The sequence below is a fragment of the Paenibacillus sp. R-74696 genome, from assembly GCF_055814915.1.
The window spans coordinates 173014-230684 of the sequence record NZ_JBPULM010000050.1; the positions used below are offsets into that span (position 1 = coordinate 173014).

Annotated in this window: 49 protein-coding genes and 1 pseudogene (1 of these 50 running past the window's edge); 20 read left to right on the plus strand and 30 right to left on the minus strand. The window is 48.8% G+C overall.

Translation table 11 applies throughout. The annotated features are described in order from the left end of the window. Positions 1 to 17: 17 nt before the first annotated feature. Positions 18 to 356, minus strand: a complete 339-nt coding sequence (locus ACSR9A_RS29265) for a hypothetical protein (protein WP_341281696.1) — start codon at positions 354 to 356, stop codon at positions 18 to 20. Positions 357 to 654: 298 nt separating this feature from the next. On the opposite strand from ACSR9A_RS29265, the gene ppx reads away from it, so the two are divergent. Next, positions 655 to 2184, plus strand: coding sequence for an exopolyphosphatase (ppx, locus tag ACSR9A_RS29270; RefSeq protein WP_473761877.1), 1530 nt, complete (start codon positions 655 to 657; stop codon positions 2182 to 2184). An 89-nt stretch (positions 2185 to 2273) separates the two neighbouring features. Here ppx and ppk1 read toward each other — a convergent pair whose 3' ends face one another. From ppk1 to ACSR9A_RS29315, 9 genes are all read right to left on the minus strand, one after another. After that, positions 2274 to 4334 (minus strand): polyphosphate kinase 1, encoded by a 2061-nt coding sequence (gene ppk1, locus ACSR9A_RS29275; RefSeq protein WP_473761880.1) that lies wholly within the window; start codon positions 4332 to 4334, stop codon positions 2274 to 2276. 86 nt (positions 4335 to 4420) lie between these two features. Continuing rightward, the gene (locus ACSR9A_RS29280) at positions 4421 to 4813 is read right to left on the minus strand and encodes an FxsA family protein (RefSeq protein WP_473761884.1); all 393 of its coding nucleotides are present in this window, start codon (positions 4811 to 4813) and stop codon (positions 4421 to 4423) included. A gap of 46 nt (positions 4814 to 4859) precedes the next feature. Continuing rightward, positions 4860 to 5336: an acyl-CoA thioesterase gene (locus tag ACSR9A_RS29285; protein WP_341282903.1), complete on the minus strand. Its 477-nt coding sequence runs from the start codon at positions 5334 to 5336 to the stop codon at positions 4860 to 4862. A gap of 96 nt (positions 5337 to 5432) precedes the next feature. Beyond that, complete coding sequence (gene pyk / locus ACSR9A_RS29290; protein WP_473761887.1) at positions 5433 to 7187, minus strand: pyruvate kinase; 1755 nt, start codon at positions 7185 to 7187, stop codon at positions 5433 to 5435. A gap of 223 nt (positions 7188 to 7410) precedes the next feature. Then, entirely contained in the window at positions 7411 to 8487 is a 1077-nt protein-coding gene (locus tag ACSR9A_RS29295; protein ID WP_473761889.1) for an acetyl-CoA carboxylase carboxyltransferase subunit alpha, read from the minus strand. Then, the gene (gene accD, locus ACSR9A_RS29300; protein ID WP_099516502.1) at positions 8477 to 9349 is read right to left on the minus strand and encodes an acetyl-CoA carboxylase, carboxyltransferase subunit beta; all 873 of its coding nucleotides are present in this window, start codon (positions 9347 to 9349) and stop codon (positions 8477 to 8479) included. The genes ACSR9A_RS29295 and accD overlap by 11 nt, the downstream gene beginning before the upstream one ends. Before the next feature lie 40 nt (positions 9350 to 9389). After that, positions 9390 to 9578, minus strand: coding sequence for a hypothetical protein (locus ACSR9A_RS29305; protein ID WP_046229439.1), 189 nt, complete (start codon positions 9576 to 9578; stop codon positions 9390 to 9392). A 98-nt stretch (positions 9579 to 9676) separates the two neighbouring features. After that, positions 9677 to 10177, minus strand: coding sequence for a phosphatidylglycerophosphatase A family protein (locus tag ACSR9A_RS29310; RefSeq protein WP_341281690.1), 501 nt, complete (start codon positions 10175 to 10177; stop codon positions 9677 to 9679). Positions 10178 to 10487: 310 nt separating this feature from the next. Continuing rightward, positions 10488 to 14135, minus strand: coding sequence for a DNA polymerase III subunit alpha (locus ACSR9A_RS29315; RefSeq protein WP_473761893.1), 3648 nt, complete (start codon positions 14133 to 14135; stop codon positions 10488 to 10490). A gap of 126 nt (positions 14136 to 14261) precedes the next feature. Between ACSR9A_RS29315 and ACSR9A_RS29320 the strand changes: the two genes are divergently transcribed. The 3 genes from ACSR9A_RS29320 to ACSR9A_RS29330 all read left to right on the plus strand — a co-directional run bounded on the left by ACSR9A_RS29320 (position 14262) and on the right by ACSR9A_RS29330 (position 15719). After that, on the plus strand, positions 14262 to 14588 hold the full coding sequence (locus ACSR9A_RS29320) for a YtrH family sporulation protein (RefSeq protein ID WP_338556630.1): 327 nt from the start codon (positions 14262 to 14264) through the stop codon (positions 14586 to 14588). A gap of 3 nt (positions 14589 to 14591) precedes the next feature. Beyond that, positions 14592 to 15107 carry a sporulation membrane protein YtrI gene (locus ACSR9A_RS29325; RefSeq protein ID WP_473761895.1) on the plus strand — a complete coding sequence of 172 codons (516 nt, stop codon included), beginning with the start codon at positions 14592 to 14594 and terminating at the stop codon, positions 15105 to 15107. A 315-nt stretch (positions 15108 to 15422) separates the two neighbouring features. Continuing rightward, entirely contained in the window at positions 15423 to 15719 is a 297-nt protein-coding gene (locus ACSR9A_RS29330) for a YtpI family protein (protein ID WP_430153993.1), read from the plus strand. An 89-nt stretch (positions 15720 to 15808) separates the two neighbouring features. Here the strand turns inward: ACSR9A_RS29330 and ACSR9A_RS29335 are convergent, their stop codons facing one another. Both ACSR9A_RS29335 and ACSR9A_RS29340 read right to left on the minus strand, forming a co-directional pair. Continuing rightward, positions 15809 to 17149 carry a DRTGG domain-containing protein gene (locus ACSR9A_RS29335; RefSeq protein ID WP_473761897.1) on the minus strand — a complete coding sequence of 447 codons (1341 nt, stop codon included), beginning with the start codon at positions 17147 to 17149 and terminating at the stop codon, positions 15809 to 15811. A 34-nt stretch (positions 17150 to 17183) separates the two neighbouring features. Then, positions 17184 to 17672 (minus strand): hypothetical protein, encoded by a 489-nt coding sequence (locus ACSR9A_RS29340; RefSeq protein ID WP_473761899.1) that lies wholly within the window; start codon positions 17670 to 17672, stop codon positions 17184 to 17186. A 180-nt stretch (positions 17673 to 17852) separates the two neighbouring features. On the opposite strand from ACSR9A_RS29340, the gene ACSR9A_RS29345 reads away from it, so the two are divergent. Beyond that, positions 17853 to 18200 carry a helix-turn-helix domain-containing protein gene (locus ACSR9A_RS29345; protein WP_341281684.1) on the plus strand — a complete coding sequence of 116 codons (348 nt, stop codon included), beginning with the start codon at positions 17853 to 17855 and terminating at the stop codon, positions 18198 to 18200. A gap of 70 nt (positions 18201 to 18270) precedes the next feature. Here ACSR9A_RS29345 and ACSR9A_RS29350 read toward each other — a convergent pair whose 3' ends face one another. After that, positions 18271 to 18552 (minus strand): hypothetical protein, encoded by a 282-nt coding sequence (locus ACSR9A_RS29350; protein ID WP_473761903.1) that lies wholly within the window; start codon positions 18550 to 18552, stop codon positions 18271 to 18273. A gap of 68 nt (positions 18553 to 18620) precedes the next feature. Next, on the minus strand, positions 18621 to 18956 hold the full coding sequence (locus tag ACSR9A_RS29355; RefSeq protein ID WP_473761906.1) for a YlbF/YmcA family competence regulator: 336 nt from the start codon (positions 18954 to 18956) through the stop codon (positions 18621 to 18623). A gap of 149 nt (positions 18957 to 19105) precedes the next feature. Here ACSR9A_RS29355 and ACSR9A_RS29360 point away from each other — a divergent pair, with 149 nt between their 5' ends. Genes ACSR9A_RS29360 through ACSR9A_RS29385 form a run of 6 tightly spaced genes read left to right on the plus strand, consistent with a single transcriptional unit; the run spans position 19106 to position 25849 of the window. Beyond that, a complete protein-coding gene (locus tag ACSR9A_RS29360) occupies positions 19106 to 20470 on the plus strand; it encodes a YheC/YheD family endospore coat-associated protein (RefSeq protein ID WP_473761908.1) in 1365 nt (454 codons plus the stop codon). Positions 20471 to 20481: 11 nt separating this feature from the next. Beyond that, positions 20482 to 21669 carry a YheC/YheD family endospore coat-associated protein gene (locus tag ACSR9A_RS29365; RefSeq protein WP_473761911.1) on the plus strand — a complete coding sequence of 396 codons (1188 nt, stop codon included), beginning with the start codon at positions 20482 to 20484 and terminating at the stop codon, positions 21667 to 21669. Continuing rightward, on the plus strand, positions 21666 to 23042 hold the full coding sequence (locus ACSR9A_RS29370) for a YheC/YheD family endospore coat-associated protein (RefSeq protein ID WP_473761914.1): 1377 nt from the start codon (positions 21666 to 21668) through the stop codon (positions 23040 to 23042). The genes ACSR9A_RS29365 and ACSR9A_RS29370 overlap by 4 nt, the downstream gene beginning before the upstream one ends. After that, on the plus strand, positions 23042 to 24196 hold the full coding sequence (locus ACSR9A_RS29375) for a YheC/YheD family endospore coat-associated protein (protein ID WP_473761916.1): 1155 nt from the start codon (positions 23042 to 23044) through the stop codon (positions 24194 to 24196). Before ACSR9A_RS29370 ends, ACSR9A_RS29375 begins: the two co-directional genes overlap by 1 nt. Beyond that, complete coding sequence (locus ACSR9A_RS29380; protein WP_473761919.1) at positions 24196 to 24705, plus strand: GNAT family N-acetyltransferase; 510 nt, start codon at positions 24196 to 24198, stop codon at positions 24703 to 24705. Before ACSR9A_RS29375 ends, ACSR9A_RS29380 begins: the two co-directional genes overlap by 1 nt. After that, positions 24662 to 25849, plus strand: a complete 1188-nt coding sequence (locus ACSR9A_RS29385) for a YheC/YheD family endospore coat-associated protein (protein ID WP_473761921.1) — start codon at positions 24662 to 24664, stop codon at positions 25847 to 25849. Before ACSR9A_RS29380 ends, ACSR9A_RS29385 begins: the two co-directional genes overlap by 44 nt. Positions 25850 to 25924: 75 nt before the next feature. Here ACSR9A_RS29385 and ACSR9A_RS29390 read toward each other — a convergent pair whose 3' ends face one another. Then, positions 25925 to 26605 (minus strand): HAD family hydrolase, encoded by a 681-nt coding sequence (locus ACSR9A_RS29390; RefSeq protein ID WP_473761923.1) that lies wholly within the window; start codon positions 26603 to 26605, stop codon positions 25925 to 25927. 255 nt (positions 26606 to 26860) lie between these two features. Between ACSR9A_RS29390 and ACSR9A_RS29395 the strand changes: the two genes are divergently transcribed. Next, positions 26861 to 27736 carry a transposase gene (locus ACSR9A_RS29395; RefSeq protein WP_473761925.1) on the plus strand — a complete coding sequence of 292 codons (876 nt, stop codon included), beginning with the start codon at positions 26861 to 26863 and terminating at the stop codon, positions 27734 to 27736. An 877-nt stretch (positions 27737 to 28613) separates the two neighbouring features. Here the strand turns inward: ACSR9A_RS29395 and yfkAB are convergent. The 3 genes from yfkAB to ACSR9A_RS29410 form a co-directional block, all read right to left on the minus strand. Further along, positions 28614 to 29777: a radical SAM/CxCxxxxC motif protein YfkAB gene (gene yfkAB, locus ACSR9A_RS29400; protein ID WP_473761928.1), complete on the minus strand. Its 1164-nt coding sequence runs from the start codon at positions 29775 to 29777 to the stop codon at positions 28614 to 28616. A gap of 134 nt (positions 29778 to 29911) precedes the next feature. After that, positions 29912 to 31036, minus strand: coding sequence for an HD-GYP domain-containing protein (locus ACSR9A_RS29405; RefSeq protein ID WP_473761931.1), 1125 nt, complete (start codon positions 31034 to 31036; stop codon positions 29912 to 29914). A 68-nt stretch (positions 31037 to 31104) separates the two neighbouring features. Further along, positions 31105 to 32559, minus strand: coding sequence for a bifunctional metallophosphatase/5'-nucleotidase (locus ACSR9A_RS29410; RefSeq protein WP_473761933.1), 1455 nt, complete (start codon positions 32557 to 32559; stop codon positions 31105 to 31107). Between the two features lie 140 nt (positions 32560 to 32699). Between ACSR9A_RS29410 and ACSR9A_RS29415 the strand changes: the two genes are divergently transcribed. Together ACSR9A_RS29415 and ACSR9A_RS29420 are read left to right on the plus strand one after the other, a co-directional pair. Next, the gene (locus ACSR9A_RS29415) at positions 32700 to 33452 is read left to right on the plus strand and encodes a molybdenum cofactor biosynthesis protein (protein WP_473762376.1); all 753 of its coding nucleotides are present in this window, start codon (positions 32700 to 32702) and stop codon (positions 33450 to 33452) included. 206 nt (positions 33453 to 33658) lie between these two features. Beyond that, entirely contained in the window at positions 33659 to 34714 is a 1056-nt protein-coding gene (locus ACSR9A_RS29420; protein ID WP_341281671.1) for an HD-GYP domain-containing protein, read from the plus strand. Between the two features lie 92 nt (positions 34715 to 34806). Here the strand turns inward: ACSR9A_RS29420 and sufB are convergent, their stop codons facing one another. The 6 genes from sufB to ACSR9A_RS29450 all read right to left on the minus strand — a co-directional run bounded on the left by sufB (position 34807) and on the right by ACSR9A_RS29450 (position 40751). Next, on the minus strand, positions 34807 to 36204 hold the full coding sequence (gene sufB, locus ACSR9A_RS29425; protein WP_473761935.1) for a Fe-S cluster assembly protein SufB: 1398 nt from the start codon (positions 36202 to 36204) through the stop codon (positions 34807 to 34809). 29 nt (positions 36205 to 36233) lie between these two features. After that, positions 36234 to 36659: a Fe-S cluster assembly sulfur transfer protein SufU gene (gene sufU, locus ACSR9A_RS29430; protein WP_341281669.1), complete on the minus strand. Its 426-nt coding sequence runs from the start codon at positions 36657 to 36659 to the stop codon at positions 36234 to 36236. Next, positions 36646 to 37872 (minus strand): cysteine desulfurase, encoded by a 1227-nt coding sequence (locus ACSR9A_RS29435; RefSeq protein WP_473761937.1) that lies wholly within the window; start codon positions 37870 to 37872, stop codon positions 36646 to 36648. The genes sufU and ACSR9A_RS29435 overlap by 14 nt, the downstream gene beginning before the upstream one ends. Then, complete coding sequence (gene sufD, locus ACSR9A_RS29440) at positions 37869 to 39176, minus strand: Fe-S cluster assembly protein SufD (RefSeq protein ID WP_473761940.1); 1308 nt, start codon at positions 39174 to 39176, stop codon at positions 37869 to 37871. The genes ACSR9A_RS29435 and sufD overlap by 4 nt, the downstream gene beginning before the upstream one ends. 21 nt (positions 39177 to 39197) lie before the next feature. Then, the gene (gene sufC, locus ACSR9A_RS29445; RefSeq protein ID WP_046228741.1) at positions 39198 to 39977 is read right to left on the minus strand and encodes a Fe-S cluster assembly ATPase SufC; all 780 of its coding nucleotides are present in this window, start codon (positions 39975 to 39977) and stop codon (positions 39198 to 39200) included. A gap of 186 nt (positions 39978 to 40163) precedes the next feature. After that, on the minus strand, positions 40164 to 40751 hold the full coding sequence (locus ACSR9A_RS29450; protein WP_473761942.1) for a DUF1802 family protein: 588 nt from the start codon (positions 40749 to 40751) through the stop codon (positions 40164 to 40166). Between the two features lie 195 nt (positions 40752 to 40946). Between ACSR9A_RS29450 and mtnK the strand changes: the two genes are divergently transcribed. Both mtnK and mtnA read left to right on the plus strand, forming a co-directional pair. Then, positions 40947 to 42164 (plus strand): S-methyl-5-thioribose kinase, encoded by a 1218-nt coding sequence (mtnK, locus tag ACSR9A_RS29455; RefSeq protein WP_473762378.1) that lies wholly within the window; start codon positions 40947 to 40949, stop codon positions 42162 to 42164. 40 nt (positions 42165 to 42204) lie between these two features. Further along, positions 42205 to 43260: an S-methyl-5-thioribose-1-phosphate isomerase gene (gene mtnA / locus ACSR9A_RS29460; protein ID WP_473761944.1), complete on the plus strand. Its 1056-nt coding sequence runs from the start codon at positions 42205 to 42207 to the stop codon at positions 43258 to 43260. 60 nt (positions 43261 to 43320) lie between these two features. On the opposite strand, the gene ACSR9A_RS29465 is transcribed toward mtnA, so the two are convergent. Beyond that, positions 43321 to 43626 (minus strand): YunC family protein, encoded by a 306-nt coding sequence (locus tag ACSR9A_RS29465; RefSeq protein WP_341281664.1) that lies wholly within the window; start codon positions 43624 to 43626, stop codon positions 43321 to 43323. A gap of 174 nt (positions 43627 to 43800) precedes the next feature. Here ACSR9A_RS29465 and ACSR9A_RS29470 point away from each other — a divergent pair, with 174 nt between their 5' ends. Then, positions 43801 to 44358 carry a hypothetical protein gene (locus tag ACSR9A_RS29470; protein ID WP_473761947.1) on the plus strand — a complete coding sequence of 186 codons (558 nt, stop codon included), beginning with the start codon at positions 43801 to 43803 and terminating at the stop codon, positions 44356 to 44358. 77 nt (positions 44359 to 44435) lie between these two features. Here ACSR9A_RS29470 and ACSR9A_RS29475 read toward each other — a convergent pair whose 3' ends face one another. Continuing rightward, on the minus strand, positions 44436 to 46349 hold the full coding sequence (locus ACSR9A_RS29475) for a putative bifunctional diguanylate cyclase/phosphodiesterase (RefSeq protein ID WP_473761949.1): 1914 nt from the start codon (positions 46347 to 46349) through the stop codon (positions 44436 to 44438). Between the two features lie 88 nt (positions 46350 to 46437). After that, entirely contained in the window at positions 46438 to 46824 is a 387-nt protein-coding gene (locus ACSR9A_RS29480; protein WP_473761952.1) for a DUF423 domain-containing protein, read from the minus strand. Between the two features lie 85 nt (positions 46825 to 46909). On the opposite strand from ACSR9A_RS29480, the gene ACSR9A_RS29485 reads away from it, so the two are divergent. Then, positions 46910 to 47449: a hypothetical protein gene (locus tag ACSR9A_RS29485; RefSeq protein WP_473761954.1), complete on the plus strand. Its 540-nt coding sequence runs from the start codon at positions 46910 to 46912 to the stop codon at positions 47447 to 47449. 54 nt (positions 47450 to 47503) lie between these two features. Here the strand turns inward: ACSR9A_RS29485 and ACSR9A_RS29490 are convergent, their stop codons facing one another. Together ACSR9A_RS29490 and ACSR9A_RS29495 are read right to left on the minus strand one after the other, a co-directional pair. Further along, a complete protein-coding gene (locus ACSR9A_RS29490) occupies positions 47504 to 50596 on the minus strand; it encodes an AAA family ATPase (RefSeq protein WP_473761957.1) in 3093 nt (1030 codons plus the stop codon). Then, positions 50593 to 51768: an exonuclease SbcCD subunit D gene (locus tag ACSR9A_RS29495; protein WP_473761959.1), complete on the minus strand. Its 1176-nt coding sequence runs from the start codon at positions 51766 to 51768 to the stop codon at positions 50593 to 50595. The genes ACSR9A_RS29490 and ACSR9A_RS29495 overlap by 4 nt, the downstream gene beginning before the upstream one ends. Before the next feature lie 83 nt (positions 51769 to 51851). On the opposite strand from ACSR9A_RS29495, the gene ACSR9A_RS29500 reads away from it, so the two are divergent. After that, entirely contained in the window at positions 51852 to 53150 is a 1299-nt protein-coding gene (locus ACSR9A_RS29500) for an amidohydrolase (RefSeq protein WP_473761961.1), read from the plus strand. A 1281-nt stretch (positions 53151 to 54431) separates the two neighbouring features. On the opposite strand, the pseudogene ACSR9A_RS29505 reads toward ACSR9A_RS29500, so the two are convergent. Next, a pseudogene (locus ACSR9A_RS29505) lies at positions 54432 to 56282 on the minus strand (rhamnogalacturonan lyase); the annotation flags it as partial. A 549-nt stretch (positions 56283 to 56831) separates the two neighbouring features. Between ACSR9A_RS29505 and yhbH the strand changes: the two are divergent. Beyond that, on the plus strand, positions 56832 to 57671 hold the 5' portion of the coding sequence (gene yhbH / locus ACSR9A_RS29510) for a sporulation protein YhbH (protein ID WP_473761963.1). The gene runs 312 nt beyond the window's last position; 840 of the gene's 1152 nt are visible here — the first part of the coding sequence; the start codon lies at positions 56832 to 56834; the stop codon falls past the right edge of the window.

The following is a 57671-nucleotide window of genomic DNA, read 5'->3' on the forward strand; positions in this document are numbered from 1 at the left end:
TGTTTGGTGTTTGGTGGTTAATGATTTAACTCTCCGAAAGATGAGCCTTGGTACTGTGGCTGTTGATAAGCGAAGGACTGATTCGCATTTGAACTGGAAATTTGATTGCAAATGCTAGAAATTTGCTGCATTTGCTGCATCGCCTTTTGGTGACCTTGCAATGAGGTTTGGATAATATGAGCCGCTTGATGCTCACGCTGCGCAATTTGCTCCAACTGTGCAGCATTCGTTTGTTCTTGCTTTAGGAGCTGCTGATACATGCCTGATGCTTGCTGAGTTTGCTGCATCAGCTGCTGTAGAAGCTGCTCGCATTGTGAAAGCTGTTGGCTAATATTCGTTTGTGAAAACTGATTCATTCGTAAAACCTCCAAATGGTTTAATAAACTGCCTCCTTTAATATGACTTGCAAATCCATTTTTATTCTTGATTCGACAAATTTCGGTTATTGCGATTGTTAAGCCTAGAAGCTAGCCTTAAATGTCCCTTTACGCTTATTAAGACATTCAGCAGCCGCTATGTTAAAATAAAGTATTGCAAGGTGAAACGGCTGTCGCCATCCTTTGGTGGCGCGGCGCGTTTCATTCCGAGAAATATAGAGAAAGGATATCGTCAGATTATACTTTCTCTATATTTCAAAAAAAACGGAGGTTCGCTATGAATGAACATCGCATTGGTATTATAGATATAGGCTCCAACTCGGTGAGGCTCGTCGTTTATGAGCGAACAGCAAACGGAGCCCACCGCGTCATTGATGGGAGCAAACGTCCGGCACGGCTAAGTGAGAGAATTGACGAGCAAGGCAATCTATCGGCTGAGGCAATAAGCGAGCTGCTCGGCACACTCAGCCATTTCCGCTTAATTTGCGCCCATAACCGCACTGGTGAAATTCGCGCAGTGGCAACGGCGGCGATCCGCAATGCTTCGAACCGCACGGTTGTGCTGGAAGCGATAAAAGCCGAAACCGGACTTGACATAGAACTGCTTAGCGGCGAACAGGAGGCAGCCTTTGGCTTCCTTGGGATGATTAATGCAATGGACCTGGAGGATGGGCTGTTAGTCGATATTGGCGGCGGCAGCACGGAGGTATCGCTGTTTCGCGGACGCAAGCTGCAGCACTCCGTCTCTTTTCCTTTTGGCTGCGTCAGCCTGAACCGTCGTTTCGCGGCGAAAGGCATGCTCAGCGACGAGGCTCTGCGCGCGCTCGACAGCGTAGCGCTTGAGGCCTTCAAGTCCGTTCCATGGCTCGCCAAAGCGCAGGGACTGCCTATGATTGGCGTCGGCGGCACCGCCAGGGCGCTGGGCAAAATTCATCAAGCGGCGACGAGCTACCCTTTTCATCAAACGCATAATTATGACATACCCGGCGGAGACGCCGAAATGGTTTTTGATCAGCTGCGTGCCCTGCCGCTGGACAAGCGCAGCAAGTTCCCCGGCCTGTCCAAAGATCGGGTGGACGTTATTGTGCCCGGCCTAGCCGTGCTGCGCCAGCTTTACAAGCTGACTAAAGCTTCCGGCTATATCATTTGCGGTGCCGGACTTCGCGACGGTATTTTCCATGATACTAGGTTTCCACAAGGGTCTCAGCATCAGGATGTGCTTGGCTTCAGCCTGCATAACATCAGCATGCTCCATCCCGCTGCACCGATGCAGCATGTATCGCAGGTGAACCGGCTTGCACTGCAGCTGTACGATGAGCTGAGAGAGCTGCACCAAATGCCATCCCGAGCGCGGATCTTGCTTGATGCCGCTTCAAGCCTGTTTCGAATCGGCGCTTCCATCGACTACTACGACTATGCCAAGCATACGTTTTATTTGATCGTCAACTCGCATTTGAACGGATTGTCCCATAAAGAAATTTTGATTACGGCTTCGATCGCTTCCTACAAAAGCAAAAGTCGGGCACGGCAGCAGCTTCGCCCCTACAAAGAGATGCTTGTCGAGTCCGACTATGAGTTAATCGGCAGGCTGGGTACGCTGCTGCAGCTCGCATCAGCGCTTGACCGCAGCGAGACACAGGCGCTGAGCAGATTGAGCGTCTCCCTTGCTCCTGAGCAGCTTAAGCTGCATGCCGTACGCCCTAGCAGCTCGCTGACCGTTGAGCGCCTGGAGGTAAGCGAGCTCGTTTCTGAGTTCTCCAAGCTATGGAAATTGACTCCTGTGCTTGAGCTGCCTGATTATATTTAAGCGTAGACGGCGGTGCTTTCCTCTCATACATAAAAAGCGCGGTGAAAAAGGAAAGTAGCATTCCTTTTTCACCGCGCTTTTTAATTTTTCTATACTTGTACTTTCCACCCTGGAATGTGTCTAGCCTCGAATTGGCTGCGAAACGGTTTATGTTCATTTTCAACATGAACGTAAGTGCCGCTGGACAGGAGCTTCCTCGCTTTGACATTGTCATTCAAATTCAAGTTCAGCATGTTGATGAGCGTCTGCCGCAAATGCGCGTCGTACACCGGACACATCAGCTCCACTCGCTTCATCAGATTGCGCGTCATCCAGTCGGCACTGGATAAATACACTTCCTCTTCCCCGCCATTGTGGAAATACATGACCCGTGCATGCTCCAAATAACGGTCTACAATGCTGATCACCTGAATGTTCTCGCTTCGGCCAGCCACACCAGGACGCAAGCAGCATACGCCGCGGACAATCAAATCGATTTTCACGCCTGCCTGCGATGCCTCATAAAGTTTATCGACCATCTCCTGATTGGAGAGCGAGTTCATCTTCGCAATGACACGGCCCTTCTTGCCAGCCGCCACATGGGCGATTTCCCGGTCGATGAGACGGAACAACTTCTGCTTGAGGTCCGTGGGAGCTACACCAAAAGCTTTCCAGTCATACGGATCGGAATAGCCCGTCACCTCATTAAACAGCGCCGATGCATCGCCGCCGATTGTCGGATGCGAGGTAAACAGGCCAATATCGGTGTATAGCGTCGCTGTGCTGTCATTGTAATTACCCGTGCCAACATGCACATATCGGCGCAGCGTGTCCTGCTCCCGGCGCACGACAAGTAATATTTTTGCATGGGTTTTCAGCCCAATCAGACCGTAAACAACATGACAGCCTGCTTTTTCCAACTGGCGAGCCCAGGCAATATTGCGCTCCTCATCGAATCGCGCCTTCAGTTCTACAACAACCGTCACCTGCTTGCCGGATTCGGCCGCTTCAGCCAGCGCCTGAACGAGCGCAGACTTGCCGCTGACCCGATACATCGTCATTTTAATGGCAAGTACATCCGGATCAATCGCTGCCTGCATCACAAAATCATTAACCGCATCAAACGATTCATACGGATGGTACATCAGCACATCGCGCTGACGAATCACTTCAAACATATCGTCCGTGTCGTCAAATTCCATCGGATAGAGAGGCTCCATTTTGTCATAACGCAAATGGTCGTAGCCTGGAATGGCCTGGGCGAACTTCATCAAGAAGCTTAAATCGAGTGGACCATCAATTTCAATCAGGTTATCCTCGATTTCTAGCTCATCCTTGAGAATATCAAGTGTCTCCGGATGCATGCCGCGAGCAACCTCAAGCCGTACGGAGATACCCCAACGGCGCTTGCGCAGCTCCTTCTCAATCTCCTCCAGCAAGTCTTCGGCATCCTCATTAAGCGTAAAATCAGCATTGCGCGTCAAACGAAATGCATGTACCTCATAAGCTCCATAACCATTAAAAAGGGTATCAATAAATTGCTCAATCAGATCCTCAAGCAGCACATATTCGCGCTTTTTGCTATTAGGACGCTCAGGCAGCGGCACAAATCTCGCTAAAATCGATGGCACCTGTACCATTGCGAACAGCGGGTCTTCCTCAGGTGCGGCTTCCGGATGGCGCAATAAAACAGCTAAATATAATTCCTTCGTATGTACAAGTGGAAAAGGCCTGCTCTGATCGACCGCCATCGGTGTCAGGACAGGAAATACGATTTCATGAAAATACTCCGATACGGCCTTGGACTGCGTCATATTCAGCTCGCTCATTGAACGAATAGTGATGCCTTCCCGTCCCAAGCCGCGCAGCACGTCCCGATAAGATTTATATTGATCATGCACCATTTGATTCGTGCGTTTAATTAATCGTTTCCATAAGCCAGCGGGAGTATAACCTGTAAAATCAATTTTAGAATAGCCCGCCTTGATTTGCTCTTGAATGCCCGCTACACGCACACTCATAAATTCATCTAAATTACTGGATACAATGGCTAGAAACTTGGCCCGCTCCAGCAGCGGATTGTTTACATCCTGAGCCTCTTGAAGCACTCGGCAGTTAAATTCGGCCCAACTCAAATCTCTGTTAACATAGTGGGACAAATGTTTTGTCATTATGTGCGCCTCCCTCATATATGCCCCTATTATGCGCTACAACTATTCGTGTCATATTATTAATTTGTAAAGCTAATGTAAATATCTTAGAACTTGCGTATGGAAAAAGACCCGCCGCGTATCCGTTTCTCCAGCCAATGCAGCATAACTTGCTGATAAAAGGAACGTGTAAACGGCAGCAGAAAGGTAATTCCGATCAGATCGGTGAAAAATCCGGGAATCAGCAGCAGCAAGCCGCCTGCCAGCACACATAAACCTTCAAGCAGCTTGCGCCCAGGTATTTGACCCTGCTGCAGCTGAAGCTGCGCCTCTGTCCACACCTTGCGTCCTTCCGCCAGCGTTAAATAAGCACCCGCCATACTGAACAGAACAATGAGCCCAAATGTCTGCCAGCCGCCAAGCCAGCCGCTTACTTGTACGATGCCCCAAAACTCAATCAAAGGCAATATGATTAATGCTGCGATTATCCACTTTTTCATTACAAATTCCTCCCATCCACTTTATGCAGGCAGCAGCCGTCATCCTTTAGCTTATTATCTGCCTTATTAAATCATACAGCGCAGGAAGCCCTTTGTCCAAACGCATGGGGCGCCACTCCTTATTCACCCATACATGCTTCGTTCCTCCCGTAACGAGCCGCTCCCCCGGAAGGCTTTCCTGCAGCTCGTAAAAAGCGGGCTTAAACGACGCCTCATCCACTTTGCGAATTTCAGATTCGAAGGCTAAGCGCACGGAGGTGAAGTCCGATATGCGTGTGCAAATAAGCAGCGTGTCATCGTATCGCGCCGGCAAAGCATAATGGCAATGCAAATCGATGACAGGCAGCAGCATGCCGCTTTGTTCAATAGATTTATAGTCAAAGCCTGCCGATCGTATTAGCTCGGTGCGCCCAATTTCAAACCAGTTCAAATAGTTGGTGTGAAACACAACACCCATCTGATCCGTTTCCTGATACCGGACACGCAGCGGATGCGCGAACCACCCGGACAATGGGCTGCTCATCATGTAAACCTCCCTTTAAGTTCAACAAAAGCGACGGTGAATTCACCATCGCTTGTTGTTGCTCTGTCTATACGAGCAGAGAATATAAAGTTAAAACTATACAGACTTGGATTGGCCGGAGTAAATAACTCCTGTTTCGCCGTAAAGCGTAACTTCCATGCCATCTTCCAAAATAGTTGTAGCATTAGAAATGCCCAGAATAACTGGAATTCCAAGGTTGATGCCGCAAACAGCCGCATGGCTAGTAATGCCGCCTTGCTCCGTTACAACAGCAGCCGCTTTCTCGAATGCAGGCATATATTCTTTATCCGTCGATACGGTTACAAGAATCGAACCCTGTGTTGTTTTTGCAATCGCTTCTTCAGGCGTGCGGGCAACGACTATTTTACCAGTAGCCGTTTGGCTGCCGATACCTTGTCCATTTGCCAAAAGCTCGCCAATGTGGTGAATTTTGATCAGGTTTGTTGTTCCAGAGCGACCTACTGGCACACCAGCAGTAATAACGATAGTATCGCCAAGAGCAAGCAAGCCAGTGCTAAGCGCACCCGTTACTGCATTTTCGAACAAACCGTCTGTGGAATCAACGAGTGCGCCTTTAACCGGAATAACGCCCCATACAAGTGCCAGGCGACGCATAACCGTCTCTTCTGTTGTTACCGCAATGATCGGCGCTTTCGGACGGTATTTGGATACCATACGGGAAGTGAAGCCGCTTTGCGTCGAAGTAACGATCGCTTTCGCTTTCAGGTCAAATGCGGAATTAGCTACCGCTTGGGAGATCGCTTCCGTTACGCTTGTTTGCTGTGCATTCGCTTGTTTCGTGAAAATTTCACGGTATTCAAGAGCCGATTCTGCACGCTCAGCGATACGGGCCATCGTTTGTACCGATTCAACTGGATATTTACCAGCAGCTGTTTCGCCAGAAAGCATGATCGCATCTGTACCGTCGAAAATCGCATTCGCTACGTCACTCGCCTCAGCACGAGTCGGACGCGGGTTGCGCTGCATCGAATCCAGCATTTGTGTTGCTGTAATAACGGGCTTGCCCGCGCGGTTACATTTTTGAATCATTGATTTTTGTACGAGTGGTACTTCTTCTGCTGGAATTTCAACGCCAAGGTCGCCACGGGCAACCATCAGGCCGTCGGAAACTTCCAAAATTTCATCAAGGTTGTCTACACCTTGCTGGTTCTCAATTTTAGAAATAATTTGGATATGGCCCGCATTGTGGCGCTCCAGAAGCTCGCGAATTTCCAAAACATCGCTTGCTTTACGCACGAAGGAAGCCGCGATGAAATCTACGCCTTGCTCAATACCGAAGACGATGTCATTAGCGTCTTTCTCTGTAATACCAGGAAGCGAGATGTTTACGCCTGGTACGTTAACGCCCTTCTTGCTTTTAATTTGACCGCTGTTGACGATACGGCAAATAATTTCTGTTCCTTGCACATCTTCAACCGTCAAGCCAATGAGGCCGTCATCGATCAAAATGGTCGAACCAACCGAAACGTCGTTAGGCAGATCCGTATACGTAATCGGAATGCGCGTTACATCGCCAAGGATTTCTTCTGTTGTCAAAGCGATTTTCTCACCTTGAACCAGCTCAATTGGCTCTTCTTTCAATTTGCCCAGACGAATTTCTGGACCTTTCGTATCAAGGAGAATGGCTGTTGTTTTGCCGAGTTCGATATTTGCTTGACGAATATTCTTGATGCGGTTACCGTGCTCTTCAAAATCGCCATGGGAGAAGTTCAGACGAGCGACGTTCATGCCCGCTTGAATAAGCTTCTTCGTGTTTTCAAGTGATTCGCTGGATGGTCCGATTGTACATACAATCTTTGTTTTACGCATGTTTAGTTTTCCTCCGTTATATTGCCTGCTTGAATGGTAGGCCTAGCTAGTTGATCTTCTTTTAAAAATATAAGAATTTATAAGTTGTTCACATATAAATAGGCTTATATTTCTCGGACTGAAACGCGCCGCGCCGCCAAAGGACGGCGAAAGCCGTTTCACCTTGACCACAACTTAAATTACACGATTACGGACAGCTTGTACAGTATAAAATATTTGTAAACTATACCTGCGCCGATTCCGGCTGCACTGCTTTCTCGGTGCTTGGTTCTCCGATTGCTGCCTCAGCCTCGGTAGGCTCGTCTGCCAGCTCAGCGGTTTGCTGCTCTTCTGCCAGCGTCTGCTGGGCAATCTGGAACTTGCCGATTTTGCGGAATTTGCTGTAGCGGTCTTCTTTCAGCTCTTCCGGAGTCATGGCGCGAAGCTCCTGCAAATGGATCCACAGCTTGGCTTTCAAGTGCTCTGCTGTAAAAGCCAGATCACGATGCGCACCACCCTGCGGCTCCTCTACAATGTCCTCGATGACTTCAAACGCGAGTAAATCCTTGGCTGTAATCTTCATTGCTTCTGCGGCCTGATCAGCTTTCGATGCATCCTTCCAGAGAATCGAGGCTGCTCCATTCGGCGAAATCGCAGAATAGATCGCATTTTCCAGCATCAGCACCCGGTTGCCTACGCCCAGCGCAAGTGCGCCGCCGCTACCGCCTTCGCCAATAACGACGCAAATGATCGGTACGCCGAAACTAGCCATGTCTCGCAAATTACGGGCAATTGCTTCCGATTGGCCCCGTTCCTCAGCAGTATTGCCAGGATAAGCGCCTTTCGTATCAATAAAAGTAATAATCGGACGATTAAATTTATTGGCTTGCTGCATGAAGCGCAGCGCCTTGCGGAAACCTTCCGGGTGGGGACTTCCGAAGAAACGGGCGATGTTATCGCGCGTATCCTTGCCGCGCTGGTGTCCGACAACCGTTACCGGTACGCCGTTCAGCTTGGCAAGTCCGCCTACGATAGCCAAATCATCGGCAAACAGGCGGTCGCCATGCAGCTCAATGAAATCGGTAAACACCGCCTGAATGAAATCCAGCGTCGTGGGACGCTGTTGATGGCGCGCTACATGCATTTTTTGCGCGGGGGTCAGCTCCTGGTACATTTCCTGTTCCAGCTGCTTGCAGCGCTCCTCAAGCCGGGCAATTTCCTCGGAAAAATCCATGCCATTGCCCGCCGCGAGCGTTTCCAGCGTTTTTATCTTTTCTCTTAAATCACTGAGCGGTTTCTCGAACGGAAGCTCACCCGCCATTAGACAATCCCTCCCCTGCGGTATGCATATCAAGCAGTTTGGTCAGCATATGCTTCATGTCGTTACGGTGTACAACCATATCAAGCTGTCCATGCTGCAAATTGAATTCCGCCGTCTGGAAGTTGTCCGGCAGCTTCTGACGAATCGTCTGCTCGATTACAATGCGGCCTGCGAAGCCTACTAACGCGCCAGGCTCGGCCAAATTGTAGTCGCCAAGACTTGCGAAGCTCGCCGAGACGCCACCCATCGTTGGATCGGTGAATACCGAGATAAACAAGCCGCCCGCTTCATGAAGCTTCGAGAGCGCTGCGCTTGTTTTGGCCATTTGCATGAGGCTGAGAATGCTTTCCTGCATGCGTGCGCCACCCGATGTCGAGAAAATAATAAGCGGCAGGCGCTTGTCAAGCGCCGCTTCTACAGCCCGCGTTATTTTTTCCCCTACGACCGAGCCCATGCTGCCGCTGAAAAAGTCAAAGCTCATGACAGCGACAACGACAGGAAGACCGCCGATAGTTCCTTCGCCGGTAACAACTGCTTCACGCAAGTTCGGGTTCTTAGCCAGTTGCTGCTCCAGCTTGCTCGCATAACCTGGGAAACCAAGCGGATCTTCCGATACAAGATCGGTATCGTATTCCGTTAGCTGTCCTTCATCAAGCGTCATGGCAATGCGCTCCCAAGCCGAAAGGCGGAAGTGATAGCCGCAGGAGGAGCAGACCTTCAGATTCTTCTCCAGCTCTTTGCTGTATTGAATCGTTCCGCACCGCGTACACTTATTCATCAGTCCTTCTGGAATGTCGCGTTTAGGGCGCTCCGAAGGTACTGTCGCGTATTTCTTCTTCGTAAACAAGTCCTTTATTTGCACGTATGACACCTCTCAAGGCGCAATCGAATAAGGGAATCCATTACGGCTGAAACAAGGAGTTAAATACTTCTTGAACTTCCTCCAGCTCACCCGACGGCACCAATATTTCGAATTGCTGTTTAGACAGATTGACTGGACGGATCTTCACAAGAAATCCTTCTTCCGTAAGCCGTTTCTTGATATTCTCTGCGATTTTTGCTGTTGGCGCGATATAAATGACCGTCCACATTGTGGTACCTCCTGAAAACTTTGCTACGGGCAAAGTTTACATCTTAAACATAGCTAAGTCCCGTTAACAGGTCATATGATCTTATAATAGTATCATAATCATGGGGAATCGGGCAAATGGTATTGCTGCGCTTTCGGGTCCTGATGTGCAATTCTTGCTGAGGCCGCTGCCGCAAGTCCTGCTACGAGATCATCGAGGAACACATGAATATGCCGCCCCTTAAGATTAAGCTGACTTATAATGCCAGGCTTCACTTTATCCAAATAACCAAAACTCGTCAAGCCGATCATCCCATACACATTCGTAATGCCAAGCGCCAGCGTCTCGTCCACGCCATACAGCGACTCGTCATTTTCCATAATCGCCTGAAGCGGCTCGGGCAATAACTTGCGCTCCGCAAGCTCGTCTAGTGCGATGCCCGTATATAGAACATACTGCACCTCTCGCTTGCCCAGTACAGCCCGGACGCTATCCTCGCATTCCTTCATGCATAAGCTCGCATTGTAGGGCCGCTGCAGTGTATATACAATTTCAGCAATATCATCAACCTTCACTCCGCGCTTGCCCAGCCACGCTTCAATTTTGGATGTCGAAGCCATGTCCATCCCTCCCATGCTTGTACGCTGCAATGCAGCGTAAGCAGCGGCAATGCGGATTTCGCGGCCCTATTAATGCTGCAGCCTTTCGCGGAAGCTGTATCCCTAAGCCCGCAAGCAGCAGCTGGCCTCCCGCATTTCTCCGCTTGTATCCCTAAATGTATGCGGATAACAGAAGATATGTGCATCATTTTGAATTCGCTTGCGGAGAGGTCACATGGCTGGATGGGGTTAAAAATAGGGCTGGTCTTCGCTCTAGACAGCGAAGACCAGCCCTATGAGGGATCGCTATGCCATGTTTTGCTGCTTGCGCCTATTTGACGACGACCGCGCCTTCGCCGAACAGCTGCTCAATCTCGCCGAACAATTCCGGCGATGGCTTGACGCGGTAGCTGTCGCTAAGGGCGATCAGCTTCTGTTCGCGCTCGTAGAACAGAACGGTGTCCAGCTGGCCAGGGTGCTCGGCCAGCAGCTGCTTGAGCCGCTCCAGCGCGGCAAGCTGCTCGCGCGCGGCTGCGAGCTTGATGTAAACCCGCTGGCGCTTTCGCCCAGCGGGCTGCTGCTGCTGCGCTTCGCCCGCAGCAGCAGTGCCGGGCCCGCGGCCCGCCGGGGCGGCTGGCGTTGCCGCCCGCGCCCCGCTCTGGCCCTGCCCGGACGGCTTCGCCTGCCCGGGACCGGGCCACGCGCCTCTCGCGGCGCGGGCTTGCGCTTGCCGCTGCAAGCGCTGCGCCTGCTCTGCGAGCGGCGCCCCGGCCGCAGCAGCTCCGCCTGCAAGCGGCACAACATCCTCCAGGATGAGTTTAAACTCCTCATCCTGATGCTGCACGGTCGCCTGCACAATGGCGAGGCCTCCCTTTTCCAGCTTATCCCCGCAGCGTTTCCACACGGCTGGGAACACAACGGCTTCGACGCGGAGGATGCGATCCTCCAGCTCCAGAAAACCCATCGCATTGCCCTTCTTGTTCGTGAACGGCTTCAGCGACACAATGTGCACCGCCGCTACCGCCGGCGCTCCTTCCGCCGCATCCGCAAGCTCGAACAGCCGGTCGAGCCCAAGTGGTGCAAGCTGCTCCTCCACGGCGTCGAGCGGATGCCCGGACAAGTACATGCCTAGCAGCTCGCGCTCAAACTCCAGCTGCTCAGCTGTGGAGAACGGCCTGATATCCGGCAGCTCCACATCCCAGTTCTGCACCTCATCGAAGCCAAACAGCTCGATCTGCAGCTCAGCGCGCTCCTTGCGCCATTTCACCGCCGCCTCGACCGTCTCCTCCAGGGCACCGAGCAATTGCGCCCGGTGTCCCGGCAGCGAATCGAAGGCTCCTGCTTGAATCAGCGACTCCAGCACGCGCTTGTTCACGACGCGCAAATCGACGCGGCGGCATAGGTCGAGCAAGCTCACAAACGGCTTGTCCTCCCGCTCCTTCCGCAGCGCTTCGATCGCCTGCGTACCAACATTTTTAACCGTCGCGAGCCCAAAGCGCACCGCTCCTTCAACTGGCGTGAACGTTACGCCGCTCTCGTTAACATCGGGCGGCAGCACCTGAATGCCCATTCGGCGGCATTCATCGACGTATTCCGCCGTTTTCCGCTGGTTGCCATTCACGGACGCCAGCATCGAAGCCATAAATGGAACCGGATAATGCGCCTTCAGCCATGCCGTTTGAAAAGCCAGTACGCCGTAAGCAGCCGCATGCGCCCGCGGGAACCCATAGTCTGCGAAACGCACGATCATATCGTAAACGAGATTCGCCTCGTCCTCGCTGTAGCCCTGCGTCACGCTGCCCTTCACAAAATGCTCCCGCTGCTCATCCAGCACTTCGCGCTTTTTCTTCGAAACGGCACGGCGCAGCAAATCTGCTTCGCCCAGCGAGAAACCCGCCATGCTGGAGGCAATCTGCATAATTTGCTCCTGATACACGATAATGCCATACGTATCAGCAAGAATCGGCTCTAGGGATGGATGAGGATATTCCACCTGCACCTCGCCATGCTTGCCTTGAATATATTTTGGAATAAATTCCATCGGACCAGGCCGATACAAAGCCAGGACTGATACGATATCTTCAAACTCCGACGCCTTCAAGTCCCGCAACACGCGGCGCACACCGGAAGACTCCAATTGGAAAATACCCGTTGTCTCGCCGCGGCCGAGCATCGCATACGTTTCCGGGTCGTTGTCTGGAATCGTGCGAAAATCAATCGTCTCTCCGTACTGCTCCTTCACCCAATTCAGCGTCCGCTCCAAAATCGAAAGGGTGCGCAGTCCCAGAAAGTCCATCTTGAGCAGACCAATCGCTTCCAGATGCTCCATCGAATATTGGGTCAAAACAGCCCCTTCGCCGCCCGCTTGCAGCGGCACATACTCCGTCAGCGGCTCGCTGGCAATAACAACTCCAGCCGCATGCGTAGAGGCATGGCGGGGCATGCCCTCTACCTTAAGCGCCATATCCAGCATCGCTGCCGTCTTAGGCAGGCGCTCCGCCGCCTCGCGCAGTCCCTCAGTCGTCCGCAGCGCCTCGGCAAGCGTAATGCCGAGCTGGCGCGGAATGAGCTTCGCCGCGCGATCCACCTCGGCGAACGGCACATTCATCGCGCGTCCGACGTCGCGGACCGCTGCTTTCGCCGCCATTGTGCCGAAAGTAATAATTTGGGCAACATGCCCTTCGCCATATTTTTTGGCGACATAGGCAATGACTTCGTCCCGGCGCTCATCATTAAAGTCGATATCAATATCGGGCATCGATATGCGCTCCGGATTTAGAAAACGCTCAAAGAGCAGCTTGTATTTCAGCGGATCTACGTCGGTGATCCGCAGTGTATAAGCAACCAGAGAGCCGGCTGAAGAGCCCCGTCCCGGGCCTGTACGAATGCCCTGCTCATGGGCAAAACGAATAAAATCCCAGACGATTAGAAAATAATCGCTAAAACCCATTTTTTCAATAACAGACAGCTCATAGGCTAGCCGCTGCTCAGCCTGCCGGCGGAAGTCCGGCTCCTGCGTCCACTCTGGCAGCAAGCTGTATCTCGCAAGCAGTCCTTCGCTGCATAGCTGCTGCAAATACCCTGCTGAGCTTGCCCCCTCTGGCACGGGATGAAATACCGGAAGCGGCGCCCGTCCAAAAGCCAGCTCCAGCGTACATTTATCTGCGATGGCTGCCGTATTGGCAATAGCCTGCGGGACATGGCGGAATAGGGCAGCCATCTCTTCCCCGCTTTTTAAATACATTTGGTCCGTCTGCATTTTCATACGGTCCTCGTCATCGACGGATTTGCCCGTTCCAATGCAAATAAGCACGTCCTGCATTTCCGCGTCAGCAGCAGTAATATAATGAACATCGTTCGTAACCGCCAGCTGAATGCCAGTTTCCTGTGCCAGCTCAATCATTGCTGCATTCACTTTTTTCTGCTCCAGCAAATGATGGTCCTGTAGCTCCAAATAAAAATCATCGCCGAAAATGTCCCGGTACCGCTGTGCCGCCTTGCGCGCTTCCTCCGGACGGTCATGCAGCAAATGCTGCGAAACCTCGCCTCCAAGACAGGCACTCAGGCAGACGATGCCCTCCGCATGCTTAGCCAGTATTTCTGGATCGACGCGCGGCCGATAATGAAAGCCTTCCAAATGGGCAATCGAGCTCAGCTTCATGAGATTGCGATATCCGGTTTCATTTTTGGCAAGCAAAATTAAGTGATAGATCGGGTTTTCCTTGCGCGAGCCCTTCTCAAACCGCGAGCCTGCGGTCATGTACATCTCACAGCCTACAATCGGCTTAATGCCATGCTGCTGGCAGGCACGGATGAACGGAATGGCTCCATACATGACGCCATGGTCCGTAAGCGCCAGCGCCTTCATCCCCAGCTCCGCAGCGCGGGCTGTCAAATCGCGTATTCGCGCCGCGCCATCAAGCAAGCTATATTCACTATGAACGTGCAAATGCACGAATGGCGACTCATTAGCGGTCATTGCGCCTCGCCCCCTCAGGTGTTCCATCTCTATTTGTCTATTTTATCATAATCGCCAAGGCACCGCCCATACAATGATAATAGGAGCCGGACGGGCTCCACTTGGCGAAGAGAGCTGGTGAGCGAAGTGAATTATTTTTTGATGAAGGCAGGGCTCGATTTCTTTATTGCCTTTGGCGTCGTATTAGGCGGCTCAATGCTTGCTGGCATTGGATCGGTGTTTCTGCTGATGCCCCCCACCTCCATGATGGTCAATACAGCGGCAAATTTAAAAATATGGGCTATAGTAGCCGCAGTAGGCGGCTCCATTGATCCAATGCGTGTCATAGAAAGCAACATTATGGAGGGGCATCTGTCCCCCGCGGCACAGCAGGTCGGCTATATTATCGCTGCTTTTCTAGGGGCTCATATGGGCACAGAGCTAGTCAAGCTCATTTGCAAAGGGACGGGCTAAGCGATGCGGCTGCCCCCGTTTGAGCGATATATGAAAGGGCTGCAAATGTTCGGCATGCTTCTGCTCGGCATGATTGTCGGCGCGGTCGTTTACAACTCCCTCTATCAAGCACAATTCGAGGCGCTAGTCAGTCTCAAAAGCGAGCTCGAAATTCAATTGGAGCAGTACGAGCAGGACATTAACAACCTGAAGGATTTCAAGCATCAGCATACGGTCATTAAGAGCATTTTGCCGCGAATCGAGCTGGAAGCCGGGCAAAACGCAGGTCGCCCGCAGCTGGATAAAATGACGGAGGCCGATCTGATTCGGCGGATTAAAGCCGATCTTTCCGTGTTTATCGGGCAAAGCATTTACGAAATTGATTCCAATGCCCAGTTTGCAAGGAAGCTGCTAAGCAAGAGAGTTTACAACGATGTGCTGGAGAAGGATTACGAGGTCGAGGTAAAAACGATGCTTGTCGTCGAGAACGTGCTGCATCTGTGGATTAAAGTTCGCCTGCATGATCGCGGACCGAGCTAGAAGTATGGTGAAAAAGAGGCTATGCTGCATGAAAAGGTCGGCTTACGATCGCCATTACCCTTGAATTTCTAGGAATCTCCCCTTTATAGGGGGAAATTCAAGGGTAAAAACGAACGCTGACACTTCTCCAGCTCAACCTTTTCATTCCGCTTCGCCTTTTTCACCACGCTTCTAGTGATTTATTATAAAAAGCAGTGCAGCATAAAGACATGCGCTGCACTGCTTCTGTTTTGGAAGGTATTCATGCTACAATAACAGCAGAAATACGGAATAAAGCACTATCATTCCGCTTGCAAAGGAGCTGCTTTAAAACCAATGGACTCACTGATGCAATATTTATTTGCACCCGTCATCTTCCTCACCTTGCTGCTGACGGTTATTTTCAGCTACAGATCCCGCAGGGCCACTGATGGCGCAATGCGTATGCTGTACGGGGCTAGAATGAATATAAGCATGGGCGTCATGCTCATATTTATTGCCGGCGTTCAGCTGTTTTTGTCCAATGAATCCACCGTGCGCATCGTTATCGGGACGCTATTCATGGTCATTGGCCTATTCAATCTTTTCGCTGGCCTGCGCAATCTCAGCATGCTGCGCACGACGCGCCGCTAATGAAAGGCAGCGACGAACGCTGCGCTATTATAACTTAGCTTCATTCTCCGCTTGCCTTCTTCAGAGCAACCGCCCCGGTTGCTTTATGTTTAAGGATCAATCATCTGGGCTGACATCATCGCTTTCGCTGCCAGCCCGCCCCGATCCCACACTTCAATTTCCAGCTTCGTTGACTTGCGGCTCATCTCCATCGCCCGCGGTATAATCGTTATTTCACTGTCCATTTCAACCGGCTTAACAAAATAAGTCGTCATGCTCTCAAGCAAATAGTCGCGTTTCCCCGTCTCACGAATCATTCTTCTGCCCGCCTGTGTCATAAGCGTAACGAGCACGCCTTCCGATATCATGCCAAGCGAGCCTGACATTTGCGGCGTTACGACCCCTTTATAAACAAACTCGCCCGCTGCATCTTCGCTAGCCATAAATCTTGACCACATTAAATCATCGAACGTTTCGCCCGATTCCGGCTGTTTGCCCGCAAACCGGAGCGCATCAATTACCTGCTGGCGGCTAATGACACCAAGCAGCTTGCGATGCCGATCAACGATGGGCAGCAAATCGATTCCTTCCGCCGCCATCGTATGAGCAGCGGATGTAACGGTAATATTCGGTGCAGCCGTAATCGGATGGCGGGTCATCAGCTTATCCACGGTCTGCTCATCTGTTGCGCCGGAAGCATCCTTTGCTGTCATCATGCCTACGACTTTACCACGGTCATCCACCACGGGAAAGCGCGAATAACCTGTTCTGCGCCGCAGCTCCTTGAAGCTGCCTGCCGTTTCACTCGGATGCAGCACATCGGCGGGCCTGCTGAACGTAACCAAATCTTCTATCAGCATCACTTTTCGCTTAATAAGGCGGTCATACATAGCGCGGTTAATCATGGATGCAACGGTAAACGTATCGTATCGCGAAGAGAGAATCGGCAGCCCCTTCTCATCAGCAAGTGCTTTAACCTCCTCGCTCGTCTCGAAGCCGCCTGTAATGAGCACGCCTGCTCCCTGCTCCAGCGCCCGCTTGTGCGCACCGATCCGATTGCCGACAATAAGCAGGCTGTCCTCATCAATATAACGCAGCATAGCATCAAGCTCCATGGCTCCAATGACGAACTTATGCAGCGTTTTCTCAAGGCCTGATGCGCCACCGAAAAGCTGGCCTTCTACAATTTCCGCCACTTCGCCGAACGTAAGCTGGTCAAGTGCTTCTTTTCTTTTACGGTCGATGCGTACCGTCCCAATTCGTTCCTTTGTGCTGACGAGTCCGGTTGCTTCCGCTTCTTTAATGGCTTTATAAGCTGTTCCTTCACTGACTCCCAGCGTTTTTGCAATCACTCTGACCGAGATTTTTGTTCCGATCTTCAGCTCTTGTATATGTGCAAGAATCAGTTCATGCTTGGTGCTGGTCTCTGAACCGGAACCGACTTTAGACACACCTGTACCTCCCTCTGGCTTTCAACACTGCTGGCTAACTTTTAATGTTTTCATTATACCAATCCACCATAACGGCGGCGACCTTAAGTTTGGCGTCTATTTCCTGGCCCTGCTTATTCACAAATCTATATTTATCGAAAACAGGCTGCAATACACTCTTGCTTAAAGCCGTACTCATTCCTTCAATAATAAAAGCTTGCCAATCATAAACAATCGGTACGGAGTATCGCAGCTGATAGGCAGGCACATCTGTCAGCTTAAGCGATTGCTGCGGAATTTCCTCGTATACAGTGGAAAATAAAATAGAGGCCTTCTCGCTATAAGGACGCGATGCCACTTCCGATTCCAAGCTGATTCGATACTCAACCAATTGCGAATGGGGTTCAACCCGGCAGCGCAAAATACCATGCGCAAGCAGCAGCTTCTCCTTTTTATGAAAAATCGTATAGCTCAAGCGCACGTGGAAGCGTACTTGACGGTAATGCAGCTGCACTTTTCGAAAAAACTCAAATTCGTCTACCATCTTCCAATCTCCTTGTAAAAAGAACCTTTTAAGTAAAAAGAAGTTTAATAAGGACCATTTTACATAATTATAGTGAAGTCGAGTATTTTCGTCAATGACTTTAGTCATTATATTTAATAGGTTCTATAGAACGTTGTTGGTTGGCATCTAAAGCTCTATCTTTAGGCTGAGGTGAACAATTTGAGTAAATTTGCCCGATACATTGGAGATAACATCCGCACACTGCGCAAAATAAGAGGGCTTAGCCAGGAGCAGCTGGCGCTCAGAGCGGACATTAATGCTTCGTATATGGGGCAAGTCGAGCGAGGAGAGAAAAGTCCAACCGTCGATGTACTCGGCAAAATTGCCGCAGCGCTCGACTCTCCACTGGAACAGCTTGTTCATTTGGATGCTTCGCAGCAGACAAGCCCAGAAGACAATAGTTACGCTGACAAAATCGCCCATCAACTACATGGACTAACCGTCAAAGAACAAGAAGCGGTTTACAAATTCGTAAAGCAGCTCGTCCAGTTCAAAGAATTGGATTAATGATTGAAAAAACAAATAAGGCTCAGCGACCATCGCTGGGCCTTATTTGTTTTTGTTTCGTTATTGCTAGCTAGCCTCGCGCGCCCCGCCTAGCAACGACCTGCTGCAGCTTGCGCTCCAGCGCCTGGCGTTTGACACGTTTAATGCGCTGCATCTGCTGCCTCCTCGCTTCACCTTGCATCAGCGCATCAATTTGCGCCGCCACAATGACTAGCGAAAAGACCAGCCAGACGATGCCGAACAGGCTTGTCCCGCTCCATGAAGCGCCCAAATCCAGTCTTGGTACCCCGTAGACTAGCATCGCTACCGCAGCTAGCAAATATAATACATGACGGCTCCTGCCTTTTCTCATATTCCTCAGCTCCTCTGTAGCACTCCTCACATTATATGAGGCAAGGACGAGGGATATGACCGTGGGCGTTAATCAACGATGGATTTTAGCACATCGGACATAATGCGGTTTATGTCCTCAAAAACGATGGAGAAGCGGCGCTCAGCCTCCATCAAGCCGCTGACGAGCGGATTCAGCGAAATGACCTCGTACAGCTTGTTCAGCGTATCCATATCGGCAGCGGAAGGCTCCTCGCCCGCCATCATTTTCTGCTGCAGCTCGTTTTGGCGCTCGCGAAAGTTATCAAGCAGCCCTTTTGCATCGGGATCAGCGTCAGCAGCCTGCTTTGCTTCCTTCAGCAAACGCGCTTCCTCGCTATCCTTTAACGCTTTGGCCAGTTCATACGTTTTGTCGTATACATTCATGGCTTTTCCCCTCCATTATTTGCTTAAACAGCTGTTAGTATCTAATCACCAAGGGATAGATGTCCTCATATGATGAATTAATTCGTGCAAAACACCCAGCGGCTCTTAACCCGCTTGCCGGAATCCTCCTGCTTGGAAGGAGATTTACGATGCTCAAATCGAAAGTAGCCGTCCAGGTTATCAGCTCAGGCATGCTCGCCGAGGATACGCTCATGCTGGGCGAGGCCTATATGAAACAGTGGAAAATCCCTCAGGGCCAGCCTGTAGCGATGACTTTCGGCTCACTTAAGCAACATGTCAAAGTATTACCCGTCGCACGTTATGATGGCATTCGAATTAGCCAGAGCCTAGCGCGCAAAATGGGCATTGCGAATGGCGCTGCATTAAGAATCAACTATAAATCCGGATCAGCAATACTTTCACTCGGCCCGCTTATCGGTATTCTGATCAGCAGGGATTATCCAGGGACACCCGATAAGCCGTTCGGTTCTATCACCATGTTCTGCAAAGAGCTGGTTGATGGCTGTGCCGCGCAAGGCGGGCATGTGTGTTTCTTCACTCCCGGCCAAATTACTGGCGAGCAGCAAACCGTGGAAGGCTGGATCTATGCGGGTGGCTGGCAAAGGGCGTCGCTTCCCATTCCAAATGTGATTAACAATCGACTTACTTCCCGAAAACTAGAGAACAAACCCAGCGTACAACATTTTTTCAAAGAAGTAAAATCCAGGTTTCAGACGACTGTTTTTAATGAAAAGTTTCTTGATAAAACGGAAGTTTTCGAAGCGCTCAAGAAGGATGAAGCAGCCCTCCGCTATTTGCCAGAGTCCTATTCACTGCGCAGCTTTGCCACCCTTAAAGGCATGTGCAGCAAACACGCCAACATCTTTTTGAAGCCTGTCAGAGGAAGCCTTGGCAAAGGGATCATCCGAGTATCAAAGACTGAAAACGGCGGTTACCAAGCCCAATTTACTACAACCACAGGCTCCCGAAAGCAGCTTTATCCAAACCAGCTCAAACTGTATTCTGCCATCTCAGCGAAAATGAAAACCGTCCGCTATCAGGTACAGCAAGGCCTCCAGCTGATTGAAATCCAGAAACGGCCCGTCGACTTCCGGGCACTTGTACAGAAAAATGTCAGCGGCAAATGGAAAATCACTTCGATTGTTGCCCGGACAGCTGGCGGTCAGCATTTTGTTTCCAACCTCGCAAGAGGCGGCACATTAAGTACCGTTAGCGAGGCGATTTCCAAATCCAACCTGACGAGCGGCCGAGCGGATGCCTCAAGCAGGCTGCAGCAAGCAGCGCTCCTCATTGCCAAAGGGATTGAGACGCATATCCCCGCCCATTTCGGTGAGCTCGGCATCGATCTGGCTATTGATGCAAGCGGCAGAGTATGGCTGCTGGAGGTTAACTCCAAGCCTTCCAAAAATGACAATACGCCACTGAATGATAACAAAATTCGTCCATCCGTTCGCATGGTTATTCAATATTCCCGATTTTTATCGGGCTTCTAGCGGAGGCGCCTATGACAGCAGAAGGCATGACGATTGGATTATATGTTGCTTCCATTGAGATGCATGCCTCACAGGAGGAGCCGAAGCTTCCCGAGCCTGCCTTTTACAAGCAACTTACGGAAACCGCTAGAAGGAAAAAGATTGATCTTTACGTCTTTTCTCCCTGCGAATTTAACGAAGATAACGGCCAGCTTCAGGGCTATCGTTTTCTAAATGAGCGCTGGGAGAAGGGCATCTGCAAGCTGCCCGATATTATTTACGATCGGCGCTTCTGCAAAAACACAGAAGAGCAGCTTGCCTGTCGCAGCGCTCTGCAGGCTATTGCAGCCCGCAAGCCGCACATCATTTTGAACGGCAGCCTCCCGTCCAAGTTGGACGTTTACGAGGCGCTTGCGAATGATGAGCGTATCCAGCCGCTGCTGCCAGCTACCCAGCGTTATAGCCATGGCGCAATGCTGCGAATCCGACTCTCAGCTCCAGGCTCCGGGCTGTTTCTCAAGCCCGCCTCAGGCATGCAGGGCAAAGGCGCATTGCTGCTCCAGCGTCATGCTGCCGGCTACTGGTCCGTCTCAGGGCGCAGCAAAAGCAATCTCTCCTTTCAGAAGCGGATAGGTAGTCAGGACGCTCTGGAGCAATGGCTAGCCAAGTTTATCGGGACTGCCAGCTATATTATTCAGCCGTATTTGCAGCTCCAGCTAAAAACGGGCGAACCTTTCGATATAAGGGCTTTGGTACAGAAAGATGCGTTAGGCCTCTGGCAAGTAACTGGCCTTGCAGCCCGCTGCGGACAGACCGGCTCGATCACCTCCAACCTGCACGGTGGGGGCGGAGTCAGATCTGCGAAGGAACTGCTTATAGCTGAATACAGCGAAGCGGTAAATGATCATCTATTGAAGCAAATTCACGAAATAAGCCTGTATGCAGCAGTACAGCTTGAACAGAGATTCGGCAGACTTGCTGAGCTTGGACTTGATTTTGGCATTGAGCAGGGCAGACGATTATGGCTTCTGGAAGCGAACTCCAGACCAGGAAGATCGGCGTTTAGGCGACTTGGCCTTGAGGGATGTGCTGCACAATCTCTTGAGCGGCCACTAGGCTATGCCCAAATGCTGGCCCGCCGTCTCCATACGCCGTTAATTACTCCATCACCCGTATTAGACCGTTCTCGGTATGACAACGTTCAGGAGGTTCTTCCATGAGTTTGACAACTTGCAACGTACACTTTTCCCAACAAACCGATCGAGTCGTCTATCTGTCCAGTCCGCTTCTTAAAGAACTGAAGCTGTCAGGCAAAAAAACGATGCACCTCAAGCTAGGCAGAGAAGTCATTACCGCTGCCATCCGCCCAGTCAAGCGCCAAGGCAACCATCTGTATTTATCGGCGGGCGTCCGCCAGTCTATCAAAGTACCGAAGACTGGCAATATTTATTTGCTTCAATCTGGAAATAATGAAATTCAGCTTGGACCCTTGGTCGGGATCTTAAGCGATATTGGCTCCCCTTCCTCTGATAGTGCGCCATTTGGCGCAAGAACAGGCTTCATTAAGCAAGTCATCCGGTCGGGAGAGCACAAAGCGTATCTGTTCGGCTTTACTCCAAACGACATCAACTGGCAGCAGGAAACCGTCAATGGCTACTTTTTGAACGCCCAAGGCAATTGGTATCGCAAAACGGTGCCGCTTCCTGACGTTGTATACAATCGGCTTCCCAGCCGAAAAGCGGAAACCTCGACCATGATCAACTCGCTGCGCGAACGGTTTGTAAGGAAGAAAATCCCGTTTTTCAACTGGAGCTTTTTCAATAAATCAGATGTCTATAAATTGCTCGATAAAGACCCAGAAGCCCTGCAGCATTTGCCTGAATCGGTGTCGGGTCCTACACCGGATAAAATCAAGGAGATGCTTGAAGAGCATCAATTCTTATATTTCAAGCCTACAGCCGGCAGCCTTGGCATCGGCATCTATCGCTTGACCTACCATCCTAAGCGGGGCTATTTCGCAAGGTACCGCAAAGGAAATCAAAATGTGCTGCTGCGCTTTACGAACTTTCAGAGCATGATCCGCATGCTGCATGCCCGCCATGGCAGCTCTCTAAATAACTATGTCGTCCAACAGGGAATACGGCTCGCCGAAATTGACGGCTGTCCGCTTGATTTCCGTTTTCATATGCATAAAAATGGCCAGAACGAATGGGTGCCCGCAGGAATTGGCGCAAAAAAAGCCGGACGGGGCAGCGTCACTACCCACGTCAAAAACGGCGGCTCCCTCATGACACCGCAGCAGGCGCTAAGCCGGACCTTCGGCAGCGAAGCCGCCGATGTGCTGGACAAAGCGAAACAAGTAGCCATCAACCTTTCGGAAGCCATTGAACGCAACTATCCTCACCGTCTTGGCGAACTGGGGCTTGATATCGGCATCGATAAAAATAGCGAGATATGGATGTTTGAGGCCAATGCCAAGCCTGGACGTTCTATTTTTAAGCATCCTTCCTTAAAATCGGAAGGTCGCGCCTCACTGGATTATATTATTGAACATTGCCTGTACCTCAGCAAGTTCCAAGGGGGTGACAGCTGATGGAGCAGCTGGTTAAAGAACAGGAATCAACAGCGGAGATCCGGGCCGGAAGGCCCGTACTCGCTATTTTGACCATAGAGGATGATATCCAGCTATTTCGTGGCAACCGCAGTAATTTTGCTGATTTAATTCGTGTAGGCCGTGAGCAGGGTTTTATCGTTTATGTGCTTACTGCAAAAAACTTATATTTAAGCCGTACCAGTCTGAAGGGCTTTATTTTTGACGAGCAGCAGGAAATATGGCAGCAGCGTCTGCTCCCCTTTCCAGACATCATTTACAATCGCATCCCTCAACGGGAGGATGAGCTGCTGCCAGCCGTCAAAAACAAAATCAATGCTTGTATTAAAGACCCAAAGGTGACATTATTCAATCCCTTTTTTTTCAACAAGTGGCATTTATTCGAATGGCTTCGCCAATCCAAAACTACTAAGCCCTACATCCCTTTGACCCGCAAATTAATGTCCCTCTCCGGACTGGGCAAAATGATGCAAAAACATTCCTTTTTATATTTGAAGCCAGAAAGCGGCAAAGCAGGCAAAGGCATCATGACCATTACCGTTAAAGCCGAGAAACAGCTGCCCTTTCGTTTGAAAATCCAGGAGGAGCGCAAAAGTGCTACCTATAATTGCGCCACGATAACGAAGCTGTGGAGCCGCATCCAAAAGCAAAGCGCAGGCGAGGCCTACATCGCACAGCAGGGTATCCAGCTCGCTTCCTTCAATGACCGCCGCTTCGATCTCCGTGCGCTTGTACAGAAGAACAGTAATGGCAGATGGGAAATGACGGGAATCGGCGCAAGGGTCGCCGGCTCCTCAAGCATTACAACTCATGTGCCTCGCGGCGGAATGATTGAAGATCCTGAGAAGCTGCTCATTAGTTCTTTTAATGTAGAACAGGCGCGTAGAATACTTTTGAAAGCTAAACGCACCGCCTTGCTGATTGCGAGGCAAATCGAGCGTGCCTCTGGGCAGACGCTTGGCGAAATGTCGATGGATCTTGGAATAGACAGCTCGGGCAGCGTTTGGTTTTTCGAAGCCAACTCCAAACCAATGAAGTTCGACGAACCACATATTCGCCAAAAATCGCTGGAGCGTATTTTTCAATACGGATTATATTTAACAAATAAAAAAGCAAGCAAGGTAGGAGGCGCATAATGATGGAAGTGCAGCTGCTCACTCCACAACAATGGAACAGCTATCGCAAGCGACTGGCTGACTTTGCTGTTCAGTATAGCGATAAAAGGCTGACAGCTGCCTCCATTCAGGCCTTTCGCGCCCTGGATTCTGCCCAGCTCATCACATCAGTTGAAACTGGCTATTCCGAGGCAGCCGTTTCAATCGCCAGGCAAGGCTCGCGGTTACTTGGCGTGGGCTTCGCAGCAAATGGCGATAAGCATAAGCAGGAATGCTTTTTCGTCGTCCAACCCGAAGCCCGCGAACTTGGGGTCGGAACGGCTGTCGCTCGGAGTCTGATTAGAAGATTGGGCCAATTAACTTGTCATGTTGCGGTCGACAATGTCCCAAGCATGGCGCTCTGCTTCCGCCTTGGAATGGAAGCAGTATCTATGTTCACCGGACCGACCGGCAAGCCGACGCTCCGTTTTGAAAGGAGAACTCCTAATGACGCAGCCTGTACTCGGAATATTGACGTTATATCTCAATGAGAACGGTTTGCTTGAAGAACGAGATATTTACCGTAAAATGACGACTGCTGGCCGAAAGCTGGGGCTCGACATTATTATTTTCACCCCTCAAGACGTCAATTACAAACAAAATCGCATCCATGCTTTAATTTATAATGAGGCGTCCAAAAAATGGTCGCGAAAATGGACTGCATTTCCACACATGATTTTTGACCGCTGTCGCATTCAACGTACTTATCGGTTCGATCAACTGCTGCATTTCCGTTCCCGTTATAGTCACCTCAACTTCCTCAACCGTCCGCTTCGCAACAAGTGGACGATACACCGAACGTTGATAAAAGACTCCCGATTTAAAAGCTATCTTCCTGCAGCACGCATTGCAGAAAGTGCCCAGGTCGTATCGGAGATGCTGCGCAAATATCCGCTTATTTACCTTAAACCGATTAACGGCACAGGCGGCAGAGGCATTTTGCGTATTGAGCGAAAAAAAAGCGGAAACCTTCTGATTCAAGGCCGCGACCAAGCAAGACGAATTATTAGTCCGCAAAAAATAAACGTTGCCTCCTTAAACGGTTATTTATCCGCATGGGATTTAAAAGGTACACGTTACATTGCCCAGCAGGGCATCCACCTCAAGCTTCCAAGCGGACGCGTGCATGATTACCGGATGCTCGTCCAAAAAAACGGAGAAGGCGTTTGGAGTGTAACAGGCTGTGCAGGCAGAGTAGGGCCTTCTGGCAGTGTAACTTCCAATCTTCACGGAGGTGGCCATGCCGTTCCCATGACTGAACTGCTGCAGCAGTGGGTAAGCGATGCCTCACTCGTTAAAGATATTGAGGCTGACGCCGAACAATTCAGCATTAATGTCGCCAAACATCTCGAGCAGGTTTATGGGCGGCTATGTGAGCTTGCTCTCGATCTGGCTATTGACCGCAAGGGCAAAATCTGGCTGCTTGAGGTCAATCCAAAACCTGCAAGGGAGGTTTTCGCCCAAGCGGGCGAGAAAGAGGCTTATAACCAAGCGATTATTAAACCTCTAGAATATGCCCTATGGCTTTATCGGCAGAAAAAATCCGGAAAAGCCAAAAATACCATTACGAATACCAACAACAGCAGTTTGACCCATATGGACGGCTTAGGCAAATCCACGACCGATTCCGCCTAATGATTCAAATAAAAAAGAACCTGGCTTTGACGTCCATATAGACGCCATTTCCAGGTTCTTATTATTTCACTTCATTTACCCCTCAACCAACAGATCAACGATGTCTGGCAACTTGGCGATCAGCACATCTGCTCCCACAAGTTCGGTATCCCGTCCATAGCTTGCATAAGCACAGCCAATTACTTTAAGTCCATTTGCTTTTCCCGCTTCCACATCAGAAGAACGGTCTCCAACCATCCATGCTGTTGCAATTTGATGGTCATTCAACAATTGAGCAACCAAATCCACTTTGGTCGCCGTCTGGTATTCCCCTGCGCTATACAACCCGTCGAACAAATCGTATATGCCCTTGTAGCGCGCTACCCCGCGCACATATTCTTCCAGTCCGTTACTGGCTACGAACAATTTGATACCATGCCCCTTAAGCCTTTTCAACATTTCCTCCGCTTGAGGATACAATCTACCTTCTCCCGCTTCCAGCTGTTCCAGCTCATAGCGCAGCATGAGCTCATCAGCACGCCTATGGGCCTCCTCTGAGCCATCAGGCATTACTTTTCGCCATATATCTTCCAGCAACATGCCGAGGCAGCTGAGCAGCCGCTCAATTGGCGGTGTTGGCTGATTGTAAAGTCCTTCTTCACGCAGAGTTTGAAACAATCGCTCGTGAACAGATACTAGCAGTGTATCCGTCTCAAACAACGTGCCATCCATATCAAAAATAACCGCTTCCGGCTTCGTCCATTTCGCTCCAGCCATATGTAAGTGCCTCCTCGAATTGTGTGTCCTTATCATACTAATTATGCAAAGCCCCCGCAACTCCCCGCTCATTCTATCATTTGTTCTCTAGCGAAAATGAACTCTATCCTAAAATAGCTTTGCTGTTTTTGTTGCTTACAGACATTATCCCCTTAGCTCAGAAAACTTTTTCTATCAACCGACCTAACATTTGACTTCACGCGATAACTTCGATAAAATAAGAACATAAGTTCTCATTGATGAGAGGTGATCGCGATGCAAGCCATTTCTGATTCTATTGCAAAGTTTGATAGTTGCTTTTCCACTGATGAAGCATGCTATTCCTTTTTGTATAAAATTAAATGGCCAGCAGGTTTTCGCTGCCCTCGTTGCAATCACCATTCAGCCTATAGAATTGCTTCGCGCTGCTCTATTTTATATCAGTGCTATTCCTGCCGACATCAGACGACATTAACGGCTGGCACTCTCATGGACAAGAGCCGAACACCGATACGAAAATGGTTGCTTGTGTTGTTTCTAATTTCCCTGCACCAAATTCAGATTAACGCGGCTCAAGTAGCATTAGCTCTGCAAATAACTTATAAAACCGCCTGGAGCATGCTCCATAAAATTCGTCAATTGATAAGCCACGCCGATGAACATGAAAAGTTATCTGGTGTTATTAAAGCTGCAGTAGAGATATATGCTAAAGAACAACATTCACCTAAGTATGGCTCATCTAAAGAATCTTCAATTGTTATAGCCTGCTCTTCCAGCTTTTGCTCCGCAACGCACTTTAAGTTCAAGGTTATCCCATCTGCTCATTTAAACGAAAGGCGCTTATTACGCTCTGGTGTAATGGACTTTACTCGCAACTACGTTACCCATTCATGTACTAATGATATAATCATACATCCTTTGTACCGTATGGCAGATTCGAGATTTCTTAGAAGGCAATATAAACATTCCATCATTAAATTAAAAGCCTGTTTTAAGGGAGTTGGCGTTCTTCATTTGCAGTCTTATCTTGATTACATTTGCTTTTTCCTGAATAATCCCAACCTAGATCAGCATTCCCTAATACACAAACTTACATCTTTATGTCTTAACAGACCAATATCAAAGAACACCCTACTGCCGCTGGCAATTTAACATCTCCAACTTTTATATTATTATACGGTAACCATAAATCAATACAATTTATCCCTACATAACTAATTATTCCTCCTTGTTGGGGCTGGTCCTATTACTGTTGTTTTAAACTCCAAGGAACTAAAATAACGCAATATTAGATTGAGTTTTTCTTTTCACACAATTCAATATTTCATAAATGTTGAGAGGTTCGTTATTCTCACTAGCCATATATTATATTAGATTTGGGTACGAGTTTTCTATTTAATTTTTATAACCACTGATGATCATATTCGTTAACATTCCCCTATATTAATTCAAGCTTTTTATTGACAACAAGTTTAATTAATTCATCCATCCTCCACCGAAAATACAAATCTGTTCCTCTCCTCTATAGTTCCTCCAATCCACAAGCACATCACTCCCAAAGCACGAGCTCTTGAGCTTTTGTACTTTTTTACTTTTGAGCTTTTTCTATTTTCATAAATTATTCTTATAATCTAATGATCCATATAATCATTGCTTGGATGGACTAATGTTCTACGTTCTACGTTCCATAGACCTTGGTCTTTGGTCTTTGGTCTTTGGTCTTTGGTCTTTGGTCTTTGGTCTTTGGTCTTTGGTCTTTGGTCTTTGGTCTTTGGTCTTTGGTCTTTGGTCTAGAAGATTATAGGTTTTGCGGTCGTTTTTCTGAGCTAAGGGGATAATGGACTAAAGCAAAATTTACAGTGAGGGCATCATCCAGAATGTCAGATTTGTAATAAACGTACATTCACTGTATTTGGGAATGATACACTGAAATTTATATTTCCTTTATTTGAATACAAGCACGCAAAAATGACTGACACTCGCGAAGGGGCGTCAGTCATTTTTATTGGCTTTTTTATAAATAGCTGCTTTAGTCGAAACGGGCGGTACGTTGGTGGAAATCTACTTCTTTATAGTACATGTCCTTCACCAGTAAGTTGGGACCGCAGCAAGAAGCAGCAGGGCAATAGCAGTTTACGTCTTGAGCTAGCGAATGATTCAGCCATTTTGTGAATAAGTCATCCAGCTTAGAGCTTGCTATGTTTCCAAATGATGGGACATCCGAAAAATCGGTAACGAATACTTCCCCTGTAAATAAATTGACATTAAGGCGGTTGCGCCCATCTGGGTCATTGCGCACTGTGACATTTGGCTCCGCAGCCAGGCGGCTAAGCAGTGCACGCTCCTCTGCATGATTGCTGCATTGATAAAAAGGCAGCGTTCCAAACAACATCCACACTGACGGGTCCCGGTTATCCAATAATCGTTCAATCGCTTGACGCATTTGCACGGGGGTGATGACTGGCAAATCTTTAGCAAATGAACTTGGATACATAGGATGCACTTCATGTCGCTCGCAACCCATTTCTACAATCAGTCGGTGAATTTCATCGATTTTATCATGTGTACGGAAGTTAATCATAGACTCCGCAGAAACTAATACGCCTGCTTTGCTTAGAAGACGCGCATTTTCAATCATTCGCTCATACAGCTTAACCGAGGCTTCGTAGGAAACTTGATGCCCCGCTTTAGCAAAGCCTACTTGGTGAAAATCATCCGCATTCGTGTAGTTAAAGGAAATGTGCATGACATCCAAATAAGGAATAATCGCCTCGTAGCGACTGAAAGGCAAAGTTACATTGGAGTTGATTTGGGAACGAACGCCGCGATCTCTGGCATATTGAAGCAGCGGCAGCATATATTCCTTGACCGTTTTAGCCGAATAGGAGGGCTCTCCGCCAGTAATGCTGATCGTCTGTAGATGTTCAACCTCATCCAAACGTTTGAGCATATCCTTTAAAGGCAATTTGGCCGGCTCCGACATAACTAGCGTATCGCCAACCGCGCAATGCTCGCAGCGCATATTGCATAAGTTTGAAATCGTCATTTCCACGCTCGTCAATTGATGCTTGCCGAACTTCTGGATTGAACGAATAGGATCCCATGGGTCATTAACTGGGGTTAGCTGAGGCAAAACCTTGGGGCTGCCATTCATAGCCAACGGATTTGTTGCTATAGCATTTAATGTATTCATTTTATCAACACCTGATTTCTGCATCTTTCGATTGTATAATTTCTAGTACCATTGTAATGTTCGAGCCCGAAAGAAGCAATAAAATGGACATGAAAAAAGAAAAAAGAGCCCACAATAGCAGGCTCCTCATGCAATTACCCATTTTTAGCAGATAGTGCAGGCAAATCATTTTGCTCATCATTTACGCTTATAATCATAATGCTAAGCTGCTTGGACATATCGATTTCATAAGGCACAGTAAGTTCTTCCCCAGCCTCGTTGTTTAATATACGAATAATGGGCCGATGCGGATAGGCATGATTAAAGTCCACTACTACACCAGATTCGCCTGTATTGATTTTCACCATAATACCAATCGGATAAATGGCTACCTTATCCCGAAATAACTGTACCATATGCTGTTCGTATAAAGTTCCTGTTCCTGCATACAGAAGCTCAATAGCATGATGCGGAAGCATCGGTGCGCGGTATATTCGATTAGTCGTCATAGCGTCATACGAATCGACTAACCCAATCCACTTTGCATACTCATGAATTTCATTGCCTTTAATTCCTCTTGGATATCCGCTGCCATCCAGCCGTTCATGATGTTGATAAGCACAATGAGCCACAATAAGCGGCAGATTAGGCTCATCCTTTAAAAGCTCAAAGCCGAAACGAGCGTGATTCTTCATCATAATGAATTCTTCTGGGGTTAAAGATCCAGGTTTTTGGAGGACATCGATTGGAATTTGTGTTTTTCCAATATCATGAAGCAAGGCCCCCATCCCGAGCGTCATTAGTTCTTCATGTGAATAATTGTAAGCTATGCCAAGAATGGTCGTGTAGACGCACACATTTAAAGAATGCTGATATAAATAATGATCTACCGTTCCCATATTCATCAGCATAATCATCGCATCCTTATGAGCGGACAAATCATCAATAATCAAATTCATCATTTGTTTGAAGGTTTGGCCAATATACGGATACGTAACCCCTTTTTTACGCTTTGGTCGATCCATCATATCACGAAAATTCGTACGTATTTCCTTCAAGGCAACTAACAGCGTTTCCTCGCGAATAATCTCTGGCATCGTAATATCATCGGTTTTCGGATCAAGAATATATATATACTGTATTCCACATTGTTTGAGCCGGGTAATAAGCCGACTGGTCAGCTCAACATTTTCCCCTAACAGCACTAAACCATCATGTGAGAAAATCTTTTTGGCCAATCGCATGCCGGGCTGAGTCTTTGTTATAGGCATCAAACGCATTTTCTCGATCCTTCCTTGACTGAGTGGTTTCTTCTTAATTAATACATCGGATAAAATTAATAAAAATGTTATATCGATGATGCTAGATTATTCCACCTTGGCAGCTTGCAGTCAGCAATGTTAGCCTCTTCTTTCAATGATTCAGCCAATACATCCCGAATAAACTCCGGCAGAAAATAAACAATATTGATTCCTTGTCCTAATGACAAATAGCCGATATGGAAAGTGAACATATCTATGGAAGCTACATTATACCATTTTTCTTCCATTAGAGGTTGCCCATTGACCATTATCTTCACGATTCGGTCCAGTGGCGGCCGCTCAGAATCAAAAATAACCTGAAGACCATCTATAGCAAGTGTTCCTAATACTTCGCCGCGAAACCCATAACCTTTAATTCGCTTTTCCGTATACTCCGGCAAGAGAGATTGCTCAAGAGCCTCCTTGATATGCCTGCCTGTAAGCTGCATTTTGCAAGGATTAATTGGAGACGGACATAACCCATGCAATTGTCCAGCAGTTACTTCTCCCTGCTGCAAGCCGCCTAGCAGTTGTCCGGTATTGACAATCGCGATTTCTGCTTCCGTATGTCTCTTTAGACCCGCTGCAAGCAAATTGGCAAGCGGCGACTCTGTCGCAATAGCTGTCGAAAGAGGCTCATCTATATACGCGACTGTACGATTGAGTCGCGCGAGCCCTTCTTCTTTATGTTTTGCGATAATAGCTGAAGCGTCAGGGTGTTCTTCAAAAGCAGCAGTCGGGACACAAGCCGCCTTAAATTGTGGTTTTGCATCAGCAGTCCCCTGCGAAATTTCGATACGCCCGATATGCTCGCCAAATTTTCCGGCCGCGCAAATTGAAGTGTGTTTGACTTGCAGTGCTTCCTCAAGCAAATGATGGGTATGGGCACCCAATACCAAGTCAACTCCAGTCAATTCTTGCGCCATCCGTTCATCATTCGCCAGCCCTAGATGTGACAATACGATTATCAAATCCACATCTTTACGCATTTGCTCCGCTTGTTGTTGAATAGCTTCGAAAGGGTCCGTTGCATTCCAACCGAGCAAAACATAAAAATCCGTAAAATTTGCCGTAACACCAATTAAACCAATTTTTAAATGGCCTTTATTTACAATAATATGAGGCAGCAGCCACGAAGGCTGCTTGTTCGTTGCCGCATCCAACAAATTCGCCCCTAAAACAGCAAATTTGGCATGTTTACCATATAACTCGGCCAATCTTTCCTTAGAATAAGTTAGTCCTTCATTATTACCAATAGTTACCGCATCATAACCTGCTTCATTAAGCAGTGCGACATTCACTAAGCCATCACTGCCCTCTGTTTCACTTCTCATTCTGTCCATATGGTCGCCGATATCGAGGACTAACAAGTTGTCCTTACCATGAACGCGACGTTGATCAGCTATATAGGAAGCAATTCGTGCGGCATTTTCCAAGCGACTATGAATATCATTGGTGTGTAAAATAACAATATTTTGCTCTAATCGTAGTTTGGAACCCATGCCTGCCTCCCCTAATTTTAAAAGTTATAAACGGTCGCCTAACTGTCTTAGACTGTCTCTTTAGCATAACATTTTTCTATAGATTATGGTATGCTGTTATAGTACGCCTATATCATTACGTGAGGTTAAATAACATGATTATGGAATGGAAAATTGATTTATTTGCAGGTTTGTCAGAGCGCTTCGGTGTGCGTTCTCTTATTATAGAGACTGCTGAGCAAAATATGACGGTGGCAGAACTGAAGAAGCATTTGATCGCTTCCTATCCCGAACAAGCGGATATTTTAAGCATTTCTTTTCTTGCCTGCAACCATGCTTACGCTCATGAAGACAGCATTGTAAGCGCCTCTGATGAGCTTGCGCTTCTTCCCCCGGTTTCGGGAGGACAAGCAGAAGAATCAAATGAAGATGAACAAAAATCCCCCTTAGAACAATTGTACATGCTTACTAATGAGAAAATTACGACGGAGGAGGTTATAGCTAAAGTTATTGTTCCCGAGCATGGTGCTTCCCTTGCCTTTGTCGGAACGACGCGAGAATGGACGAAAGGACAGCGTACCGTTCGCTTGGAATATGAAGCTTATGAACCGATGGCTGTTAAAATGATGAAGCAAATCGGTGATGAGCTTGCACAGAAGTGGCCAGGGACTTTGTGTGCTATTACACATCGGCTTGGCGTTGTCGACATCGCAGAGATTAGTGTAGTCATTGCGATCTCCTCACCACATCGAGCCAGTTGTTATGATGCCAGCCGGTACGCTATTGAACGATTAAAGCAAATTGTTCCGATCTGGAAAAAAGAAATTTGGGAGGATGGTTCAGAGTGGAAAGGCCATCAGCTTGGCCCTTGGAATCCTGATATGCCGCTAGCAAATTTTCCAGATGAAGCCTAATACCAAACGATTGTTAAAATTTTCTATTCAAAAGCATTAAAAATAGGTCTATAGACTATTTAAAACATTATCAAGATAAATAATGAGCGTTTTTTGTCGAAATTTGTAGGTCTTTAGACTCAAATTAAAGTCCCTCATATTGCCATACCCTCAAATCATTGCTACTATACTACTTAAGTGATCAACTATTCAATAGAGGTGCAGCGATGAAGGTTCACGTAACTGATTTAAAAACGGGAGACCGTTTATTAAAAGATACCTTTAATGGATACGGTCTGCATGTGCTTTCTAAAGGCACCTTGCTGGAAAATAAAGAAATATCAAAGCTGCTTCAACATCAAATTGATTATGTTGAAGTCGAATCTGTCTCTATTGTTAATTTGCCGGAGCGCACATTGGAGCAAACCGTTAACCCCAAGTGGCTTCCTTCTGTACAACCGGATTATGATAATGCAATTCAAGGCTTTCATAATCTTTTTGCTAAGGCAAGCGAGGATCAGACCATTAATGAGCAAGAAGTCGAAGATGCCTTCCAGCCGCTAATTAAGCATCTTAATATGGAGCGAGACGTTGTATCTATGCTTCTGCTGCTTAACACGAAAGACGACTACACGTACCAACACTCCGTACAAGTGGGCATGCTGGCCTATTATCTGGCTACCTGGCTCGGCTACTCCGTAAAAAAATCGGTGCAAATTGGTAAAGCCGGATTCCTTCATGATATCGGAAAAAGTCAAATCCCTGAAACCATTCTTAACAAACCCGGTAAGCTTACAAAGGAAGAGTTCGATGAAATCAAAAACCATACGACATATGGCTATGACATTATAAAAAAATCCTTTGATGAACGCTACATTGCCTTAAGTGCACTTGAGCATCATGAGCGTAATGACGGCAGCGGTTATCCGAAAGGTCTTAATGGCGACCAAATTGAGCCTGTTTCCAAGCTTATCTCGGTTGTCGATATTTATAGCGCTATGATTTCCGAACGGGTTTATCAGAAAAAACGCGATTTGTTTTATGTATTGAAGGAACTTTACAAGCTGAGCTTCAGAGAGCTAGATCCACATATTACACATACATTCATAAAGCATATGATCCCCAACTTCATTGGAAAAAAAGCTTATTTGGAAACCGGCGAGACCGGAATTATCGTCATGACACACCCAACCGAGTTTTTCAGGCCACTGCTGCAAATCAATCATGAATTTATTGATTTGACCGTTGAACGTCATCTCAAAATCAAAGAAATTTTCGTATAACAAAATGCCTGTTCCCTTAGCTGATTGAAACCAACCAGTGAGGAAACAGGCATTTTTGTCGTTTATTCGTTTAAGTTGTTAAGCATGTTTGCTTAACCGATAGAACCTTCCATCTCAAACTTGATGAGACGGTTCATTTCTACCGCATATTCCATCGGCAGCTCTTTCGTGAACGGTTCGATAAAGCCCATAACGATCATTTGTGTCGCTTCCGCTTCCGACAAGCCACGGCTCATCAGATAGAACAATTGATCCTCGGACACTTTGGATACTGTTGCTTCATGCTCCAAAGTAATGTTATCGTTCATGATCTCATTGTAAGGAATCGTATCCGAAGTGGATTCATTATCCAAAATCAATGTATCACATTTAATATTAGATTTCGCACCATCTGAATTACGACCGAATGAAGCAAGACCACGGTAAGTTACTTTACCGCCATGTTTACTGATCGACTTGGAAACAATTGTCGAGGTCGTATCTGGAGCAAGGTGAATCATTTTCGCGCCTGCATCCTGGTGCTGGTTTTTACCAGCAACTGCGATTGATAATACCATACCTTTCGCACCGCGGCCACGAAGCACTACAGCCGGATATTTCATCGTCAATTTAGAGCCGATGTTGCCATCTACCCATTCCATTGTCGCGTTTTCATCAGCAACTGCACGTTTAGTAACGAGGTTAAAAATGTTTGGTGCCCAGTTTTGAATCGTTGTATAACGAACGCGGGCATTTTTCTTAACCAAGATTTCAACGACGGCGCTATGCAGTGAGTTAGTGCTGTAGACTGGAGCTGTACAGCCTTCAACGTAGTGAACGAAGCTATCTTCGTCAGCAACGATCAGTGTACGCTCAAATTGTCCCATGTTTTCGGAGTTAATCCGGAAATAGGCTTGCAGCGGAACTTCGCATTTCACGCCTTTTGGTACATAAATAAAGCTGCCTCCGGACCAAACCGCACTGTTCAAAGCAGCGAATTTATTATCATTCGGTGGGATGATTGTGCTGAAATATTCACGCAAAATTTCAGGATGTTCACGAAGCGCTGTATCCATATCAGTGAACAATACGCCTTGCTTTTCCAGATCCTCTTGCATGCTGTGATAAACAACCTCTGATTCATACTGTGCGGATACACCAGCAAGAAACTTTTGCTCCGCTTCAGGGATACCAAGCTTGTCAAACGTTTCTTTAATTTCAGCAGGAACCTCTTCCCACGTCTTGCCTTGCTTCTCAGAAGGCTTTACATAATATTGAATATCATTGAAATCCAGATCATCCATGTTGCCGCCCCAATCAGGCATTGGCATTTTGTTGAACTGCTCCAGTGATTTCAGACGAAAATCGAGCATCCATTCCGGCTCGCCCTTCATTTCCGAAATAGTGCGAACGATTTCAGGCGTCAAGCCTTTTCCTGATTGGAAAATCGACTTATGCTCATCGCGGAAACCATACTTATACTCTTCCATTTCCGGCATTGTTTTAGCCATCGTATTCACTCTCCTCTTTCATAATGATGTTAATCTTGCTGTTGTTCGATTCCTTTACGCAAAGCGTTCCACGAAAGGGTGGCACATTTAATTCGTGCTGGGAACTTATTGACACCAGACAACGCCTCAATGTCCTCATAACCTTCAAATTCGACTGGTTCACCTTTCATTAGGGAAGAAAATTTATCCGCTAGCTCCAGCGCCTGATCGAATGTTTTTCCTTTAACGACTTCCGTCATCATGGAGGCAGAGCTCAGGCTGATGGAACAGCCTTCTCCGCTAAACTTCGCGTCTGTGACTAAACCGTTCTCCACCTGAAGCTGGAGTGCAATGCTGTCGCCGCAGGTCGGGTTGTTCAGTTTAATCGTAACGGCATCGGCTTCCAATGTTCCATGGTTGCGTGGATTTTTATAGTGATCCATGATGACTCTACGGTATAAATCATCCAATTGCATGACCGAAGAACTCCTTTGTTTTGAGCAGTCCAGCAATGAGCTGATCAACTTCCTGCTCGGTATTATATAAATAAAAGCTTGCTCTGGCTGTCGAAGAAACGTTCAGAAAACGCATAAGCGGCTGGCAGCAATGATGCCCAGCCCGAACGGCAATGCCTTCCGTATCAAGAACTGTCGCCACATCATGTGGATGCACGTCGCCCAAATTAAACGTAACGAGACCAGCACGATCTGCCTTAGGGCCATATATCGTAACCCCTTCAAGCTCCGATAATCGGTCATAAGCATATGCCGCCAGTTGACGCTGATGCTTGTCAATCTCATCCATGCCGACCTCTTGCAGAAAATCGATTGCTGCGCCCAGCCCTACGGCGTTCGCAATAATCGGTGTCCCGCCTTCGAAACGGTACGGAATGTCCTTCCATGTTGACTCATACAAGTCAACATAGTCGATCATTTCTCCGCCGAATTCGATAGGCTCCATCTTGGAGAGCAGCGCCTTCTTGCCATATAAGGCGCCAATCCCTGTCGGACCGCACATTTTATGGCCCGAGAAAGCATAAAAATCACAATCTAAATCACGTACATCCACACGCATATGCGGCGTGCTTTGTGCACCATCCACAACCATTACGGCGCCATTGCGATGCGCAATAGCTGCAACCTCCTTAACGGGGTTGACGATGCCAAGCACATTCGATACATAAGTCATCGCAACGACCTTCGTATTCGCTGTAATCGATAGCTCAGCATCGGCCAGCGTGAATGAACCATCTGGCTGAAGCGGAATATATTTCAGCGTCGCGCCGGTTGCTTTCGCAACCTGCTGCCACGGGATGAGATTGCTGTGATGCTCCATTTGCGTAATAACGATTTCGTCGCCAGGTTTACATACGTTTCTTGCATAGCTTGAAGCAACTAAATTCAGCGCGGTTGTCGTACCCCGCGTAAAAATAATTTCTTCCGGCAGTGCCGCGTTCAGAAAAGAAGCCACTTTCTCCCTTGCGCCCTCATAAGCGTCAGTCGCCCGCGAACCAAGCGTATGAACGCCTCTATGCACATTGGAGTGGTCCATCTCATAATAGCGATTAATCGCATCAATGACGGAGCGCGGCTTCTGGGAAGATGCCGCGCTGTCCAGATAAACGAGCGGATGCCCATTTATCTCTTGATGCAAAATCGGGAACTGCTCCCGAATTGCTGCTATATTCATCCTTCGAGCTTCCGCACAAGCAATTTCTCAAGCTGTTCGCGTACCGCATCGATCGGAATTTCAGATACTACAGGTGCAAGGAAGCCGTAGATTACAAGGCGTTCCGCATTCTGCTTGCTAATACCGCGCGACATCAGATAATAAACCTGCTCAGGATTGACCTGCCCAACGCTCGCTGCATGGCCTGCTGTAACATCATCTTCATCAATTAGCAAAATCGGATTCGCGTCACCGCGTGCTTTCGGGCTAAGCATCAACACTTTTTCGGTTTGAACGCCATTAGCTTTCGTAGCGCCCTTCTCGATTTTAGTGATGCCGTTAATAATTGCCGAAGCCGAATCCTTCATCACTGCACGTGTAACCATGTTGCTGTCCGAACGAAGGCCAAAATGTACAGCCTGCGTCGTCAAGCTCATTTGCTGAGCGTTTTTGCCGATGCTGATTACTTTAGCATCAGACTGCGAACCGTTGCCTTTCAGCACGGACTTCGTATCTGAAAGCGTAGAGCCATCGCTCAAATCGCCGAGTACCCATTCCATCACGCCATCATTTTCAATAATAGCGCGGCGAACGGTCAGATCCACTCCGCTGCCACCAAGATGATGAATGGAACCGAAACGAACGTGAGCGCCTGCTTTTACATAAACTTCGACTACGGAGTGGTAGACGAAAGGCTCAGTAACAGCACCTGGCTCAGTAACGACATAATCGACATAAGTAACGCGGCTGTTGCTCTCTGCTACGATTACGATATGCGGTGCAAAGGAAGCCTCTGCTTTTGTATTAAATAGAATAGCCTGCAGTGGAATTTCCACCTCTACATTGCGAGGAACGTATACGAATACCCCACCATTCCACAATGCTGCATGCAAAGCTGTTAATTTGTCCTCATCCTTGGCAACCGCTTGGAACAAGTAAGGCTTCACAAGATCGCCATGCTCCTTGCAAGCTGTCTCCAAATCGGTAAAAATAACGCCCTTAGCTGCCAGTTCAGCAGATAGCTGCGTCCATACCGGACTCGAGTTTTGCTGAATAACGAGGTTTTCAGTGCCTTCAGAAACCAATTCACGTACAACTTCTGGCAAATCGGTTAGTGCATTTGCTGGAGCTGCCTGATCGTAGCTGCCTACAGCTGTCAGGTTCCAGCGTTCAATTTTGACTTTCTCCGGCTTTGGCCATTCTAATGTACCAGCAAGCTCAGCTGCTTCGCCGCGCAAATCAACCAGCCAATTAGGCTCGTTTTTGCTACGGGACAAAGCTTCTGCAGATTGGCGGTCCGTCGGAGTCGATAGTTGTGTACTCATCCGTTATACCCCTTTCTCCGCTTAGGCCTGGCCAACCGTTTCGTCCACGATGCCCAGTTCTTCTTTAACCCAGTCATAACCTTCATTTTCCAAACGCTCAGCAAGCTCAGGACCACCGGATTTCACAATGCGGCCTTGCATCATAACGTGTACAAAATCAGGTGTAATATAGTTCAGCAAACGCTGATAGTGAGTAATAATTAGGAAACCACGATCTTCGGAGCGCATTTCGTTAACGCCTTTGGATACGATTTTCAAGGCATCGATGTCAAGACCCGAGTCAATCTCGTCAAGAACGACGATTTTCGGATCAAGCAGCGTCATTTGCAAAATCTCATTACGTTTTTTCTCGCCGCCCGAGAAGCCTTCGTTCAGGTAACGATGTGCAAACTCAGGGTTCATTTCCAAAGCTTTCATTTTGCCTTCCATTTGGCGAATGAATTTAATGAGGGAAATCTCGCTGCCTTCCTCACGACGAGCGTTAATCGCACTGCGCAAGAAATCGGAATTCGTTACGCCAGGAATTTCGCTTGGATACTGCATAGCAAGGAACAGCCCTGCGCGTGCTCTCTCATCTACGCCCATTTCAAGCAGGTCTTCTCCATCCAAAAATGCGCTGCCTTCTGTTACTTCATATTTCGGGTGGCCCATCAAAGCGGAAGCCAGCGTACTTTTACCAGTACCGTTTGGTCCCATAATCGCGTGGATTTCTCCGCCCTTGATTTCAAGGTTAATGCCTTTCAAAATCTCTTTTCCTTCGATAGCCGCTTTCAGGCCATCAATGACAAAATGCGTTGCCATAATATGCTGATCCCTCCATGGTTGGTCTATTTACCTAATCACCTATAATCAAAAAAGCTTCCATTATAATGTGATTCAATATAATTCTCAATGTCTTCTCAATAATCATTTTATTATAAGTTTTGTTATAAAGCAACGCTAAGACCACTCAATGTACAAGAAACCGCCATAAATCGGCCTTTATCTCTATTGCTGGCACAGCGCAGCTTGAATTTGGGCCACTTGCGACGCAAATTCCTCATCGGATAATACGGGAACCATTGCAGCATCAGCTAGATCCCTTTCAAGCTTTACCCAAGATTTGCAGCCCGTATAGGCAGGGAACATTTCTAATTCAGCAGGCTCTGCAAGCCGGTATACGCGAAGCAGCAGCAAATGCAACGGCTTCGTCCGCTTCCATTTTAGCCTTTCTTCTGAAAATTTATCCGTCCAAATATGAAATTCCCGCAGCCGGTCAAGCGTTTCCTGATCGTTGATCTCGATATCATAAATGGCTTCCGCATAGGCGCCAAGCGTAATGCTATCCATATCAGGCGACCAGCCTTCCATTATACTTTCGATCCTGCCTTGATACGGCGCCTTAAGCAGATGCTCCTTCTGATGCTCATATGCAGGCATTAAGTAGAAGCCTTTGCTAACCAATTGAAAATCACGTGTTTCCTCTTCAATTCCGCCTTTGCGCAAAACCATAATAAGCTCGCCATCACGCAATGCGTTAACGGTTACAGCCCACTCCTTCAGAGCGACCGGCTCCCGCGTCATGCTGTTACTCATGCCAATTCCTCCACTCCAGCAGATCCGCCAAGCCCTTCGTTGCCATTCGCGCTTAGCGGACAAAATCCTTGCCTACTTTACGTAACATTATATCATTTGTTATCATTTGTAGGTATTCCAAGTCGAAATAATATTCGATATACTAAGCATATAGAAATGCTTATATTTTGAAAAATACAGTCGGAGGTGGACAAACTGTCTGCTTATCATCCTTTAACCGAGCAAGAAGCTATTGAATTTTCCCGCTCCATACCTGACTTTTTCCCTGCTGGGGCTGAGCTTGCGTCCCGTGAGATCGGCGATGGCAATTTGAATTTGGTATTCCACATTACCGATCCAGCAAGCGGTAAAGGGCTGATTGTCAAACAAGCGCTCCCTTACGCTAAGGTTGTCGGGGAATCATGGCCGCTTACGCTTGACCGGGCGCGCATTGAGAGCGAAGCGCTGATTTTGCAAAATGAGCTGGCTCCGGGACTTGTGCCAACCGTCTATCAATATGACGCAGAGCTTGCCCTTACGGTAATGGAGGATCTCAGCGACCACGTGATTATGCGCCAGGGCCTCGTAGACGGCAACCAATATCCGAAATTCGCCGAGGACATTTCCACCTTTATGGCGAATACACTCTTTTACACTTCCGATTTGGGCATGAACCAGCAGGATAAGAAAGAACGCGTCAAAGCATTTATTAACCCTGATTTGTGCAAAATAACCGAAGATTTGATTTTTGATGATCCTTATACCGATTCGCCAAACAATAACTTTGAAGCAGCGATCGCTGATGCCGCTGAAGCACTTCGCACGGATGATGCCCTTCATCTTGAAGTCGCTATTTTGCGCAGCAAGTTTTTGACGAATGCCCAGGCGCTGCTCCACGGCGATCTACATACCGGCAGCGTATTTGTTACAGCACAGTCCACGAAAGTGATCGATCCTGAATTTGCTTATTACGGTCCTATTGGCTTTGACGTGGGTGCAGTTATTGCCAACCTGCTGCTCAATTATGCGGGACAAGCCCACTGGATCAAAGACGAGGCAGAGCTTGCCGATTTCCGCAGCTACCTGCTCGGCAGCGTACGCGAGATTTGGACCAAATTTGAGAACAAATTTGGCGCTTTGTGGGATGAGCATAACGTGGATCGACTAGCATCAAGCGCACCAGGCTACAAGCAATATTACATGAACAAGCTGCTTCAGGACTCGATCGGCTTCGCTGGCTGCAAAATGGTACGACGCATTGTAGGCCTTGCCCATGTTGCGGATATCGACCGCATTGAGAATGCTGCGGAGCGCGAGAAAGCACAGCGCCTGGCACTCGAAATCGGCACCTCGCTCATTCACCTGAACCGCCAGGCGATTACAATAGAGCAAGCAATTGATATTGTTTTGTCCGCAACGGCAAAACACGCTTAAAAATAAATCCTTATGTTTCGAGAAGAAAGGAATTTGCATAATGACTAGCCAGAATGCCCCATTGCAATCCTTGATTTGGGCGGAAGATCGCCTGGATTTGCTGGATCAACGGCTTTTGCCTGAAGAAATCGTATATTTGCCGCTTGTTACTTCGGAGGATGTATGGGAAGCGATTCGCCATTTGAAAGTGAGAGGCGCCCCGGCAATCGGCATTTCGGCTGCATATGGCGTGGTGCTTGGCAGCCGAAATGAAACAACCCCTAAGCGCTGGCTTGAAGAAGTGCTGAACCAGGCTGAATATTTGGCTACCTCACGGCCGACCGCTGTTAACTTATTCTGGGCTCTTGATCGTATGAAAGCCCGTGCGGAGCAGCTTGCTGCAGCCGATTTATCACTCGATGAAGTGAAGCAGGCTCTGCTTAATGAAGCGCTGGCCATTCACAGTGAAGATGAAGAAACCAACCGTTTAATCGGCGAGCATGCGCTCACGTTGTTTGAAGATGGCATGGGCGTCCTCACGCACTGCAACGCTGGCGGACTTGCAACTGCTAAATACGGTACAGCGCTGGCGCCGTTCTATCTTGCGCTTGAGCGCGGCATGTCGCTGCGTGTATTCGCCGATGAGACACGTCCTGTGCTGCAAGGCGCTAGACTAACCGCTTTTGAGCTGCAGCAGGCTGGCGTCGATGTCACTTTGATTTGTGACAATATGGCAGGCATGGTCATGTCCAAAGGCTGGATTCAGGCTGTCATTGTTGGAACGGACCGCGTAGCCGCTAATGGAGATGTCGCCAACAAAATCGGCACCTATAGCGTGGCTGTCCTTGCCAAGGCTCATGGCATTCCCGTATATGTTGCTTGCCCATTGTCCACGATTGACCTCAATACGCCGACTGGCGCAGAAATTCCGATTGAGGAGCGCAGCGCCGAGGAAATTACCGAAGGGTTTGGCAAACGCACAGCACCACAAGGTGTGAAAGTGTACAACCCGGCCTTCGATATTACACCGAATGAATATGTAACAGCTATTATTACGGAAAAAGGCATCGTCCAAGCTCCTTATGATGTCAATCTCAAAAAGCTTTTTAACCAATAAATATAAATCAAGAGCCTATATCCCATCTTTCCAAAAGATAAGGATAAAGGCTCTTTTGTATTATGCCATTAAGGTAAGAGCATCTGTTCCTTTCATTCCGGCATGAATTCCCATACCTTCCGCTGTTGTCGTAACCGATTCCAAAGGTGCAACAAGCAGCTCCTCTAATGTGCGTACGCCAACGGCTCTTCCGGCGATAATCCCGCGATTATGCAATCGTTCATTCAGCAGGCCAACATCAAGCGCACCACACATGATATATCCTTTATCTGTCGTCCAAGCAAGCAATGTCGTCTTAGGAAGCTTTACCTCAATACCTATCACGGTCAGCCCATTTTGCAGTGTGGCAGGAACCATTCGCATCATTATACGCTCACCTCCTTTGCCATCAATTAGCTGCCAAAGCTGCCAAAGCATTATATGCAAAAAAGTTTTTATCGAATTGGACGATTAGCAAAATTTAGCACTATATATCCCATCTGATTAATGGTATAGTAGTTATGCAAAAATTAACATTAGGTCGGAGGAACTATAGAGCAGATGGAAAATACACAAAAACAGTCATACGTACTCCAAGTAGAATTGCTAGTAGAGAACGTTAGCAACGCTGCTGCCTTGGAGCAGGTCATTCATGCCTTAAATGCTGGCGGATTTGTGGATTATCGGATTTTATCAGGTGTTCAGCTGGGACAAGTTATCGATCAACGCAAAGCTGATGCTGCTGTTCAAGTTCCTATGGAAATCGATAATAAAGCGCCTGCGCAGAATGAAAAACAAGCACAAAGCAATAAATCTGCAGCTAGCAAGCCTTCACAGTCTGTCAAAGAAAAAGACGTACCACCTGTTAAAGCTGCTAAACCTAAGGTTGTTGAGCCTTCACTCTCCGATCCTTATGATGGATTTGCAGACATTCGCGGATTTATGAAAAGCAATAAACTCATTCGTCTTATTGTAAACAAGGGGCTTGGCATTACACTCAGCATTCCATGCCGTATTTTAAATGTGGATGATGCAACGAGCATGATTACGGTCTACCACGTGGATGAGAAGCAAGTCTACACCTTCAAGCTTAATGAAATAGAAGACTATACGTCCTAATTATGAAGCAGCACAAATTGAAAAGGTCCGTTTGAATGAGCCGGGTGCGTTCCCAGCCATTCAAACAGACCTTTTTTCTACATGTAATAGCCGCCCAGCATTTGCTCAATATTGTCGCTTGGAACTGGCGCACTCCAGAAATACCCCTGCATTTCGTCGCAGTTGTGCTTGCGCAAAAATTCAATTTGCTCCTGTGTCTCCACGCCCTCTGCAATAACCTGAATATTAAGATTATGGGCCATAGCAATAATAGCTGCAACAATTTCCGCATCGCTTGGGTCCTGCTGGATGTCACGGACGAAGGAACGGTCGATTTTGAGCCGGTCGATCGGGAAATTTTTCAAATAATGAAAAGAGCTGTAGCCTGTGCCAAAATCGTCAATGCTTATGCCAACGCCAAGCGCCGTCAAATCCAGCAGGCAGCGCGACACATGGTTCACATCCATCGTCATCGACTCCGTAATTTCCAAATCCAAATATTGCGATTCAAGACCGGTACGGGCCAGAACGTCTGCCACCTTGCTAGCCAAATCATGCTGGACAAACTGCCTGATGGAGAGGTTAACCGAAACCGGCATAGGCGGCAAGCCTGATTCCTGCCAGCATTTATTTTGGCGGCAAGCCTCCTCCAGCACCCAATCGCCAATTTGCACAATCATACCGCTCTCCTCAGCCAAAGGAATAAAATCGCCCGGAGGGATCATTCCCCGGATCGGATGCTTCCAGCGCACCAGCGCCTCGACGCCGATCATACCGCCAGAAATCATATCATATTGCGGCTGATAGTATAAAATGAACTCCTTGCGCTGGATAGCACGATACATTTCATGCTGCATCGACAAATGCTCAAACGAATAATTGCTCCAGCTTTCGGAATAAAGCAGCGCATCGTTTCTGCCATTCTGCTTCACCTTCATTAACGCCATATCCGCTTTATTAAGCAGCGCATAATCATCATCCTCGACCAGACGGCTCGTGACCGCACCTATGCTTGCTGTAATTTGGATCGGAAAGCCTTTAAGCTCGAAAGGCTCCTCAATCGCCTGCAGCACCGTGCGGGCACGGCTCAGCAGCTGCTCCTCCGACTCCAGATCCTTAAACAACAGAGCGAACTCATCGCCTTCCATCCTGGCGGCAAAATCCTGCTCGTACATGACACTTGTAAAGCGCTCTGCCACCTGCATGAGCAGCATATCGCCAAATTCGCGGCCGAAGGAAGCGTTGACGAGCTTAAAGCGGTCCAAGTCCATATAACACAGCCCAACAAGCTGGTTATGATCGTGGGCAAAAGCAAGGCTTTCATTCAACCTCACTTGAAAAAGCGTTCGATTCGGCAATCCCGTTCTATCGTCGTAGTAGGCCATATAACGAATCCGTTCCACATTTCGCTTGCGATCGCTTAAGTCATGACTCACCACCAGCGTTCCGATGACCTTCTCATCCTGCACCATGGGAGAACATACGAGATGCAGCTCAAGCGGATAGCCTGACCGGTGTATAATATGAATGTTTCCCTGCTTCGGACAACCGGTAAGCGAATGCTCAAGCATCGTATGTAAGGCATCGCGGCTGCCTGCATCTACGAAAGAGGCCAGCCAATTCCCCATTAACTCCGCGCGTTCATAGCCAAAAGTGCGCTCTGCGCCTTCATTCAATTCAATTATAACGCCCTGTGGATCAATGATAGCCAGCGGGACCGCTTCCGAGCGAAGCAGCGCCTCAACCATTGGTTTATGATAGCTGAGCGTATTCGATGTCTTGGTCTGCCTGACCATTAGGACGAAGTTTCCTATAAGGAATGCCACAGTCAAACAAGAAGCTAGCCAAATAAAAAGCGAAGGTATTGCTGTTACTATCATCGCTGCCACCCATACTCCTACGATAATGAGCAGCAAGCTGCCTTGCAGCCACGGATTCCACAACTTGGACAACCATTGTGTAAGCGCGTCACGTGGCGGTCTATCAGGCCGACCAAACGTTCGTTTCGTCACGCACTAACTTCCTTCCTTCGTTCGAATCCAATAAGGTTAGACTTATTATAATCGAAACCGCCGTTTCGGCATAGAAATATTATGCAAATCAAACGGCTTTTTTTCGAGACTTGAGGGTGGCGACGATGACGCAAACCCAGCCAGCAAGAAAAGCCACGCCGCCAATTGGTGTAATTGCTCCCAGCATGCGAATATCGCTTAATGCAAGGATATAGAGACTGCCGCTGAAAATAACTATGCCAGCAAGCAGCAGCCTTGCTCCGGAAAGCAGTAATTTGCTCTCGCCCAAGCGATCCGCAAGCAGAGCGACCAGCATAAGGCCAAGCGAATGATACATATGATAGCGTACGCCCGTTTCAAAAATAGCGAGCAAATCAGCTGGCAATATTTCCTTTAATGTATGAGCGCCAAAGGCCCCTAATCCTACGGCAATAGCGGCACCAATAGCGCCGATAGTGAAATATTTTTGGAACATCTGTTTTCATTCCTTTCAGAATTGAGTATAATTTACTGTAATTGTGTTTTAACACGACGTACATATACTGGAGGAGAACACTTTAATGGAAGAAAATAAAAACAATTCCACACCGATTTCATTTACGAAATCGGATACGGACCAGACTCAGACACCGGATTATAATCCTTACGGATCTGCACCATCAACAGGCTTTTCCGATCCTACACCTTATCAGCCGAGCCAGCCGCTAAAGCATTCAGGCCTTGGCATTGCTTCCTTCATTATGGCCATTGCATCTATTCTAATAGGCGTTGTTAGCATCATCATGTTTTTCACAGCCATTGGCAGTCTCATTTCAACAGGAAATGAGTACCTACTTGAAGACACTGCCTACCTTGAGGAGTTGATTATGGGAGGCGCTGGCTCCTTTATGGCATCGATTGTAGCGGTTGTCGTCAGCGTCGGCATTACGTTTGTCGGCCTGATTCTTGGTATTATTGGTGCATGCTCCAAGCAGCGCCGCAAAGTTTTTGCGGTTATCGGTATTATTCTGAACGGACTTGGCGTAATGGGCACTGTTGTCTTTTTTATTTTTTCCATTGCTGTATTCTCTGCTGGAGCAAGCGCATTATCCGGCTACTAACATTCAGAAAGATAGGCAGGAAACAGCGTTCGCGTTGTTTCCTGCCTTTTTCTATTAACGAACGGTTACGGCCGTGCGGCTGTAGCCTTCCTTCGTCTTATGAACTTCAAGGCAGGCGGGAAAAGCCTGCTTGAGCTCCTGCACATGTGAAATCACGCCAATCATGCGGCCAGCGCGCTGCAAATCAACCAAAGCCTCGATTGCCTTGTTCAGCGCCTCCTCATCCAGGGAGCCAAACCCTTCGTCAATAAACATCATTTCAATGGAAATTCCGCCTTGATGCGCCTGGATAACATCGGTCATTCCTAAAGCAAGGCAGAGAGACGCATTAAATTTTTCCCCGCCGGACATCGTTTTCACATCGCGATTTTGTCCTGTATACGCATCATACACGTCCAGGCCAAGACCGCTTTGCTTCCCTCTGACTTCCAAACGATCGCTGCGCTGCAGCATAAACTGCCCGCCTGAAAGCCGCTGCAGACGCACATTTGCCGCCTGCAAAATTTGCTCCAAAAACTCAATCAATATATAACGTTCAAAGGAAATTTTAAGCGCATTGTCTCCTTTAAGCATTTGATAGATGTCGAGCACCTGCTCCAGCTCCGCCTCGAGCTGCTTCACTCGCTCGCTCGTCGCTGTGAGCTGGCGAATGAGCCGAACAGCCTCCTCGCCATGACGCGCAGCGGTTTGCAGTGCAGCGACAATCGTCTCCAACTGCTGCTTAAGCTCAGCGCCTGCTGCATGCAGCTCCTGCATATCCGCAGGCTGCCTTCCAGCCAGCTCCAGCTGCATATCCGTTACACGGCTCGTCAGCGCCTGAACCGCAGATTTATAAGCGTCCAGCTGCTCCTTGAGCGCTTGCCGCTCCTGCGGCGTTTTCACGGCGGCGCGATAAGCCTCCAATGAATCAAATGCCGCAGCCTTCAGCTCGCTCAGCAGCCGCTTCTCAGCTTCTTCCCTATTTCGCTGCGCTTCTTCAAATTGTTCGCGAGCCTGCAGGGCATGGACGGAAGCTTCTGCCAACTTAAGCTGGGCCTGCTGCAGCTGCTTGACAGCAGCCTGCCAGGCATCTGCATGCTGACGAACTTTCATCTGCTGGGCAGCCAGCGCCTGCTGCAATTGTTCGGGCTCGCGAAGCGATTCGGGTATGCGTTCCAGCTCTCTGGCGAGCAGCGACTCCTTCGCGCCCAGTTCAATTTGCAGCTGCTGATAAACCGCTTGGCGCTGCTCTTTATTCCGGATGAGCCGCTCCAGCTCCACTTCCCGTTTTTCAGCCTGCTCTTTAAGCAAGCGCATCTCTTCGTTCTGCTGCTGCAGCCGGTCCGTCTCATCCTTCAACTGCTTCCACTGCGTGCGGAGGTCAGCCTGCTGCTCGGCGAGATGCTCGGCAGAGGCGCCGTATTCCGCAAGCTCGGCGGCGCTGCTTTCCCAGCCGGAACGGGCTGCCGCTACTTGCAGCCTTGACGCATTCAGCTCGCGCTCGCAGACAGCAAGCTGCTCCTTTGCCTGTGCAAGCTGCTCTCGTGAGGGCACATCAGCAGCAGTTTGAATTTTGCCGGGATGCTCTACGCTGCCGCATACTGGGCAAGGCTTCCCGTCATGCAAATGAGTGGCGAGCAAGCCTGCCTGGCCTTCAATCCATTGCTGTTCCAACCCATCGTGCCGTGCACGAACGATGGAGAGCGCCTGTTCCTGGCTCGCTTCCAGCCGCTTGAACTCAGCCAGCTCCTGCTCCAGCTTGATTAGCTTGGAGACGTATTTGCCTTGCTGCTCAACGCGCCTGAGCTGTTCTTGCTTCGCTTGCAGCTGCTGGCCGTCGCTCTCCATGAGCTTCAGCCGCGCAGCACCTTGCTGCTTCGCTTCCTTCTCGGCCGCAATAGTTGCATCTTCCTTCTCCAGCTGCGCCTGGGCCTGCTTCGCCCTTGCCCGCAGCTCCGTTACGACCTGCCGCTGCTCGCCCATCTGCTGCACCGCTGGCGCCAGCTCCTCCAGCCGGTTCTGCTCACGCTCCGCCTCCCGCCGCTCGGGCTCACGCTGCTCCTCGCTCGCATGACGCTGCGACGCCGCTGCCAGCGCTTGCTTCGCAGCCTCCGCTTCCCGCTGCTTCGCCTCGCTGGCCTGCTGCTTCGCCTCCGCGTCCTTGCCGGCGCGGCTCGCTTGCTCCTCATAAGGCGTGAGCAGCGCGGCCCGCTCAGCCAATTGCAGCTCGCGCCCCTTCACTTCCTGCGCGGCGCGGCCCAGCTCCAGCTGCTCCAGCTTGGTTCGCTCCACCGCAAGCTCTTCGAACCGCGCGTTCAGCGCCAGCGCGGCGCGCAGCCGCTCTTCCTGCGCAAGCAGCTGCTCGTCCATCTGCTGCCGCTGCACATCGCCTTGCTGCACCAGCTCGCTATAATAAGCTGCCTCCTGCTCCAAGCTGGCAAGCAATTGCGTAGCATTATACACCTCTTGGCTCAGCGTCGCTGCCAGCAAGCTTCCCTCGCGCTGAGGAAGCGCATCGCCCGATTGCTTCATGTACATGTCATTGCGCAGCCGCGCTTCCTTGAGCGTTTCATTCAGCTCGCGGTTTTGCTGCTGAAACCTCAGCTCCAGCTTCTCATACAGCTCCGTGCGAAAAATCCGCCGCAAAATCTCTTCTTTATTATCAGTATCCGAGGTGAGCAGCTTGCGAAACTCTCCCTGCGGCAGCATCACGATTTGATTAAACTGTTCCTTCGTAAGGCCAATAATCGATTCCAGCTTTGCATCGACGTCGCGAACTTGAAAACGGTCGACAAGCGGCACAGCTTGTCCATCTACAAGCTCATACAGCTCTGCCTTGCCGCCTGTCTCGCTTTTGTTCGAGCCTTTACGATGCGGAAGCTGGCGAAATACTTGGTATTCCCGCTGCGCAACTGCAAAATGAAATTCAACCGACGTATGCGTATCATCCCCGGCAAAATGGCTCCGCAGCATGCGTGCCTCCGAGCGATCCTCTCCGCTGGCTGCACCATAAAGCGCAAAGCAAATCGCATCAAAAATCGAGGTTTTACCTGCTCCGGTGCTGCCGGAAATAACGAACAGCCGATGCTCGTCCAGCTGGGCAAAATCAATCGTTTCCGCATCCCGGTACGGGCCGAAAGCGTTCATCGTTAACTTGAGCGGTCTCATGCGCTGCCTCCTTCCTCATGCAGCAGCTTCCCGAAGACATCGGCGAAACGCTGCTTTTTACTCTCACTGAGCGGACTTCCCTTGACCTCTTGATAAAAGGAAGCGAATAAGGCTACCGGATCAGCCTCTCGGCGGCGAACCGCCTCTATTGCACCATCAGCGGAAGCCTCTGCCTCAGCGAGCAGACCCGCCTCCGGCCTGCGCTCGACATGCAGCGCATTCGGATAAATGGCACGCACCTTCTCCATCGGAAACAGCACCGGATTTTCATTCAGCAGCGTAACAAATACATAATCCTCGCTTTTCGCATGCTGCTCAATTTCTTCAATCGTTCCGGAAACACGGCGCAAATCGCGCAGCGGCTGGAATGGCCGCTTTTCTACCGTTACTGCGCCTTTGTCATCCATTTCCACTACATAATAGCCTTTGGCGTGATGCTCCTCGGAAACCGAATATTTAAGCGGAGAGCCCGCATATCTAATTTTATCGTCGCTGACATAATGCGCCTGATGCAGGTGACCGAGCGCCGTATAATGAAATGGCGCAAAATAACTGGCACGCACATGCTCCGCCCCGCCAATCGCCAGCGGACGCTCCGAATCGCTCGTATTCGGCTCCGCCTCTCCGGTTGCCGTAACAAAAGCATGGCCGATAAAAACATGGCGCGCAGCAGGATCAAGCTGATGCAGCAGCCGCTCCGTCAAAGCTTTCATCGCATCATCATGCGTGCGAATGCTCTCATCGCCGAGCGCATAACGCACGTGTGCAGGATCCGCATAAGGCACGAGGTGAAAATGCACCTCGCCATGCTCGTCGCGGAGCACAACAGACTTCTGCTCCCGCTTCATTCTTCCGGCAATATGCAGCCCCCGGCTTGCCATCATCGCCGTGCCAAAATCAATTCGATCCGGGCTGTCGTGATTGCCAGCCACAGCCAGCACCGGCGTTTCAAGCTTAATAACGATATGCTGCAGCACCTCATCGAGCAGTTCTACTGCCTCAATAGGTGGAATGGCCCGATCATACAAATCACCGGCAATAATGACTGCATCTGGGCGTTCGCGTTCAATATCGGCAATCAATTGCTCCAGCACATAACGCTGATCTTCTGTCATATAAACACCTTGAACCAGCTTGCCTAGATGCCAGTCTGCGGTATGGAACCATTTCATAATGGCGAAACACCCTTTCTTGCCCTTGACCTTAACGCAGCGTCAACGTTTATCCTCCTAAGTATACCAAGGAGGGGACAAAGATGAGAACACTAATTCAAAACGTTCAAATTTTAACGATGAAAAAAGGCGAAAGGCTTTTTCACGGCGAGCTGCTGATCGAAAATGACCGCATTGCGGCCATAGGCACGAATTTGCCTAAGTCCGCTGCTAAAGCAAACAAAATCATCGATGGCAAAGGCATGTTAGCGATGCCTGGCCTCATTAATGCCCACCAGCATACGCCAATGAGCTTATTGAAAGGTTTTTCCGATGATTACAAGCTGATGGAGTGGCTGGAGCATAAAATGCTGCCTGCCGAGGCGCGCATGACGCCTGAGGATATTTATTGGGGAGCCAAGCTTGCCATGGCCGAAATGATCAAATCCGGCACAACGGCATTTGCCGATATGTATGTGCATATGAACGAGATTGCTGCTGCTGCCTTGGAAACAGGGATGCGCGCCTCCTTAACACGGGGACTTGTATTTTTGCAAAATGACGGCGGCAAACGGTTAACTGAAGCGCTTGACCTCATTGACCGCTGGCATGGCCAGGCCGATGGGCGAATTACAACGATGTTCGGCCCCCATGCCCCCTATACATGCCCGCCAGAACCACTTGCAGAAATCATAAAGCTCGCCGCCGAAAAAGATTTGCCTATCCATATCCATCTAGCGGAAACGGTAGAGGAAGTCACCAAGATCAAAGCCAAATACAACTGCTCGCCAGCCGCTTATTTACACAATCTCGGGCTATTTGCCGAGGCCCACACTTTACTGGCCCATGGCGTGCATCTAACACATGACGACATTCAGCTGCTTAGTGGCATGAAAGGTGGCGTTTCCCACAATCCGGTCAGCAATTTAAAGCTCGGCTGCGGCATTGCCCCAGTGGCAGCACTTATCGATGCTGGCATTACGGTTGGACTCGGTACGGATGGATCAGGAAGTGCTTCCACAGTCGACATGTTTGAAGGGATTAAAGCAGCGGCCTGGATGCAAAAAATAGCAGCCTGCGACCCATCCGTTTTCCCAGCCCATCAGGTGCTGGAGATGGCAACAGTCGAAAGCGCCAAGCTGCTGCGCATCGATCATGATACAGGAACGCTCGAGGCTGGCAAAAAAGCCGATCTCATTTTAGTCGATATGAATAAGCCCCACTTGCAGCCCGTCCATCATGTAGAGTCGCTGCTCGCCTACGCCGTGAATGGCAGCGATGTCGATACGACCATCGTCAACGGCAAGCTCCTGATGCAAGGCCGCGAGCTGCTGACGATAGACGAGGAGGTACTGCTTTACGAGGCGGGCATTCGAGCACGGAGAATCGTAGACGGTATATAGAACGGCAAGCATGCGGCAGCTCGGCTGCTTTTTTCGCAGTCCGGCGCTTGCCTGCTGTCACGGAATGGCCGATTTATTTTTTCAACTATGGCTTTGTTTGGCTTGGCTTGTTTTAGGTTGTTTTGGGTTGCAGCGTTTTCTTCGCCTTTTGTCCCTTATCCCCTTAGCTCAGAAAAGCCGCTTGAACGGCCCAATCCGGCAACATGCCTGATCACACCGCCCAAACAGCTCTCCAAGCTCTCCCAGTTCTCCAAGCACAAAAGGCTTTCCATCCCATTGCAGTTGCAGTTGCGATTCGAATGCTGTGACAACAGCAATTTCTCATTTATGCAAAAATCGTATTATGGTCATTTCGATAATCGCATACCTTTGAGTGAGTGAACTTTACCAAATGACTATAAGCTGAATCCTCGATTTACCGATGTTCTTCCCCCTTCCCCCAATCAAACTCAGGAAGCTTTCAAAAATAACACAGCTTCAGCTCCCATGTCGATTAAGTTGCTCTCGTGCACCGTTCCTTTTCGTTTGCCGGCGGTGCCTCAATCCAGTTCTCCTACCAACGGCTTTGCTTCTTTCCTAGCTTTTTGTTTGTTTGCTTATTTGCTTTGTTACTTCTGTACTTCTTTACTTCTTTACTTCTGCAGTTCTGTAGTTCTGTAGTTCTGTAGTTCTGTAGTTCTGTAGTTTTTCACTTCTCTTTACGCTGTTATTTTATAAAATGTCTTGGACAGACTCCGATCTCAATGTTTCTGAGCTAAGGGGATAATACCTCAAGCTTTAAAAAATAGGAACAGTCTGCCCAAGCCTGATACTTATAGCTACACGAAGAGATACTAGAGATACTAGATTTACTAGATTTACTAGAAAAACGGAAGTCCGGTTAAATAGATGCGCCTGTTCCTCTTTTTGCGTTTCTGAGCTGAGGGGATAATAACCCTAGCTCTACAAAATAGGAGCGGCTTGTCCATGGACTGCGCTTAGCGCTGCGCCTGAAGCCACTTGAGCTGCTGCATTTGGATTAACCTGGCCGGTTGGCACACTGTTGTCTGGCTGTTGTTCAGGAACGGGGGTCGTTACCGGCTCTGTCTGAGGTTCTGTTTCAGGTTCTGTTCCAGGTTCTGTTTCCGACCCTGTTTCCGACCCTGTTCCCGATTCTGTTTCCGGCTCCGTTTGCGGAGCTGGATCCTGTTCAGGGGCAGTCACTGCTTCTTCCAAAGCAGCCTCCTCAGCGAGTAAGGCATTGGCCGTGCCTACTTCTGTAAACGAGGCCTGTGGCAGAGTCGTGTACATGCTTGGTGCAGGAGGCGTGCTCATGCCATTTCCAAGGAAATAGCTCGTATGCGGCGGCTGGTTGTAGGCTACATTTTGCCATGCAACACCTAAACGGTATACGGCATCATGCATCAGCGTGTAGAGACGATATGTCGTAACATCTGTGGTTGTATACAAGCGCAGCTTAGTGCTGTCCTCCGTACGCCACAACACTTCCTCGCGCCAATCGCCAATCAGATCAGCCTGCAAGCTAGGATTCCCTTTTGTCGTATTGTTGGAGTAAGTTCCCGTTGCCGTTAGCAGGCGGCTGACTGCACCGGTATTGTAATTCCATTTTTCAATTTTTCCGACGCCAACTCCAGCGCTTCCCGACCATACATGGTCAAGCAGCTCGCGCAGCAGGTCGCCATCCCACCAGATGCCGAAATTTTGCGAGGATGGAGGCGTGCTGGAAATGAGCTGCCCCGTAATCGTCCTCAGCCCTACACCACTGCCAGCCCAAACCTCAGCTCCCGGATAACGAGGATCGATGTCGGCCGCCATTCCGCGTCCCGTATCCGCGCCCGTATGGACACCCCACAAAATTTGACCAGTAGCCGCATCATGGACTTGGGCTCCATAAGGCTTGCTCGTGTCCTCGTTTACCTTAAATACCTCAAGACCAGCACGGTTCGGGTTCAAATCGCTGACATGCATCGCATCGCCATGCCCCATATTTGTGTTATATAGCTTCTGGCCATTATCATCAACGGTCATTGCGCCAAATACAATTTCATCCTTGCCGTCATTATCAACATCCGCCACACTCAAACTATGATTGCCCTGTCCCGCATAAGCAGAATTGCCGGAACTATTCGTATCAAACGTCCAGCGGCTCGTCAGCGAGCCATTCCGGAAGTCAAAAGCAGCAATGACGGTTCTCGTATAATAGCCACGCGACATGACGATGCTTGGCCTAACACCATCCAAATAAGCAACGCCAGCTAGAAAGCGATCGACACGGTTGCCATAACTATCACCCCAGCTCGATACGGTGCCTCTGGCCGGCACATAGTTCGTTGTCGCAAGCGCAGCCCCCGTCTGGCCTGAAAAAACAGTCAAATATTCCGGACCTGACAGCACATAGCCCGAAGAATTGCGGTAATCGGCAGTCGAGCTGCCGATTACCTGTCCTGTTCCATCCACGGTGCCGTCCGCTGTTTTGATGACCACCTCGCCTTTGCCGTCGCCGTTAAAGTCATAGAGGAGAAATTGCGAATAATGGGCGCCTGCGCGAATATTTTTGCCCATATTAATGCGCCACAGCTTTTGTCCATTCATTTTGTAAGCATCAAAAATAACATTGCCGGTATACCCCGATTGGGAGTTATCCTTGGCGTTTGACGGGTCCCACTTGAGGACGATCTCGTATTCGCCATCTCCGTCAAGGTCGGCTACGCTTGCATCATTTGCGCTATAGGTGTAGCTTTCACCGCTCGGTGTTGTCCCGCCAGCAGGCTTGTCCAGCGGAATATCTTTATAGTTGTTCGCCCATACGGTTGCCGTATTGGAGGCTGGTCGTTCAACGCCATTAATTACGGCGCGGACATAATAGGTGGAGGAGTTGCTGCCGCCAGCATCCAGAAGATTCGTGCTTGTCGTAATGACACTGCTGTTTACCTTCGTCCCGTTGCGATAAACGTTGAAGCCTGTATTAGCAGCCTCGCCGCCGAGCAGCCGCCAACTGACAAATACGCCTCCGCTTACTTTTACAGCGACGACTCCTCTCGTTAAAGCTTCCATCTGCCTTGGGGCGGCAGCACTGACCTTCGGTTCCATAACAAAAGCAGGAATAACCAGCAAAGCAGCAACAGAGAGCATTATTGTTTTGCGAATCACGTTTTTAACGTTCATCTCTTCTTATTCAGCTCCTTTTCGCACATGATATTTTATCAACACCCACAATTGAAAGCGCTACCAAATTATTCGAAAATGAAATCTACGTCATTCCTTTAATTTCCAGGATTACGAACGGTTAAGGATTTGAGTAAGCATCCACCTCCTTGATAAATCATACGTTTTTATGAATCAAAACCATAATTTGGAATCACTTTCATTGTCGATGATAGACTGTGTTCCGACATTTTACTACTTAAAAAACAGAGTTCTTTGTTAAAAAAACCGAGATTCATGCGATTAATTAGCTAGAATCAGATCGCTTTTGACTCACATATCCGCCCCAGACGTGAATATATTGAATAACAAGGTGAAACGGCTATCGCCGTCCTTTGGCGGCAAGGCGCGTTTCACTCCGAGAAATATAAGCCAAATGATAAGTGTGAAACTTATAAATTCTTATATTTCAACGAAAAATTAGATCCCCTGGCCCTGATCCAGATCTTATTGATGAAAGATGGGAGTGTGACGCTCGTGGCAGAACCGTTATTTATCGTGTCACAGGAGGATTGGACCTTGCATCGGAAAGGTTACGAAGATCAAGCCCGGCACCAGGAAAAAGTAAGAGAAGCTGTTCGGCAAAATCTTCCCGATATTGTGACCGATGAAAGCATTGTATTATCCGATGGCAAGCAGACGGTGAAAATACCGATTAAAAGCATTGATGAATCCCATTTCGTCTACAACTACAACAAGAAGCAGCATGTTGGACAAGGCGATGGCGATTCACAGGTAGGGGATGTGCTCGGCGTTGATCCTGGGGCCGCCAAAGGTCCCGGCAAAGGACAGGGTGCGGGCGATCAGCCGGGCGAGGACTATGTGGAGGCAGAAATCAGCATTGACCAGTTGGAGGATATGCTCTTCGAGGAGCTGGAGCTTCCTAATCTGGAGCAAAAGCAGAAGGATGTTATGGAAACAACCGAGGTCGTCTTTCACGATATTCGCAAAAAAGGCATTATGTCCAACATCGACAAAAAACGGACGCTCATTCAAAATTTGAAGCGCAATGCCAATGAAGGACGCTCAGGCATTGGCGGCATCTCGCCGGATGATTTGCGTTTTAAAACGTGGAATGAAATCGTAAAGCCCCAATCCAATGCCGTCGTATTGGCGCTCATGGACACTTCAGGCTCCATGGGCTCTTTTGAAAAATATTGTGCCAGAAGCTTCTTCTTCTGGATGACTCGCTTTCTGCGCCGGAAATATCAGCATGTTGAGATGGTATTCGTAGCGCATCATACCGAAGCGAAGGAAGTAACCGAAGAAGAATTTTTCACTCGCGGCGAGAGCGGCGGCACCATCTGCTCCTCTGCC

Excerpts from the sequence above, each read along its gene's own strand:
- ACSR9A_RS29265 (WP_341281696.1), bottom strand. The coding sequence starts at position 356 with ATGAATCAGTTTTCACAAACGAATATTAGCCAACAGCTTTCACAATGC.
- ppx (WP_473761877.1), top strand. The coding sequence starts at position 655 with ATGAATGAACATCGCATTGGTATTATAGATATAGGCTCCAACTCGGTG.
- ppk1 (WP_473761880.1), bottom strand. The coding sequence starts at position 4,334 with ATGACAAAACATTTGTCCCACTATGTTAACAGAGATTTGAGTTGGGCC.
- ACSR9A_RS29280 (WP_473761884.1), bottom strand. The coding sequence starts at position 4,813 with ATGAAAAAGTGGATAATCGCAGCATTAATCATATTGCCTTTGATTGAG.
- ACSR9A_RS29285 (WP_341282903.1), bottom strand. The coding sequence starts at position 5,336 with ATGAGCAGCCCATTGTCCGGGTGGTTCGCGCATCCGCTGCGTGTCCGG.
- pyk (WP_473761887.1), bottom strand. The coding sequence starts at position 7,187 with ATGCGTAAAACAAAGATTGTATGTACAATCGGACCATCCAGCGAATCA.
- ACSR9A_RS29295 (WP_473761889.1), bottom strand. The coding sequence starts at position 8,487 with ATGGCGGGTGAGCTTCCGTTCGAGAAACCGCTCAGTGATTTAAGAGAA.
- ACSR9A_RS29305 (WP_046229439.1), bottom strand. The coding sequence starts at position 9,578 with ATGTGGACGGTCATTTATATCGCGCCAACAGCAAAAATCGCAGAGAAT.
- ACSR9A_RS29310 (WP_341281690.1), bottom strand. The coding sequence starts at position 10,177 with ATGGCTTCGACATCCAAAATTGAAGCGTGGCTGGGCAAGCGCGGAGTG.
- ACSR9A_RS29315 (WP_473761893.1), bottom strand. The coding sequence starts at position 14,135 with ATGACCGCTAATGAGTCGCCATTCGTGCATTTGCACGTTCATAGTGAA.
- ACSR9A_RS29325 (WP_473761895.1), top strand. The coding sequence starts at position 14,592 with ATGCGGCTGCCCCCGTTTGAGCGATATATGAAAGGGCTGCAAATGTTC.
- ACSR9A_RS29330 (WP_430153993.1), top strand. The coding sequence starts at position 15,423 with ATGGACTCACTGATGCAATATTTATTTGCACCCGTCATCTTCCTCACC.
- ACSR9A_RS29340 (WP_473761899.1), bottom strand. The coding sequence starts at position 17,672 with ATGGTAGACGAATTTGAGTTTTTTCGAAAAGTGCAGCTGCATTACCGT.
- ACSR9A_RS29350 (WP_473761903.1), bottom strand. The coding sequence starts at position 18,552 with ATGAGAAAAGGCAGGAGCCGTCATGTATTATATTTGCTAGCTGCGGTA.
- ACSR9A_RS29355 (WP_473761906.1), bottom strand. The coding sequence starts at position 18,956 with ATGAATGTATACGACAAAACGTATGAACTGGCCAAAGCGTTAAAGGAT.
- ACSR9A_RS29360 (WP_473761908.1), top strand. The coding sequence starts at position 19,106 with ATGCTCAAATCGAAAGTAGCCGTCCAGGTTATCAGCTCAGGCATGCTC.
- ACSR9A_RS29365 (WP_473761911.1), top strand. The coding sequence starts at position 20,482 with ATGACAGCAGAAGGCATGACGATTGGATTATATGTTGCTTCCATTGAG.
- ACSR9A_RS29370 (WP_473761914.1), top strand. The coding sequence starts at position 21,666 with ATGAGTTTGACAACTTGCAACGTACACTTTTCCCAACAAACCGATCGA.
- ACSR9A_RS29375 (WP_473761916.1), top strand. The coding sequence starts at position 23,042 with ATGGAGCAGCTGGTTAAAGAACAGGAATCAACAGCGGAGATCCGGGCC.
- ACSR9A_RS29380 (WP_473761919.1), top strand. The coding sequence starts at position 24,196 with ATGATGGAAGTGCAGCTGCTCACTCCACAACAATGGAACAGCTATCGC.
- ACSR9A_RS29385 (WP_473761921.1), top strand. The coding sequence starts at position 24,662 with ATGACGCAGCCTGTACTCGGAATATTGACGTTATATCTCAATGAGAAC.
- ACSR9A_RS29390 (WP_473761923.1), bottom strand. The coding sequence starts at position 26,605 with ATGGCTGGAGCGAAATGGACGAAGCCGGAAGCGGTTATTTTTGATATG.
- ACSR9A_RS29395 (WP_473761925.1), top strand. The coding sequence starts at position 26,861 with ATGCAAGCCATTTCTGATTCTATTGCAAAGTTTGATAGTTGCTTTTCC.
- yfkAB (WP_473761928.1), bottom strand. The coding sequence starts at position 29,777 with ATGAATACATTAAATGCTATAGCAACAAATCCGTTGGCTATGAATGGC.
- ACSR9A_RS29405 (WP_473761931.1), bottom strand. The coding sequence starts at position 31,036 with ATGCGTTTGATGCCTATAACAAAGACTCAGCCCGGCATGCGATTGGCC.
- ACSR9A_RS29410 (WP_473761933.1), bottom strand. The coding sequence starts at position 32,559 with ATGGGTTCCAAACTACGATTAGAGCAAAATATTGTTATTTTACACACC.
- ACSR9A_RS29415 (WP_473762376.1), top strand. The coding sequence starts at position 32,700 with ATGGAATGGAAAATTGATTTATTTGCAGGTTTGTCAGAGCGCTTCGGT.
- ACSR9A_RS29420 (WP_341281671.1), top strand. The coding sequence starts at position 33,659 with ATGAAGGTTCACGTAACTGATTTAAAAACGGGAGACCGTTTATTAAAA.
- sufB (WP_473761935.1), bottom strand. The coding sequence starts at position 36,204 with ATGGCTAAAACAATGCCGGAAATGGAAGAGTATAAGTATGGTTTCCGC.
- sufU (WP_341281669.1), bottom strand. The coding sequence starts at position 36,659 with ATGCAATTGGATGATTTATACCGTAGAGTCATCATGGATCACTATAAA.
- ACSR9A_RS29435 (WP_473761937.1), bottom strand. The coding sequence starts at position 37,872 with ATGAATATAGCAGCAATTCGGGAGCAGTTCCCGATTTTGCATCAAGAG.
- sufD (WP_473761940.1), bottom strand. The coding sequence starts at position 39,176 with ATGAGTACACAACTATCGACTCCGACGGACCGCCAATCTGCAGAAGCT.
- sufC (WP_046228741.1), bottom strand. The coding sequence starts at position 39,977 with ATGGCAACGCATTTTGTCATTGATGGCCTGAAAGCGGCTATCGAAGGA.
- ACSR9A_RS29450 (WP_473761942.1), bottom strand. The coding sequence starts at position 40,751 with ATGAGTAACAGCATGACGCGGGAGCCGGTCGCTCTGAAGGAGTGGGCT.
- mtnA (WP_473761944.1), top strand. The coding sequence starts at position 42,205 with ATGACTAGCCAGAATGCCCCATTGCAATCCTTGATTTGGGCGGAAGAT.
- ACSR9A_RS29465 (WP_341281664.1), bottom strand. The coding sequence starts at position 43,626 with ATGATGCGAATGGTTCCTGCCACACTGCAAAATGGGCTGACCGTGATA.
- ACSR9A_RS29470 (WP_473761947.1), top strand. The coding sequence starts at position 43,801 with ATGGAAAATACACAAAAACAGTCATACGTACTCCAAGTAGAATTGCTA.
- ACSR9A_RS29480 (WP_473761952.1), bottom strand. The coding sequence starts at position 46,824 with ATGTTCCAAAAATATTTCACTATCGGCGCTATTGGTGCCGCTATTGCC.
- ACSR9A_RS29485 (WP_473761954.1), top strand. The coding sequence starts at position 46,910 with ATGGAAGAAAATAAAAACAATTCCACACCGATTTCATTTACGAAATCG.
- ACSR9A_RS29490 (WP_473761957.1), bottom strand. The coding sequence starts at position 50,596 with ATGAGACCGCTCAAGTTAACGATGAACGCTTTCGGCCCGTACCGGGAT.
- ACSR9A_RS29495 (WP_473761959.1), bottom strand. The coding sequence starts at position 51,768 with ATGAAATGGTTCCATACCGCAGACTGGCATCTAGGCAAGCTGGTTCAA.
- ACSR9A_RS29500 (WP_473761961.1), top strand. The coding sequence starts at position 51,852 with ATGAGAACACTAATTCAAAACGTTCAAATTTTAACGATGAAAAAAGGC.